Source organism: Bacillus sp. CR71 (genome assembly GCF_003429245.1).
Lineage (GTDB): Bacteria > Bacillota > Bacilli > Bacillales > Bacillaceae_G > Bacillus_A > Bacillus_A thuringiensis_S.
In genome coordinates this window covers 4,843,377-4,901,047 of sequence record NZ_CP031748.1, presented here as the reverse complement: position 1 = coordinate 4,901,047, position 57,671 = coordinate 4,843,377, and the positions used below count along the sequence as shown (strand labels likewise).

The following is a 57,671-nucleotide window of genomic DNA, read 5'->3' as shown; positions in this document are numbered from 1 at the left end:
GAAAGATGGACCGGTAACGAATTTATTACCGAATGGGTTTCGTGCAGTCATTCCGGCGAATACAACGATGACTTTAGATTTGAAAAAGGACGGGACGGCAGTTATTGATTTCTCTAAAGAAATGAAAAACTATGCGAAAGAAGAAGAGCGTCAAATCATTGAATCTATAGCGTGGACGTTGACGCAATTTACAGAGATAAAACAAGTGCAGTTCCAAATAAATGGTGAGAAATTGGCGAAGATGCCGGTTGCTGGTACACCGCTTGGTGAAGGAGTGAGCCGTGCAAATGGTATTAACTTCGATGATGAACAAGTAGCAGATGTAACAAATACAAAACCAGTCACACTGTATTTTATGGCGCAAAATAATAATAAACAGCAATACTACGTACCAGTCACACGCCGCGTTGCGGAAGGTAAAGAAAATGACTATGCAGCAATTATAGATGAACTTGTAAAAGGTCCGATCCATCAATCGCTCCTGAATGATTTTAATCCAGGCGTTAAGCTTATTACGAATCCGAAATTACAAGACGGAAATCTTACATTAAACTTTAATGAAAATATATTTGTAAACCCAGATAAAAATATGATCTCAAATTACGTATTGAAGTCGTTAGTTTTATCTTTAACAGAAAAGAAAGGTGTGAAAAATATTTCTATTGAAGTGAATGGAAAAGCAAATCTTATAGATGAAAAGGGCGGAAAGTTAATAAAACCTGTAGATCGTCCAGAAAACGTGAATACAGGTAGTTTTTAATCTTGAATAATTTGATATACTTAAGTAAGAAAGGAGAATTGCTTTTTGGGTTCTCCTTCTTTTATTGTATACATATCATACATTTAAATTTGGCTATACTAACGAGTAGTAATTAAGAGGAGGTTATTTTTATGCGAGTAGATGGTAGAGAGAAAACAGAATTACGCCATATACATATTCATACGAATTATTTAAAACATCCAGAGGGATCTGTATTAATTGAAGTTGGGGATACAAAGGTGATTTGCTCAGCGACAATTGAAGAGCGTGTCCCGCCATTTATGCGTGGAGAAGGAAAGGGCTGGGTAACAGCTGAATATGCGATGATTCCACGTGCGACAGAACAACGTACAATTAGGGAGTCAAGTAAAGGGAAAGTAACAGGACGTACAATGGAAATTCAACGTCTAATTGGACGAGCATTACGTGCGGTAGTTGATTTAGAAGCGCTTGGCGAGAGAACAGTTTGGATTGACTGTGATGTTATCCAAGCAGATGGTGGAACGAGAACAGCGTCTATTACAGGTGCATATGTAGCGATGGTATTAGCTTTCGAGAAATTATTACAAGCAGAAAAAGTATCTAAAATTCCAGTAAAAGATTATTTAGCAGCAACGTCAGTAGGAATTGTTGAAGAGCAAGGTGTTGTTTTAGATTTAAACTATGCAGAAGATTCTAAAGCAGACGTTGATATGAACGTAATTATGACTGGAAAAGGCCAATTTGTTGAAGTGCAAGGAACTGGAGAAGAAGCGACGTTTAGTAGAGCGCAGTTAAATGAACTACTTGATGCTGCGGAAAAAGGCATTTTCCAACTGATTGATATACAAAAAGAAGCTTTAGGTGACATCGTATCTCATATAGAGTAGAGGTGGAAAGTATGAAACAAGTTGTTGTAGCGACAAAAAATATGGGAAAAGTACGTGAGTTTGCTGAGTTATTTGAGCGATTTGATTTAGAAGTGAAATCATTACACGATTTTCCTCATATTGAAGAAGTCGAAGAAACTGGTGAAACATTTGAAGAAAATGCGATCTTAAAAGCGGATAGTTTGAGTAGACAGTTGAATTCTATCGTAATTGCGGATGATTCGGGTCTTATTGTAGATGCTTTAAATGGAAAACCAGGAGTGTATTCAGCGCGTTTTGCTGGTGAACCGAAAAATGACCAAGCAAATATCGATAAAGTGTTACAAGAATTAAATGGCGTTGACTTTGAAAAGCGTAAAGCTCGTTTCTATTGTGCATTAGCAGTTGCTTTCCCTGAAGGTGATAAAAAGCCTGTCATTGTAAATGGGACATGTGAAGGATTTATCTTAGAACAACGCCGCGGAGAAAATGGCTTTGGATACGATCCGATTTTTTATGTGGAAGAATACAAAAAAGCAATGGCGGAATTAAGTTCAGATGAAAAAAATGCTATTAGCCATCGTGGCCGTGCTCTTCGTAAGTTAGAAGAAAAAATCCCGGAATGGTTTTTAGGAGAATAAGGGAGAGAGAATGATGAAAGCTTTAATCGTAAGCGATAGTCATAGCTCTGTGAAGGAATTACAGCAGTTGAAAGAGAAATATGAAGGGAAAGTAGATATCATGATTCATTGCGGTGATTCAGAGCTAACGCCTGCTCATGAAGAACTGCAAGGTTTCCATGTTGTAAAAGGAAACTGTGATTATGCTAACTTTCAAGATGAAATTGTAACTGATGTAGATGGAATTCGCTTCTTAGTAGTGCATGGACATCGCCATAATGTGAAAATGACATTACAAACGCTAGCGTACCATGCTGAAGAAGTGGGAGCGCAAGTTGCATGCTTCGGACATTCTCACGTATTAGGTGCGGAATTAATCGAGGGCGTTTTATTTATTAATCCAGGCAGTATTTTATTACCACGTCAACGTGTAGAAAAGACATTTGCTTTATTAGAAATGGATGAAAATCAAATGGAAGTTCGTTTTGAAACGTTAGACGGACAACTAGTTGAACAAGCAGTTTTTAAAAGAGGATAATAAAATTTATCCTCTTTTAAAAAAGGTGTTGACTTTATGTATGGTTATACATATAATAAATATTGTCGATAGGGCAACGGCGCTAACGAAGAAAAGAAAATAACATATGCGGGTGTAGTTTAGTGGTAAAACAAGAGCCTTCCAAGCTCTGGTCGAGAGTTCGATTCTCTTCACCCGCTCCATGTCCCAGTAGCTCAGCCGGATAGAGCATACGCCTTCTAAGCGTACGGTCGGGAGTTCGAATCTCTCCTGGGACGCTAACAAAAACCTTGTTATCTTTTGATAACAAGGTTTTTGTTTGTCTAAAAATTGATGTTTGGGTTATAAGTGTAGTTCATTCTTAATATCTGCGACCTTTCCTTCGATATTAAGCAGTTGCATATGTACTTCTTTTTCTTAAATAAAAAGAGCGCCGTTTATCCCGCTATTTGCCGGGCAGTAAGACCCCCACCTCAAAATTCAGCGGAAGCAAAGAAGTTAGGTGGGGTCGGGCTGTCCGTAAAAGTCCGATTGGTGAGGGTTGATTAAAGTTACACTTTATGCGCCCTGTTCCTCATATTTAATTTAAAGAATCAATAGGCTTATGGTAGAACTCAAATCCATATCCAGATTCTCCTAATTGTTCACTTGCAATGTTATAAAAGTTTTTACCATTCTAGTGTGATTGAGTAGCCGTTATCGGAACTTATCCCTGATAGTGTGTTACAATTAATAGAAGCGGAAAACGAGAATCTCCAATTGACTGGACGTGTGATTAGTTGGACAGTTTAAGAAGGTTGTATAAAAAGGGAGATGGCGCAAAGATGGCGAGAACAAAAGAGAATGATTTAACGGAGAAATTGGCAGAAGGTCAACGGAAATATGGTGACGGCAACTTTACAGTACAGAACATCGGTGATGAAACTAATCCGAATTGGACTGTCGTAAAAAATGTGAGGAAGGGATCGGCAGGCATTCGCGAAGGAGAAGATATATTAAGACTGCGATCAAAATATATAAAATAGTATGGAATGGGCGGAGCGGGAGTTCGAATCTCTCCTGGGACGCTAAAAAAACCTTGTTATCTTTTGATAACAAGGTTTTTTGTTTTAAATTAGTTATTAATAAACTTCTCAAATACAAAACCATAATCTTTCACATTGTATTGTTTCTTCGTATCAACAAGCCAGTTAAAGGCAATCTCGTTCATCTCTTTAAATTGCTCTGCTAAGTTTACTTGTGCGTTTGAAATACGGCTGAAAGCATTAGATGCCATATCTAAACTTTTATGTGCATATTGTAATGTAATGTCGTTGTCGTATGAAATTTCTTCAATTTTAAGTAAAGCCTTATATAAATCTTTTAATTCTTCAATATGTTTTTTATGAACATCAATTGAGTAATGCTCATCTCCCATTTGAAACTTAATTTCTATATCTAAATCAATCGTTCCTGCAGTTTCAAGTGCTACGTTTTTAATTTGATATTTACTATAGCTATAGCGGCGCAGTGTGCGTTTTTTACTTGTTGCGCTTGTACCATCTAGGTGGAGTAATCCTTTGTTTGTGAAGCAATATTCATCTGATTTGGATTTAATTAGAAAATAAATTTTCTCTCCATCTTCGTGCATCACGTAATCATCAGCATCAACTTTATCGTAATCTTTCGGTGTAATGACAGAACCTACATCGCTTAACCCTAAAACATCAGCAGCTACTTTTTTGAACATATATAATCCCCCTTGTAAATTAAATTCTTAATTGTACAAAAATATATTAACATGATTTTCATTTTTTGTTTTCTTGTAATACGAAAATATCTGAAGGTAAGTTAAGAAAAGTAACGCATAATTATTTTGATCCTAAATTATTTAGTAAATCTATTAGTCTAAGAGTCGATTCGCCGAAAAGTAACCAAGAGAAAAAAGCTAATTTTGCAAGTGATTATAGAGAAATTTCGTGAAAGCACCTCAAGCGATATGAGGTGTTTTTCAATCCCTTTTTGAAATCTTACAATTCTGTAAGGTAACTGTAAGGTAGTTCGATGGTAAGAAATTGCTAATCTTTTATAATGAAGATAACAACGATAAAACGAGGAGGAAGAAATGATGAAAGGGTTAGTTGTAACGGGCTTAACGGTTGCTTTTGGATTTGTAGCGTATGAGAAATTAACGTATGTAGTCGATGTTGTGAAACATTTGATTGCTTAGAGAAAACAGCTATGAGAGGGAAAGGGAATGAGTGAATGAATGGAATGGTTATTTGGAATTATAGGTACTTGTAGTGTAGTGTTATTGTTCTTTGTCCCAAGTGGTATACTTAGTTCGACAACAAGTTTGTTCTTCTTAAGTTTGTTTGCTTGTACGATGCTTATTATTATGTTTTTAATGAAGCGAAGTAAACCAATCTTCTATTTTAGCATGATTGTTATGGCAATTATTGTTCTCCAAATTATTACCCTTGTAATATACCCCACAATTATAAAAGCTTTCCATTAATGATGAATCCTCTGCGCTTGTTGCTGGGGATTTTTATTTGTACAATTTTAATTTTTAGTGGAGATTTACTCGTATCGGAATATAAAAATTAAATATTTTTATATTTCAAACAAATGATTTAGGGATGTTGTGTTCTCATTACGCATTTGATATATTTACTTTGAGCATAATTAAAATCAAGAAAAAGAGGCGGACGTATGGATAAAAAAGAAAATACGGTCGTATTGTTTCCACAACTATCAGAGCGCTATATTGATGAAGGTTTTTTAGCGCTGAAAGAGCGGAAATTCGAAGATGCATTGCGTTGCTTTGAAATATTACGTCAGTATAATGCGGAAACGGAACAAACGGAATTAGCTTCAGTTATTTGTTTACTCGAATTAAAACGTATGGAAGAAGCGAAAGATAAATGTGAACAGTTGCTTAAAACAGGAGTTGTCTTATTTGGTGATATTCTTGAAACGTACGTAACAATTTTAGTTCAAACAAATGATTATGAAGGTGTTATTGAAACTGTTGAAAAGGTTTTACAAACGAAAGATATAATGCCTGATCAAAAGGAAAAATTAGCGCAGCTTGCTTTATTTGCAGAAGGTATGCTAAATGAGGGAGACGCATCGCTAGTGGATTCAAACTTTGAATTGGATGAGTTTACTAATGAAATTTTTGGAGAAAACTTTGGACAGAAGCTAAGAGCGATTCAGCGACTTTCGTTAAAAGATTTAGATCTTGCATTACCTGTTTTAAAGAAATTTTTAATAGACGAAGAGCAGCACCCCTATTTGAAAACTTCTATTTTGTATAAAATGATAGAAAGTCAGGTAGAAGAAGAAATAGAGGTAGAAAAGTTTGGAAATACGATTAAGGTGATTCCAGCATTTACAGGTCATAATGAGGAGCAATCCAATAACATTATACATAAATTATCAAGCCGATTAGAGCAAAATTATCCCGATATATTTGAAGCGATGGTTACATATTGGAAAGAGTTGCAAATTAGCGTTTTCCCATTCGCTCTATTAATGGATAAAGAAGAGATTTGGTCAGCTGTTTTAGAGAGAATTGGAAGAAAGCGTTTCGGATTGGCTATTGATGAAGAAGAGCTTATGGCAGCATATAATATCGAATTGGAAGAGTTTCATATTGCCTATCAATGGTTATTACGTGTTGAAAGAGAAGGATATTTGCCCGTATAATTATGAAAAAGAATCGTTCAGTTCTTGAAACGAGCATATTCTATGTTATAATGTAAGGGTTGCAAAAGGCAGAAATCTGCCTGTTTGTAAGAGAAGAGAAGTGCAATTCTCTTACTTAATATGTTTCATATTATTCTCGAACAAAATATACCGTAGTTGTCTTCTGGGCAATTAGTAGATTGGAACATTATATCTGAAAGCTTTTGCTAGAGGGTTATTTGTGTATTTGTTATTTCAAAAAAGAGATAATGAAGATTTTAATCTATAGAGGTATGTGCATACATTATTATAGTTGGAGGGAAAGAATAAATGTCTACAAAATGGGAAAAATTAGAAGGTAACGTTGGCGTTTTAACAATCGAAGTTGATGCTAAAGAAGTAAACAACTCTATCGACGCTGCGTTCAAAAAAGTAGTAAAAACAATTAACGTACCAGGTTTCCGTAAAGGAAAAATGCCTCGTCCATTATTCGAACAACGCTTTGGTATTGAATCTTTATACCAAGATGCTTTAGATATCATTTTACCAAAAGCATACGGTGAAGCGATTGAAGAAGCTGGTATCTTCCCAGTTGATCATCCTGAAATCGACATCGAGAAGTTCGAAAAAAATGCTAACCTTATCTTCACTGCAAAAGTTACAGTGAAACCTGAAGTTAAATTAGGTGAGTACAAAGGTTTAGCAGTAGAAAAAGTTGAAACAACTGTAACTGACGAAGATGTAGAGAACGAATTAAAATCTTTACAAGAGCGTCAAGCTGAACTAGTTGTTAAAGAAGAAGGAACTGTTGAAAACGGTGATACAGCTGTAATCGACTTCGAAGGTTTCGTTGATGGCGAAGCATTTGAAGGCGGAAAAGGCGAAAACTACTCTCTAGCAATCGGTTCTGGTACATTCATCCCAGGTTTCGAAGAGCAAGTAATCGGTCTTAAATCTGGTGAGTCTAAAGACGTTGAAGTATCATTCCCAGAAGAGTACCATGCTGCTGAATTAGCTGGCAAACCAGCAACATTCAAAGTAACAATTCACGAAATCAAAACAAAAGAACTTCCTGAGTTAAACGACGAGTTCGCTAAAGAAGCAGACGAAGCGGTTGCAACTCTTGATGAATTAAAAGCAAAACTTCGCACAAACTTAGAAGAAGGCAAAAAGCACGAAGCTGAGCACAAAGTACGTGACGAAGTAGTAGAATTAGCTGCTGCTAACGCTGAAATCGAACTTCCAGAAGCTATGATCAACACTGAGTTAGATCGTATGGTTCGTGAATTCGAGCAACGTTTAAGCCAACAAGGTATGAACCTTGAGCTTTACTACCAATTCACAGGTACTGACGCTGACAAATTAAAAGAGCAAATGAAAGAAGATGCACAAAAACGTGTAAGAATCAATCTTGTTCTTGAAGCTATCATTGAAGCTGAAAACATCGAAGTTACTGAAGAAGAAGTAACTGCAGAAGTTGAAAAAATGGCTGAAATGTACGGTATGCCAGTAGACGCTATCAAGCAAGCTCTTGGAAGTGTAGACGCTTTAGCTGAAGATCTTAAAGTGCGTAAAGCTGTAGACTTCTTAGTAGAAAACGCTGCATAATAAAATAACAAGGCACGATTTTAATCGTGCCTTGTTTTATAAATATAGAAATATATTTATAAAACTTTTCGATGGAGAAGGAAATGTTCCTTTACAAGTCGAATATACATATTTCAAAAGTTTTAAAATTTTTTTATTTGTACATAACTAGTCATATTATTTGTATTTCTCGCCACGTAGTGACATAATATGTATTTACATACGATACATTTATCGTGTACATACGAAGGCAAGAGGTTAGCACTTTGTAAGGGGTGTGAAAATATGTTTAAATTTAATGATGAAAAAGGGCAATTAAAATGTTCTTTCTGTGGTAAAACACAAACGCAAGTTCGAAAGTTAGTGGCAGGTCCAGGTGTTTACATTTGTGACGAGTGTATCGAACTTTGTACTGAAATTGTACAAGAGGAGCTTGCGAAGGACGAAGAAGTAGAATTCAAAGATGTACCGAAACCGGTAGAAATTCGTGAAATCTTAGATGAGTATGTCATCGGGCAAGATAGCGCGAAAAAAGCACTAGCGGTAGCGGTATATAATCATTACAAACGCATTAATTCTAACAGCAAAATTGATGATGTAGAATTAGCGAAGAGTAATATCGCACTTATCGGGCCAACAGGTAGTGGTAAAACATTACTGGCACAAACGTTAGCGCGTATTTTAAATGTTCCATTTGCAATCGCGGACGCAACATCTTTAACAGAAGCTGGATATGTTGGGGAAGATGTAGAAAATATCTTACTAAAATTAATTCAAGCAGCTGATTATGATGTAGAGAAAGCGGAAAAAGGAATCATTTATATTGATGAGATTGATAAAGTGGCACGTAAGTCCGAAAATCCATCAATTACACGTGATGTATCTGGTGAAGGTGTGCAGCAGGCACTTCTGAAAATTTTAGAAGGTACTGTAGCAAGCGTTCCACCTCAAGGTGGTCGTAAGCATCCGCACCAAGAGTTCATTCAAATTGATACAACGAACATCTTATTCATTTGTGGTGGAGCGTTTGATGGCATTGAGCCGATTATTAAACGTCGCCTTGGTGAGAAAGTAATTGGATTTGGTTCTGAGAAGAAAAATGCTGATGTAAATGAGAAGCATGTTTTATCTCACGTATTACCAGAGGATCTTTTAAGATTTGGTTTAATTCCAGAGTTTATCGGTCGTCTTCCAGTTATTGCGAACCTAGAGCCACTTGATGAAGATGCTCTTGTTGATATTTTAACGAAACCGAAAAATGCACTTGTTAAGCAATTCCAAAAACTATTGGAGCTTGACGATGTTGAGTTAGAGTTTGAAGAAGGTGCACTAATCGAAATTGCGAAAAAAGCAATTGAACGTAAAACGGGTGCTCGTGGACTTCGTTCTATTATTGAAGGCTTAATGCTTGATGTAATGTTCGAACTTCCATCTCGTAAAGATATCGAGAAGTGTATTCTTACAAAAGAAACAGTAGCTGATAATGAACCGCCAAAATTGGTGTTACAAGACGGTACTGTACTTGATACAAAAACATCTGCATAATGCGAAAGGGAAACAGCAATTTTTATAATTGCTGTTTTTCTTTATGTTTAGCTACGTTCCTCCGCGGAAATACTAAGAGATAAAATATTGCGGGAGGAAATAAATAATGAGCTGGACAAATATATTTTTAGTTGTTCAACTTGTTTTTGGTGTAATTGTCGGATTATATTTCTGGCATTTACTTCGAAATCAACGAACACAAAAAGTTTCAATTGATCGAGAATCGAAAAAAGAATTAGAACAGCTTCGTAAAATGCGTGAGATTTCTTTAACAGAGCCGCTAGCAGAAAAGGTGCGTCCTACAACCTTTTTAGATATTGTAGGGCAAGAGGACGGGATTAAGTCGTTAAAAGCGGCTCTTTGTGGTCCGAATCCGCAACATGTAATCATATATGGCCCGCCAGGTGTTGGGAAAACAGCGGCAGCACGTCTTGTATTAGAAGAAGCGAAACGAAATCCTAAATCTCCATTTCGTACGAATGCAACATTTATTGAACTTGATGCGACGACAGCTCGGTTTGATGAACGTGGTATCGCAGACCCTTTAATTGGTTCGGTGCATGATCCGATTTATCAAGGTGCTGGGGCGATGGGACAAGCAGGTATTCCGCAACCGAAAAAAGGTGCTGTAACAGATGCGCATGGTGGTATTTTGTTTATTGATGAGATTGGCGAACTCCATCCGATTCAAATGAACAAAATGTTAAAGGTGTTAGAAGATCGAAAAGTATTTTTAGAAAGTGCGTACTATAGTGAAGAAAATACGATGATCCCAACATATATACATGATATTTTCCAAAAAGGCTTACCGGCAGATTTTCGCTTAGTTGGAGCAACGACACGTTCGCCAGAGGAAATTCCTCCTGCTATTCGGTCACGTTGCTTAGAAGTATTTTTCCGTGAATTAGATACGGAAGAAATTCAAAAAGTAGCGAAAAATGCCGCGGAAAAAGTAGAAATGCAAATAGGCGAAAATGGTATTGAAATGATTGGGATGTATGCAAGAAATGGACGAGAAGCGATTAATCTCGTGCAAATCTCTGCTGGTATGGCGATAAATGAAGAACGTTCTTTCATTAAAGATGAAGATATAGAGTGGGTTGTTCACTCAAGTCAGCTTACACCGAAATACGAAAAGCACATTTATCCGATTCCAAGGATTGGTCTTGTAAATGGTCTTGCTGTATACGGACCAAATACAGGTGCGTTATTAGAAATTGAAGTAACAGCAATTCCGGCGAAAGATAAAGGGTCGGTAAATGTTACCGGAATTGTAGAAGAAGAAAGTATTGGTAGTCAAACGAAATCGATTCGCCGTAAAAGTATGGCAAAAGGCTCTGTTGATAATGTATTAACAGTACTTCGTTCTTTAGATGTGTTGCCAGAAGGATACGATATACATATTAATTTTCCAGGTGGTATCCCAATTGATGGACCTTCTGCAGGAATCGCTATGGCAACAGGTGTATATTCTGCGGTGCATCGCACATATGTAAATAATGAAGTAGCGATGACAGGTGAAATAAGTATACACGGAGAAGTAAAGCCTATTGGTGGCGTGTACGCAAAAATAAAAGCTGCGAAAAAAGCGGGAGCTAAGAAAGTCATTATTCCTGCTGAAAATATGCAACCATTTTTGTATACTATAAAGGGAATCGAAATTATTCCTGTCCGTAAGTTAAAAGAAGTATTTGAGTTAACATTTATGCAAGAAAATGCGCATAGAGAGCTAGATGTACATACTAACGTAGACGAAACAGATGCACAATCTATGTAAAAATAAACAATAATAAAATTTGCCAGACTTCGTTTAAGTTTGTATGCTTAATCGGAGTCTTTTTTCTTTTCGTGAGGTAGAAAAATAAGCTATTTATAATTGCGAGGAATCTCAGCAATTGCATCTAGGTGTATTGTAATATAAAATAGTTGAACAGGAGTTTAATTTATTATGGAGGTGCTATGTCTAGTATGAATACGAACGAAAGAATCGTGCCCCTCCTACCATTAAGAGGCGTTCTCGTATATCCAACGATGGTTTTGCATCTTGATGTAGGACGTGATAAATCGATACAAGCACTAGAGCAGGCGGCAATGGATGAAAATATCATCTTTTTAGCAATGCAAAAAGAAATGAATATCGATGATCCGAAAGAAGATGACATATATAGTGTAGGTACAGTGGCGAAAGTCAAGCAAATGTTAAAATTGCCGAACGGTACGCTTCGTGTCCTTGTGGAAGGTTTACATAGAGCAGAAGTAATAGAGTTTATCGAAGAAGAAAATATAGTACAAGTGTCTATTAAAACGGTAACTGAAGAAGTAGAAGATGATTTAGAAGAGAAAGCTCTTATGCGTACGTTACTGGAGCATTTCGAACAATATATTAAAGTTTCGAAAAAAGTTTCAAATGAAACATTTGCAACGGTAGCTGATGTAGAAGAACCAGGGAGATTAGCTGATCTAATTGCTTCTCACTTGCCGATTAAAACGAAGCAGAAACAAGAGATTCTAGAGATTGTATCTGTAAAAGAACGATTACATACACTTATTTCAATTATTCAAGATGAACAAGAGTTACTTAGCCTAGAAAAGAAGATTGGACAAAAAGTGAAACGTTCAATGGAGCGCACGCAAAAAGAATATTTCTTACGTGAGCAAATGAAGGCGATTCAAACTGAACTTGGCGACAAAGAAGGTAAGGGCGGAGAAGTAGAAGAACTTCGTGAAAAAATTGAACAGTCAGGAATGCCTGAAGAAACAATGAAGGCTGCGCTGAAAGAATTAGATCGTTATGAAAAGTTACTAGCAAGTTCTGCGGAGAGTGGTGTTATTCGCAATTATATTGATTGGTTATTAGCGCTTCCGTGGACAGAGGCAACAGAAGATATAATTGATCTTGCTCATTCAGAAGAGATTTTAAATAACGATCATTACGGTCTTGAAAAAGTGAAAGAGCGTGTACTTGAATATTTAGCTGTACAGAAGTTAACGAATTCATTAAAAGGACCTATCCTTTGTTTAGTAGGCCCTCCTGGGGTCGGCAAAACTTCGTTAGCGCGTTCAATTGCAACATCATTGAATCGTAAATTTGTCCGTGCATCTCTTGGTGGTGTGCGTGATGAATCTGAAATTCGTGGTCACCGCCGTACATATGTTGGAGCAATGCCAGGACGCATTATTCAAGGTATGAAAAAGGCGAAAACAGTTAATCCAGTCTTCTTATTAGATGAGATTGATAAAATGTCTAACGATTTCCGTGGAGATCCATCAGCGGCATTACTTGAAGTATTAGATCCAGAACAAAACCATAACTTCAGTGATCATTACATTGAAGAACCATATGATCTATCGAAAGTTATGTTTGTAGCAACCGCTAATACACTTTCAAGTATTCCAGGTCCATTACTTGACCGTATGGAAATCATTTCGATTGCTGGCTATACAGAACTTGAAAAAGTACACATTGCTCGTGAGCATTTATTGCCGAAACAATTAAAAGAGCATGGCTTACGAAAAGGTAATTTACAAGTGCGTGATGAGGCGCTTCTTGAAATTATTCGTTATTATACACGTGAGGCTGGTGTTCGTACGCTAGAACGCCAAATTGCAAAAGTTTGCCGTAAAGTAGCGAAAATTATCGTTACAGCAGAACGTAAACGTATCGTTGTGACAGAGAAAAAGATTGTTGATTTACTTGGTAAACACATATTCCGTTATGGGCAAGCTGAAAAAACAGACCAAGTTGGTATGGCAACAGGTCTAGCTTACACAGCAGCAGGCGGCGATACACTTGCAATTGAAGTTTCTGTAGCGCCAGGAAAAGGGAAACTAATTTTAACGGGGAAACTTGGGGATGTTATGAAAGAATCAGCACAAGCTGCGTTTAGTTATATACGCTCTCGTGCAGAAGAGCTTCAGATTGACCCGAATTTCCATGAGAAAAATGATATTCATATTCATGTTCCAGAAGGAGCAGTTCCAAAAGATGGACCGTCAGCAGGTATTACAATGGCAACGGCACTTATTTCTGCACTAACAGGTATTCCTGTAAGTAAAGAAGTAGGTATGACAGGTGAAATTACACTTCGTGGTCGTGTATTACCAATTGGTGGCTTAAAAGAAAAAACATTAAGTGCTCACCGCGCAGGCTTAACAAAAATTATTTTGCCAGCAGAAAACGAGAAAGATTTAGATGATATTCCAGAGAGCGTAAAAGAAAACCTTACGTTTGTGCTTGCATCTCATTTAGATGAAGTATTGGAGCACGCATTAGTAGGAGTGAAACAATGAAAGTAACAAAAGCAGATATTGTAATTAGTGCTGTTAAACCAGAACAATATCCAGACAGTGATTTACCAGAAATTGCATTAGCAGGTCGTTCAAATGTCGGGAAGTCTTCCTTTATTAATAAAATTTTAAATCGTAAAAAGTTAGTGCGTATTTCTTCTAAACCAGGAAAAACGCAAACACTGAACTTTTTCTTAATCAATGAGATGATGCATTTTGTTGACGTTCCAGGTTATGGATATGCGAAAGTGTCTAAATCGGAGCGCGCGGCATGGGGGAAAATGATTGAAACGTACTTTACAACGCGTAAGCAATTAGACGCAGCTGTATTAGTAGTTGATTTACGTCACCAACCAACAAGTGATGACGTGATGATGTATGATTTCTTAAAGCATTATGAAATCCCAACAATTATTATTGCGACGAAAGCCGATAAAATCCCGAAAGGGAAATGGCAAAAGCATTTAAAAGTTGTAAAAGAAACGCTTGCTGTTGAAATTGGCGATGAAATCGTTCTATTCTCTTCTGAAACAGGACTTGGAAAAGAAGAAGCGTGGAAGGCAATTCATAAAATGACAAAAACAAAAAACGCGTGACGAATGTCGCGCGTTTTTTTATTTACTACATTTTTTATTTTACGTTTAATGTAACCTCGATATTTCCTCTCGTTGCTTTCGAATATGGACATACACCGTGAGCCGCTTCTACAAGTTCTTTTGCTTCGCTATGTGAAACGCCAGCGACATGTACATCAAGCACGGCAGATAGGCCAAAACCACCATCTGTATCTTTTCCGATAGAAACGTGAGCGGTTACTTCTGTACTTTCTACTTTCATACGTTTTGTACGAATGACAAGTTGTAATGCACTATCAAAACAAGCTGCATAACCAGCTGCAAATAGTTGTTCTGGATTTGTTGCTTCTCCGCCTGCACCACCTAGTGCTTTCGGCATTTTTACATCAAGATTTAATATGCCATCATCTGAAACTACTTTCCCATTTCTTCCACCTGTTGCTGTTACTGAAGCAGTATATAATTTATCCATATTTATTCCCCTTTTCCATCATTAATTGTTTTCATTGTTTCAATTAGTTTATTTAGCTCAATTAATAAAGAGCGATATTCTTGCTCTGTAATTCCTAAATTTGTAGCCATCGTTGTCGGTAATGAACAAGCCTTTTCCTTTAAATCTTTGCCTTGTTCTGTTAATTCAATACAAACTTTTCGCTCGTCTTCTTTGGAACGAACACGTTTTACAAGTTTTAATGATTCCATTCGTTTTAACATAGGTGTTAACGTACCGGAATCTAAAAATAGACGTTCTCCAATTTCTTTTACTGTTAGTCCATCTTGCTCCCATAGTACGAGTAAAGTAATGTACTGGGGATACGTAATACCCATCTCTTCTAAATAAGGTCGATAAAAACGAGTAACCTCTCTAGAACAGGCATAAATAGAAAAACAAAGTTGGTTATCTAGATGCAAAGAGTCCTCTGTCATACATAACTCCCTTCTAATTAAGTTGTGCACAATTTAATTTTGTAAAATCAATATAACGAAAAAGAAATAAAATGTCAAATACATTGTATTGAGAAAGTGTTTGCTACATTTTGGAACAATCATACATATTTTCCTTCATGATGAAAGAAGATAGGAAAGATGATGTTATAATTTATATGGAATAGTTTCCATCACTTGATTATGAGGACTTTTTTTGGTAACGTACAAATAGAGTTATTAATTTATAATCATTATAAAGTAGAAGATTTTTTTATTAGTTTACTGAATCTCCTTTATTACATACGGAGAATAATTAAAAAATAATCGGTTGTTCACACGATTGTCAGATTCATAAGAGGAAAGTTGTATTATGATAGTAGATAAAGTGATAAAACGGGTGAAGGGGGACATGCTGCGTGCATATTCTTGTTGTTAGTGTAAATTATCGAACAGCCCCTGTAGAATTTCGTGAGAAACTCACATTTCAGGCAGCAGAGCTAGAGCGAGCGATGACTACATTACAAAATCAAAAGAGCGTGTTAGAGAATGTCATTGTATCAACTTGTAATCGCACTGAGATTTATGCTGTTGTCGATCAATTACACACGGGACGGTATTATATTAAGAAGTTTTTAGCTGATTGGTTTCAGCTTGAAATAGAAGAAGTCGCGCCATATTTAACTATTTTTGAACAAGATGGTGCAATAGATCATTTATTCCGCGTAACGTGCGGTTTAGATTCGATGGTAGTCGGAGAAACACAGATTTTAGGTCAAATAAAAGATAGCTTTTTAGAAGCGCAACAAGTTAAAGCAACAGGCACAATTTTTAATGAATTGTTTAAGCAAGTCATTACATTAGCAAAACGTGCCCACTCAGAAACAACAATCGGGGAAAGTGCAATGTCTGTTAGTTATGCTGCTGTTGAGCTTGGAAAGAAAATATTTGGCGAGTTAACAGATTGTCATGTGCTTATTCTTGGTGCTGGTAAAATGGGCGAACTTGCACTGCAAAACTTATATGGAAGTGGTGCTCGTAAAGTAACAGTTATGAATAGGACACTTTCGAAAGCAGAAGTAATGGCTGAGAAATATATGGGACATGCAAAATCGTTAAGCGAATTGCAATGTGCATTATTAGAAGCAGATATTTTAATTAGTTCAACTGGTGCATCTGAGTATGTCATTACGAAAGAGATGATGACAAAGGTGGAGAAAATGCGCTCTGGTCGCCCTTTATTTATGGTTGATATTGCAGTACCACGTGATATTGATCCAGCGATTGATGAGTTAGAAGGTTCTTTTTTATATGACATTGATGATCTGCAAGGAGTAGTGGAAGCAAATCGTGCTGAGCGTTTGAAAGAAGCGGAGAAAATTCAATTTATGATTGAAGAGGAAATTGTTCTATTTAAAACGTGGTTAAGTACACTTGGTGTTGTTCCATTAATATCAGCTCTTCGTGATAAGGCACTTGCAATCCAAAGTGAAACGATGGTAAGCCTAGAGCGAAAAATACCAAACCTTAGTGATCGTGAGAAAAAAGTCATTAGTAAGCATACGAAAAGTATTATTAATCAATTATTAAAAGACCCAATTTTAGTAGCGAAAGAAATAGCTGCTGAAGAGGGAGCGAGCGAAAAATTAGCGTTATTTGCGAAGATTTTCGATTTAGAAACGGAAGAAGTAGAGAGTCGTGCGGAAGAAGTAGAACATAAAAGAGTGTGGACACCATCCGTTCCATCTTTATAATTTGGAAGGATGATCGGATGAGTTTTTTAAATAACAGTATTATTTATCATATTGCAATTATTTTATATGCTTGTAGCATTAGTTTATATTTTATAGATTATTTCCAAAGTAACCGAAAGGCGAACCGATTTGCTTTTTGGTTACTTTCGATTGTATGGGTATTGCAGTCTATTTTTATGTTGCTTAGGGCGACAGATTCAGAAACGAACCCCATTTTAACTTTATTATCAGGGATTTATTTTTATGTTTGGTTATTGATTACGATGTCGTTAGTCATAAATCGATTTATGCGCGTTGACTTTTTAGTCTTCTTTACAAATGTTGTTGCATTTGGCGTAAGCGCTTTTTCTATTTTTACACCGCTCGGAAAGATGTCGCCAGTACTTGCAGAGCAATTAGTTTCAGAACTTGTATACGTGCATGTTGGAATGGCGATTATTTCTTATGCAACGTTTACGGTATCATTTATTTTTTCTATTATGTATTTACTGCAATATCGCCTATTAAAAAAGAAAAAGTGGAATGCGAGATTAAGAAGGTTAGGGAATTTACCGAAGCTTGAATCTACGTCTTACGGATTAAATTTATTTTCTGTTCCATTTTTCTTACTAGCAATTTTATTAGGATGTATATGGGGATATACAAAATTAGATAATTTTCATTGGTATGATACGAAAGTAATTGGTTCGTTTGTCGTTCTATTTGTATACTGTGCGGGCTTGTATTTAAGAGCGGCAGATGTATTGCAAGGGAAGAAAATTGTACTGTGGAATGTAGGGGCCTTTCTCGTAATGCTAGTTAACATTTTTTTATTAAGTAGTTTATCTAATTTCCACTTTTGGTATTTATAATGAGGAGAGAGAATTATGCGCAAAATTATTGTAGGGTCACGAAAGAGTAAGCTAGCATTAACACAAACAAACTGGTTTATTGATCAGTTAAAAGCACTTGGTTTACCATATGAATTTGAAGTGAAAGAAATTGTCACCAAAGGTGATGTGATTTTAGATGTTACTCTTTCAAAAGTAGGCGGAAAAGGTTTGTTCGTTAAAGAAATTGAGCATGCGTTACTTACGAAAGAAATCGATATGGCTGTACATAGTATGAAAGATATGCCAGCCGTACTTCCAGAAGGGTTAATGATTGGCTGTACACCAAAGCGTGTTGACCCTCGTGATGCTTTTATCTCAAAAAATGGAGCATCGTTTAAAGAGTTAGCGGAAGGTGCTATTTTAGGTACGAGTAGTTTAAGACGTAGTGCACAGCTACTCGCTGCGAGACCAGATTTACAAGTGAAGTGGATTCGCGGAAATATCGATACACGTTTACGTAAATTAAAAGAAGAGGATTACGATGCGATTATTTTAGCGACAGCTGGATTACAAAGAATGGGCTGGGATGATGAAGTTATTACAGAACATTTAGATGAAACGTTATGTGTACCTGCTGTAGGACAAGGTGCATTAGCGATTGAATGTCGTGAGGATGATAAGGATTTATTGCAGTTGTTAGCGCATATGAATGATGCGATAACAGAAAGAACAGTGGCAGCGGAGCGAGTATTTCTTCATAAACTTGAAGGTGGATGTCAAGTTCCAATCGCTGGATATGCAACCCTTAAAGAAAACGATACAATCGAATTAACAGCTCTTGTTGGCTCTATGGATGGCTCTGTTTTATTAAAAGAGACAGTAGTAGGTACTAATCCTGAGGAAGTAGGATTAGAAGCCGCGGGCCGTTTAATTAAACAAGGCGCCAAAGAACTCATTCTTGCTGCAAATAAGGAGCAACAATAAATATGAACGCTCTCGCTGGAAAAACGGTATTGATTACACGTGCCCAGCATCAAGCGAAACAAATGAGTGTAGCAGTGAAAGAAAAGAGCGGAATTCCATTGGAAATTCCGCTTTTGCATATGGAAGGTATGTCTCATAGGCAAATTCAACATATTGAAGGGCAGCTACATTCGTATGACTGGGTTATTTTTACGAGCAGAAATGGTGTAGCTTTTTTTCTAGATAGTTTGAACAAGAAACTACCGCTAACCATTAAAATTGCTGCGGTAGGTGTGAAAACAAAATTAGAGTTAGAAAAAAGGGGCTATCAAGTTCATTTTGTTCCAACTTCATTTGTTGCAGAAGCATTTGCAGAAGAGTTTCTAAAAGAATTAAGTGGAAACGAACGTATTTTATTTCCGAAAGGGAATATAGCAAGAGAGGTAATTCCGGTTGCACTTCGGGAAATTGGTGTTTCTCTAGATGAGCTAATCGTATACGGTACGAAAGTGAATATAGAAAAAAAGCAAGAGCTTATAGCGGCATTGAAGTTAGGGAAAGTAGACATTATTACATTTACGAGCCCTTCAACTGTTACTAGTTTTGTTCGTTTACTTGAGGGTGCAAACTGGAGAGAATGGACAAAAAAATGTACAATTGCTTGTATAGGACCTATTACGGAAAAAGAGGCAAGCCGTTATTTTCCGTCTGTTATTGTGCCGAAAGAGTACACTGTAGAAGCATTACTACAATGTGTTTGTGAATCTATAAAATGAAAGAATGGGGATAGAAATCTATGAACTCTTTACAATTTAATCGTCATCGTCGTTTAAGACAAAGCGGTAGTATGCGTGCACTTGTGCGTGAAACGTTTTTACATACGGAAGATTTTATTTACCCTATTTTTGTATTAGAAGGTGAAAATGTTCGTAATGAAGTTCCTTCTATGCCAGGCGTATATCAAATGTCTTTAGATTTATTGCAAGCTGAAATGCAAGAAGTTGTTGATTTAGGTATTCGTTCTGTTATTGTATTTGGTTTACCTGCTGAAAAAGATGAAGTTGGATCATCAGCATATTGTGATCATGGAATTGTACAACGTGCTATTCAACAAATTAAAGGCGATTTCCCTGAGCTAGTAGTAGTTGCAGATACATGTTTATGTCAATTTACAAGTCATGGTCATTGCGGTGTAATTGAAGATGGTATTATTTTAAATGACGAGTCTCTTGCAGTTCTTGCGAAAACAGCTGTAAGTCAAGCGAAGGCAGGAGCGGACATTATTGCGCCATCAAACATGATGGACGGCTTCGTAACAGCAATTCGCCATGCATTAGATGAAAATGGTTTTGGACACGTGCCAGTTATGTCGTACGCTGTGAAATATTCATCAGCGTTTTATGGGCCATTCCGTGATGCTGCGCACGGTGCGCCGCAATTTGGTGACCGTAAAACATATCAAATGGACCCAGCGAACCGTATGGAAGCATTCCGTGAAGCAGAATCAGATGTAATGGAAGGGGCTGATTTCTTAATTGTAAAGCCAGCTCTTTCTTACTTAGATATCATTCGTGATGTGAAAAATAACTTTAATTTACCAATCGTTGCTTACAACGTAAGTGGTGAATATTCAATGATTAAAGCGGCAGCGCAAAATGGTTGGATTAATGAAAAAGAAGTTGTGCTTGAAAAATTAATTAGCATGAAACGTGCAGGAGCAGACTTAATTATTACGTATCATGCGAAAGATGCAGCAAAATGGTTGCAAGAAGGAGGCGTTAAATAATGAAAAAGTTTGATAAGTCAATTGCAGCGTTTGAAGAGGCGCAAGATTTAATGCCTGGTGGCGTAAATAGCCCAGTTCGTGCCTTTAAGTCTGTTGGGATGAATCCGTTGTTTATGGAGCGTGGTAAAGGCTCTAAAGTATATGATATTGATGGAAATGAATACATCGACTACGTATTATCATGGGGGCCTTTAATTCATGGGCATGCAAATGATCGTGTTGTTGAAGCGTTAAAATCTGTTGCTGAAAGAGGTACAAGCTTCGGTGCACCGACAGAAATCGAAAATAAATTAGCGAAACTTGTTATTGAGCGTGTACCATCGATTGAAATTGTCCGCATGGTTAACTCTGGAACAGAAGCGACAATGAGTGCACTACGTTTAGCTCGTGGTTATACAGGCCGTAATAAAATCTTGAAATTCATCGGTTGTTACCACGGTCATGGTGATTCGTTATTAATTAAAGCTGGTTCTGGTGTGGCGACTCTAGGTTTACCAGATAGCCCTGGCGTACCAGAAGGTGTAGCGAAAAATACGATTACAGTAGCTTATAATGATTTAGAAAGTGTGAAATACGCTTTTGAACAATTCGGTGATGATATTGCTTGTGTAATTGTAGAACCAGTGGCAGGGAATATGGGTGTTGTTCCTCCGCAACCAGGATTTTTAGAGGGACTTCGTGAAGTAACAGAACAAAACGGTGCACTGCTTATTTTTGATGAAGTAATGACAGGATTCCGTGTTGCTTATAACTGTGGACAAGGTTACTACGGTGTAACACCTGATTTAACTTGTTTAGGTAAAGTAATCGGTGGTGGCTTACCAGTAGGAGCGTACGGTGGTAAAGCAGAAATTATGCGCCAAATTGCGCCAAGCGGACCGATTTATCAAGCTGGTACTTTATCAGGTAACCCACTTGCAATGGCAGCAGGTTATGAAACGTTAGTACAGTTAACGCCAGAATCGTATGTAGAATTTGAGCGTAAAGCTGAAATGTTAGAAGCTGGATTACGTAAAGCAGCTGAAAAACATGGCATTCCACATCATATTAATCGTGCAGGTTCTATGATTGGTATTTTCTTTACAGATGAGCCCGTTATTAATTACGATGCAGCAAAATCTTCAAACTTAGAGTTCTTTGCGGCTTACTATCGTGAAATGGTAGAACAAGGTGTATTCTTGCCACCATCTCAATTCGAAGGTTTATTCTTATCGACAGCACATAGTGACGCAGATATTGAGGCGACAATTGCAGCGGCTGAAATTGCAATGTCAAAATTAAAATAATGTATTAGGGAAAAATCGCTCTCCATAAGGGGAGCGATTTTTTTTATTCATAAAGTAAGCTTTCCCTACATAAATCTGTAATGACATATAGTTTGGGAGGGGGAAAAGAAGTGGCTGCAGATCATTCGTTACGATTTTCATTAAAAGAATCTGTTTGGTTCCAAAAGGGACAGGAAGTCGATGAACTTTTGTCAATTTCGTTAGATCCAGACGTTGAGATAGAAGAGCTTGATCATGAAGTAATCGTGAGAGGGCAATTAGATTTAACGGGAGAGTATGTTGCAAGGCAAGATGATTCGGCGTATTCACTAAGAGAACTATCGCCAGCAAAGTCAATTGATTATGTAGAAACAAGGGAAGATGGGGTTAATGAACTTGTTCATTCCTTTCCGCTTGAAATATCAATTCCGAGAAATCGCGTGAAAGTAATTGAAGAACTATATGTATCAATTGAGGAATTTGATTATGAATTAAAGGAAAATGGTTGCTTACAATTATTAGCGGATATATCTATTACTGGTTTATGTGATGAAGAGAGAAGCGAGGATGAAGAAGAAACGGTGTATGCTGATTTAGAAGAAGATTCAGCGCAAGAGGATGAGAATAGACCGGCGCCCCATGTAGAAGAACCAACATACAAGGAATCAGATGAGTGGGAAGATTACGCATTTGAACCGTTCCAATTAGAGGAAAGAAAAGAGCAGGAATTAGAAGAAGAGAAAATAGAAGAACATGAATTTGTGGAACGTGAAGAGGAGCAAGAAACAACGCCGCAATTTGAATTGTTCGGACGAAAAGATTTCAAGAAAGAAAAAGCGAAAAAGCAGGAAGAACAAGAAGAAGAGTACTCACAGCGAGATGAAAATGCGCTTTATTTAACAAAACTATTTACGAAAGAACCGGAAGAGGAATTTACAAAGTTAAGAATGTATTTCGTACAAGAAGGGGATACAATTGAATCTATTGCAGACCGTTATGAAACATCGGTACAAAATTTGTACCGTGTCAATCAAACAGAAGATATATTTTTAAATACGGGGCAAATTATTTATATTCCCGTTTCAAGAGTAAAGGCGAAATAAAGAAGTGAGTGTTTTCACTCACTTCTTTTCTTAGAAGTTATGTTTTGAATAGAAAGGGTTATTCGTATGGATATTGAATTGCGAAATCACTATGAACCTATCGTGAGGCAATATAGATTGGATACGCAGCATATGGAAGAGCACGGAAATGTAATGAAAATTTATACGAATCAAGGTCCATATGCACTTAAGAAAATAGAAGGCAGAAAGTTAGAGCGGAATAACTTTCTGCATCATATTCAATATTTGAAGGAGAAAGGTTTTTCAAATTATGTACCTATATACCATGCGACGGATGGAAATTATATTTTAAGTGACGGGACGTATAATTATTATTTAATGCCTTGGTTAGAACGTGCAGAAGGAAATGGTGAGGACAATGATCAATACCATAAAATGTTTCAGACACTCGGAACGTTGCATCAAAAAACTGTGAAGGAAGAAACGTATACGGAAGAAGATTTAGAAAAACATTATACAACTATATCCAATCGCTGGGAAAATGATGGTGAGATGTTAGAAGAGTTTCTCGTAGAATCTGAATCAAAATGGTATATGTCCCCGCTTGAATTGCAATATTGTACGTACTATCATCATGTAATGAGAGCGCGTGAATTTGCAACGAAGCAATTAAATGAGTGGAACGATGCGATGAAAGAAAAAGATAAAACGCGTATTACTTTTGTACATGGTAACGTGTCACTTAATCATTTTTTATTTGACTATGAGCGGAATGGCTATTTTATTAGTTTGGAAAAATCGAAGTTTGCAACGCCTGTGCAAGATATAGTAGGTTTTTATTCACGGTCTTTAAACACATATCCGATCGCAAGAAGTGATCGGTTTGAATGGTTTCAAATGTATCAAAAAAATTTTCCGTTTACGAAAGAAGAGCAACTTCTCATGTTTGCTTATATGACGTACCCATCACAATTTATTCGACAAATCGGTTCGTATAGAAAAAGAAAAGATAATCGCAACGAGGAAAATGAATTGCTGGAAGTAAAGAGTTTGCAACAATCGCATTGGCTCGTTAGCAATATAGAATATTTCCTATCACAATTACAAGCTGCCCAGCAAGGGAACGGGTAAAGTAAAACTTTAATCAGCGGGGCTCCCGCCTAACTTCTTTGCTTCAGCTGAATTTTGATGTAGGGATCTTACTGCCCGCAAATAGCGAGATAAAGAAGATAAGTAGAGAATGCTACTTATCTTTTTTGTGCGCCTGAAAATTCATAGACTTAAATTTATCTTGACGAATAAGGTTTCGTTTTTTACACTATTGTATATAATAATTAACAATCATATAAATGCCTTGAAGGGGAAGAGTATAACATGAAACGTCTTCAGAGAGGAGAATCATTAGCTGGGAGATTCTCTAGATAGTTATGTTAGAAGGTAGCCCTGGAGCATCTTTTCTGAACGGAATAGTTCTTATTAGGAAAAGACGGATTTGTCCGTTATCAAATTAAGAGTATAAGCAAATTATGAATTTGTTTGTAAATAAAGGTGGTACCGCGATGTCCCTCGTCCTTTTTGGATGAGGGACATTTTTTATTTTAAGGAGGGAAAATAATGTCAAACACGGAAAAGAATTTACCAACTAAATATGATCATATGTCCGTTGAAGAAGGCCTTTATCAATGGTGGCTTGAAGGCAAATATTTTGAAGCAACAGGAGACGAGAAGAAACAACCGTATACAATTGTAATTCCACCTCCGAACGTAACTGGTAAGTTACACTTAGGTCATGCTTGGGATACAACTCTTCAAGATATTTTAACTCGTACGAAGCGTATGCAAGGATACGATGTACTATGGCTTCCAGGAATGGACCATGCTGGTATCGCAACACAAGCGAAAGTAGAAGGAAAACTTCGTGAAGAAGGTATTTCACGTTACGATCTTGGCCGTGAAAAATTCCTTGAAAAAGCTTGGGAGTGGAAAGAAGAGTACGCTTCTCACATTCGTCAACAATGGGGGAAAGTTGGTTTAGGACTAGACTATTCTCGTGAACGCTTCACATTAGACAAAGGTTTATCAGATGCGGTTAATAAAGTATTCGTTCAATTATACGAAAAAGGCTTAATTTACCGTGGTGAATATATCATCAACTGGGATCCAGCAACACGCACAGCTCTTTCTGATATTGAAGTAATTCATAAAGAAGTTCAAGGTGCATTCTACCATATGAACTATCCGTTAACAGATGGTTCTGGCCACATTCGTCTTGCGACAACTCGTCCAGAAACGATGCTTGGTGATACAGCAGTAGCAGTTCATCCAGAAGACGATCGTTACAAACATTTAATCGGAAAAACAGTTACACTTCCAATTGTAGGCCGTGAGATTCCGATTATTGCTGATGAGTACGTAGAAAAAGACTTCGGAACAGGTGTTGTAAAAATTACACCAGCTCATGACCCGAATGATTTTGAAGTAGGTAACCGTCATGACTTACCACGCATCTTAGTAATGAATGAAGATGGATCGATGAACGAAAAAGCTGGTAAGTATAACGGTATGGATCGTTTCGAATGCCGTAAAGCATTAGTGAAAGACTTACAAGAGGCTGGCGTATTAGTAGAAATCGAGCCTCATATGCATTCAGTAGGTCATAGTGAGCGTAGCGGTGCAGTAGTTGAGCCTTACTTATCAACACAATGGTTCGTAAAAATGGCTCCACTTGCAGAAAAAGCAGTAGCACTTCAACAAAAAGAAGAAGAAAAAGTAACGTTCGTACCAGAGCGTTTTGAAAACACATACTTACGCTGGATGGAAAACATTCATGACTGGTGTATTTCTCGTCAATTATGGTGGGGACACCGTATTCCAGCTTGGTATCATAAAGAAACTGGTGAGGTATACGTAGGTACAGAAGCACCAGCAGATATTGAAAACTGGAATCAAGATAATGACGTACTGGATACATGGTTCAGTTCAGCGCTATGGCCGTTCTCAACACTTGGTTGGCCGGATGAAGATTCAGCAGACTTTAAGCGCTACTATTCAACAGATGCATTAGTAACTGGTTATGACATCATCTTCTTCTGGGTATCTCGTATGATTTTCCAAGGTTTAGAGTTTACAGGCGAGCGTCCATTTAAAGATGTATTAATTCACGGTTTAGTTCGTGATGAGCAAGGTCGTAAGATGAGTAAATCTCTTGGTAACGGTATTGACCCAATGGATGTTATCGAGAAGTACGGTGCAGATGCAATGCGCTATTTCTTATCAACAGGAAGTGCACCAGGTCAAGATTTACGCTTCAGCATGGAGAAAGTAGAATCTACTTGGAACTTCATTAATAAAATTTGGAATGCATCACGCTTCGTATTAATGAACATGGATGATATGAAGTATGAAGAAATCGATTTAACTGGTGAAAAATCAGTTGCAGATAAGTGGATCTTAACTCGCTTAAACGAAACAATCGAAAGTGTAACACGTAACATGGATAAATATGAGTTCGGTGAAGCTGGACGTTCATTATACAACTTCATTTGGGACGATTTCTGTGACTGGTACATTGAAATGGCGAAGCTTCCACTATACGGTGAAGATGAAGCAGCTAAGAAAACAACTCGTTCTATTTTAGCTTACGTATTAGACCAAACAATGCGTCTATTACATCCATTCATGCCATTCGTAACAGAAAAAATTTGGCAACATTTACCACATGAAGGCGAATCTATTACAGTAGCTGCGTGGCCAACAGTTCGCGAGGATTTACAAGATACGGAAGCTGCGGCAGAAATGCACCTTCTAGTTGATATCATTCGCTCTGTTCGTAACATCCGTGCAGAAGTAAATACGCCAATGAGCAAAAAAGTTCAAATGCAAATTAAAGCAAAAGATGAGGCTGTACTTGCTCAACTTACGAAAAACAGCTCTTACATTGAGCGTTTCTGTAATCCAAGCGAATTAACAATTCAAACGGATTTACAAGCGCCAGAAAAAGCAATGACTGCAATCGTATCAGGTGCAGAGTTATTCTTACCATTAGCTGATCTTATCAATCTTGATGAAGAGAGAGCTCGTCTTGAGAAAGAACTTGAGAAGTTCGATAAAGAAGTAGAACGTGTACAGAAGAAACTTTCTAACCAAGGTTTCGTAGCGAAAGCTCCTGCGGCAGTTATTGAAGGAGAGCGTGCGAAAGAGCAAGATTACCTAGAAAAACGCGAAGCAGTTCGTCAACGTCTAGTAGATCTTGAAAAGTAAAAATGTTTTTAGAGACTCACTATATTGGTGAGTCTCTTTTCTTTGCGTATAATAGAACTATGAAAGTTGTCTTTTGAAAGGGGAAAAGCATACGTGATACATACATACGAAGAAGCGATAGGGTGGATTCATAGCCGATTGAAATTTGGAATTAAGCCAGGATTAGAAAGAATGAGATGGATGCTAGAAGAACTCGGAAATCCAGAGCGTCATATAAAATGTGTTCATCTTGCTGGTACAAATGGAAAAGGTTCAACGTTAACATATATGCGCTACATGTTAGAAGGCGCGAAATATAAGGTAGGAACGTTCACCTCTCCTTATATCGAAACATTTAATGAACGCATTAGTGTGAATGGGACACCAATTGCAGATGAAGAGATTACTGAACTTGTAAAGATGGTAAAACAAGTCGTGGAAAAACTAGATGAGACGGATTTAGGGGAAGCGACGGAGTTTGAAATTATTACTGTTATGGCAATTTGTTATTTCGGTAAAGTCAATTTCTGTGATGTTGTTTTATTTGAAACAGGGCTTGGTGGACGTTTTGATTCTACTAATGTTATACACCCTGTTCTCACGATTATTACGAATATCGGTCACGATCATATGCATATTTTAGGGAATACACTAGGAGAAATTGCATATGAAAAGGCGGGGATTATTAAATCTGGTGTGCCGGTAATTACTGGTGTGCAGGACGAAGAAGCTTTGGAAGTCATTCAAAATGTTGCAAAGGAAAACCATGCAAACCTATACGAACTTGACAAGCATTTTACAGCGTTACATAAGCAGTCTAAAGAAGATGGGGAACAGTTTGATTTTACTTGTCCTTTTGCCGCATTTGAAGATTTGCAAATCTCAATGAAAGGCATTCATCAAGTAGGAAATGCAGCGCTAGCACTTATGGCAGTCATGTATGTAAAAACATATCTATCATTTTTAATTGAGGAAGAGGAAATAAGAACGGGATTACGGGAAGCGTATTGGATTGGGCGCTTTGAAAAGCTGCAAAGTAACCCGGATATTATTATAGATGGTGCCCATAATCCAGAAGGTATTGAAAGCCTTGTGAAAACAGTAGAAGCGCATTACAAAGATAAAAATGTAATAGTTTTATTTACTGCCCTTGGTGATAAACAATTGCATAACATGGTAGGCCAATTAGAAACCATTGCAGATGAAATTATTTTTACAACATTCGCCTTTGATCGTGCTATCTCTGCTGATAAACTTGCATCATATTCACAAAAAGAATCAAAATTAGTTTTTGAAAATTGGAAAGAGGCAATTGATACAAAAGTTGAAATGATAGGAGAAAATGATGTTTTCATCATAACAGGTTCTCTTTATTTCATTTCTGAAGTTCGAAAATATATTCGCGAGAAAAACTAGATAGTCTTTGCTATCTAGTTTTTTGTTCTACAAATGAAGTCAAAAGCATACATATAAGATAAATATATAGGGTTATTTGGCGAATTTCTCTGACAAATATCTCGTTTTTTTGTGAAAGGAATATGATATGATGCGGACAACGATAAGAGGTGAGGTGTGAGTGTATGGACAAGCAATCACGAACGATCTCAGTGAAAGTGAATGGAACAGAAGCGAAGTATGAGGAAAAGAAGAAAGATGAATTTGAATGGATGGTAGTAGAAGGTGAACGACCGAGAAATGTTGTTCCGTTTCAAAAAGCGAAATCGATGTCTGTGGAAAAATACCGAAAGAAGTGGAGTAATACATTAATTGCAATCGTTGCAACCGCAATTATTATCGGTACGGCGTTTGGAATGGGGATGCTTCATTTACTCACCGGACAAGGAACGACAGGAGGAAGTGAAGTAACAGCTTCCAAGCCGACTGGGAATGGAGAATCAAAGGTGGGTGGAACGGCAGGACAAACATCAGAACCAAAAGAAGAAAAACAAAAAGCACAGGCAGGAGTGTCATTGGATCCGATGAAATTATTTTTTGTTCAAGGGGGGCTTTATTCTTCTGAAGAAAAGGGACGAGCAGCTCTTGAAGAATGGAAAGGCAATGGGGGCATTGGAGCTTTGAGACCGAGCGGGGATAAGTATGCAATAGTTGTTGGTATTGCTAGCGATGAACAGGCTATAAATCAATTAATGACTCAGTATAAAAATGATGGTGTCTCCGTTTTAAAAAAGAACTGGGATATAACAGATAAAGCGTTGCTGAAAGATGATAAAGAAGTAGGAACATTTTTAACAAAAGTGCAGCCATTATACACTCATTTAGCAAAATATGCTTCTAGTGTACAAGTTGGTGGAAAAAGCAGCGCAAAAGATATAGAAGCGATTGAAAAAGAATGGAAAGCGATTGAAAAAGAGGGGAAAAGTATGAAGCAAGAAGAAGCAAAGAAACTGTATATGTATACGTCGGTAGCTGTACAAACAGTAAAAGATGGGAAAATGGATAAGGAATCTTTGGTGAAATTAAATCAAGTTATTATTGATGGCCTACTTTCGTATGAAAAAATTGTTTCGTAGAAAGTGAAATGATAGGATAATAAAATGAGTAAGAAAGAAGTACATGTACTTCTTTCTTTTCTTTTGAATTTAGAGCAAAGTGCTTTCTCTATGACAGGAATATAATCGTATGCAATAAAGAATTGTTATTTTAGTTAGAGAAATTAATATTTCTTTCATTTGTGGACAAACTATTCCTTTGATACGATTGATATAAATTGTTCTGCTTCATGTGAGAAAGGAAGGAGAAAATATGAAAAAAATAATTTTAGCTTCAGGATCACCTCGGAGGAAGGAATTGCTTGAGTTAGCTAGCATACCATTTGAAATCGTTGTAAGTGAAGTAGAAGAAACAATTGGTGCATATTCATCGCCTTCTGATATTGTAATGTCGCTTGCCTTGCAAAAAGCATCAGCGGTGGCAGAAAATAATAGTGATCACATTGTGTTAGGTGCAGATACAATTGTTACATATGAGTCGCGTATTCTTGGTAAGCCTTCTAATGAGGATGAGGCGAAAGAGATGTTACAATTACTATCAGGGAAAACACATGAAGTGTATACAGGTGTTGCGATTATATCAAAAGAAAAAACGGTTACTTTTTATGAGCGTACAGAAGTTACGTTTTGGGAGCTAACAGAAGAGGAAATTGATACATACGTCACGTCGAAAGAACCTCTTGATAAAGCCGGTAGTTATGGGATTCAAGGTAAAGGATCTATTTTCGTTCAAAATATTCAAGGGGACTACTATAGTGTAGTTGGCTTACCAATTGCACGTCTCGTTAGGGAATTAAAACAATTTGATATTGATGTAACCCATGCGTAAAATTGCATGGGGTTTTCTTTGAGAGAACAAATAAAGGAGTGGAGAGATGAACGGTATTCGTGATGTTGTAAGAGAAGAACAGCCACGGGAGCGTTTATTGTTAGAAGGTGCCGGAAGTTTATCAAATCGAGAGCTTCTCGCAGTATTACTCAGAACAGGTTCTAAAGAAGAAACAGTGTTAAAGTTATCAGATAAAATTTTACACCAATTTGATGGCTTACGTATGTTGAAAGATGCAACATTAGAAGAGCTAATTAGTATACATGGTATTGGGATTTCAAAGGCATCGCAACTTATGGCAGCCTTTGAACTAGGCAGAAGAATGGTGCGTTTAGAATATCAAAATAGATATAGTATTCGAAGTCCAGAAGATTGTGCGAAATACATGATGGAAGAAATGCGTTTTTTACAACAAGAGCATTTTGTTTGTTTATATTTAAATACAAAAAATCAAGTTCTACATAGGCAAACGATTTTTATTGGAAGTTTAAACACGTCAATTGTACACCCCAGGGAAGTTTTTAAAGAAGCCTTCCGTCGTGCAGCAGCCTCTATTATATGTCTTCATAACCATCCCTCAGGAGATCCCACGCCGAGCCGTGAAGATATTGAAGTAACAAAACGTTTAGTAGAATGCGGCCAGATTATCGGAATTGAAGTGCTAGATCATATTATAATAGGTGACCATAAATTCGTGAGTTTAAAGGAAAAAGGTCATATTTAAGACTATGCTTTTTACTTATTTTGTTTTATAATGTGATTTATGAGTTTTTTGTAGAAATTTATCTACAAAAAGGATAAAGATATAAAAAACGTACTGTTTTTATAATATAAAGTAAGAAAAAATGAGTCCGTGAAAACAAGAAAGGAAGATAAATAATATGTTTGGATTTGGTGGATTTACTCGCGATCTTGGAATAGACTTAGGAACTGCGAACACGCTTGTATATGTAAAAGGAAAAGGTGTAGTTTTACGTGAACCTTCAGTAGTTGCGTTACAAACTGATACGAAACAAATCGTTGCTGTAGGTAGCGACGCAAAACAAATGATTGGTCGTACACCAGGGAACGTTGTGGCACTTCGCCCGATGAAAGACGGTGTAATTGCTGATTATGAAACAACTGCAACAATGATGAAATATTACATTCAACAAGCTCAAAAATCAAACGGTTTCTTCTCACGTAAGCCGTATGTAATGGTATGTGTACCATCTGGTATTACAGCTGTAGAAAGACGTGCAGTAATCGATGCGACTCGTCAAGCGGGTGCTCGTGATGCTTATCCTATCGAAGAGCCATTTGCAGCAGCAATTGGTGCAAACTTACCTGTTTGGGAACCAACTGGTAGTATGGTAGTTGATATCGGTGGTGGTACAACAGAAGTTGCAATTATTTCTTTAGGAGGTATTGTAACAAGTCAGTCAGTTCGTGTTGCTGGTGATGATATGGACGATTCAATCATTCAGTACATTAAGAAAAGCTATAACTTAATGATCGGTGAAAGAACAGCTGAAGCATTAAAATTAGAAATCGGTTCTGCAGGCGAGCCAGAAGGTATCGAGCCTATGGAAATTCGCGGTCGTGATTTAGTAAGTGGTTTACCAAAAACAGTACTAATTCAGCCAGAAGAAATTGCAGATGCATTAAAAGATACAGTAGATGCGATTGTAGAATCAGTTAAAAATACACTAGAAAAAACTCCACCTGAATTAGCAGCTGATATTATGGACCGCGGTATTGTATTAACAGGTGGCGGGGCATTACTACGTAATTTAGATAAAGTAATTAGTGAAGAAACAAAAATGCCAGTTCTTGTTGCAGAAGACCCATTAGATTGCGTAGCAATTGGAACAGGTAAAGCATTAGACAATATCGATCTTTTCAAAACTGCTGCTCGATAATATTGCAAAATAAAAATCAGTGAAATTAAGAGGGTGTGAACGTGCCACAGTTTTTCTTAAACAAAAGATTAATTGTTTTGTTAGTTAGTATTATTCTTCTCGTGGCATTGATTGGAATCTCATTGAAAGAACGGAACAGTTTAACATGGCCAGAGCAGTTTGTTAAAGACACTGTCGGTGTTGTAGAACGTGTATTCCAAAAGCCAGCGAAATACGTAGCTGGATTCTTCGAAAATGTAGAGGATGTAAAGCGCACGTATGAAGAGAATAAAGAATTAAAAGCAAAATTAGATAATTATGCAGGTCTATCAGGGAAAGTAAAACAATTAGAAGATGATAACAAGAAGTTACAAGAGTTAACTGGAAAAAAGGAGTTGCTGAGCGATTATACTGAGATTCCAGCTACTGTTGTTTCTCGTAGTTCAGATAAATGGTACGATTTAATTGGAATTGATAAAGGGGCACAGCAAGGAATTAAAAAAGATATGGCTGTTATGACTTCACAAGGTTTAGTTGGACGTGTGAAAAGTGTATCTCAGTTTACATCATCAGTAGAGTTATTAAGCTCTATGAGCCGAACAAATCGTGTATCTGCTATTGTACAAGGGCAAGAAAATATCTTTGGTTTAATTGAAGGTTACGACAAAGAAAAACACTTACTTCTTTTCACAAAGATTGGTTCTGATGCAAAAGTAGAAAAAGATCAAATGGTTGTAACATCTGGACTAGGTGATATTTTCCCGAAAGGTCTTGTAATTGGGAAAATCGTTGATGTACAACCAGATGCATACGGCTTAACAAAAACAGCTTATGTAAAACCTGCCGCTGATTTAAATGACGTAGAGCATATTATGGTTGCTAAACGTAAAAAGCCTTCAGCGCCATTAGAATAGGAGGGAGAGAAGAGATGATGAAGATTTTAAAAAGAGCAGCTCTTCCTCTTTTGCTCCTTTTTGTGTTTCTATTTGAAAATATGTTTGCTACCATTGTTCCAACAAATGTGTTTTGGAAAGAGAGTATAGCAGCACCGCATTTCTTTATAATCGTCTTATGTTTTATTACAGTGTATTATAGTCCGGTCCAAGGGATTTATTACGGACTATTATTTGGTTTCTTATTTGATACCGTATACACAGAACTTGTCGGTATATATATTTTTGCTTATCCGATTTTAGCTTATTTAGTTTATAGTGTGATGAAAGTACTGCAATTGAATTTATTTATTGTTGTTTCCATCATATTAGCTAGCGTTGTAGCACTAGAGTATTATGTGTATGGATTTTTAACTTTGTTGGGACGTACTCATATGCCAGCGTATGTCTTTTTCACAGATCGTCTCCTTGCTACTTTATTGTTAAATGCTATTTTCTTGTTGATAGTTTGTTTCCCACTGAGACGATATATATTGCGTCTTTCAAAAGCGATGGAAGAAAAAGAAAAAAGGATTTTCTAATTTTATGTCGAATTGAATCGGTGGGGTGAACTTTAGTGGAAGAAAAAAAGCAACAAAATGTAACGATAAAAGGGACAAAAGATGGGATAACGCTTCATTTAGATGATTGTTGTTCATTCTCTGAATTGTTGATAGAATTAGACGAAAAACTTTCTACACATTACTACGATGGTGATGGACGCTCTTTAATTGAAGTGCATGTGAAAGTAGGAAATCGTTATTTAACAGAAGTCCAACAAGAAGAGATTCGTACGTTAATTCGTAATAAAAAGAATCTTGTTGTGGATTCAATTAAAAGTGATGTTATCACTAAAGCAGAAGCAATAGCTTGGAAAGAAGAAACAGAAATTGTCCCTATTTCCAAAATTGTTCGCTCTGGACAAGTTTTACATGTAAAAGGAAATTTGTTGTTAATTGGAGATGTTAATCCAGGCGGAACGGTTATCGCTGGGGGGAATATTTTTGTTGTAGGATCATTAAGAGGAATTGCACATGCTGGGTATTATGGGGATTCGGATGCTGTAATCGCTGCATCTGTTATGAACCCGATGCAACTTCGAATTAGTGATGTGGCAATGCGGGCTCCGGAAGAGAAAGAAGACGGAGCGGAGGCGGCAGAATGTGCGTATATTAATGAGAACAATCACATTGTTGTCGATCGCCTGCAACTTCTCACTCATCTTAGACCTAATTTAACAAAGTTAGAAAGGGGAATTGTATAGCTGTGGGAGAGGCAATAGTAATTACATCTGGAAAAGGCGGAGTAGGTAAAACTACAACGTCTGCGAACATTGGTACGGCCCTAGCGTTATCTGGAAAGAAAGTGTGCTTAATTGACACAGATATCGGTCTTCGAAATTTAGACGTAGTAATGGGGCTGGAAAATCGTATTGTATTTGATCTTGTTGATGTCGTTGAAGGGCGTTGCCGTTTACCTCAGGCTCTTATTAAAGATAAACGTTTTGATGATCTTTATTTATTACCTGCAGCACAAACGAGTGATAAATCAGCGGTAACACCTGAACAAATGGATGAATTAATACAAGTATTACGTCAAGATTATGATTACATATTAATTGATTGTCCTGCGGGGATTGAGCAGGGATTTAAAAATGCGGTAGCTGGTGCGGATAAAGCAATCGTTGTTACGACGCCAGAAGTATCCTCAATGCGCGATGCGGATCGTATTATTGGGCTTTTAGAAAAAGAGGATATTGAACCACCAAAACTTGTTATTAACCGTGTACGTAGTCATATGCTTCATGAACAGGATATGTTAGATGTTGATGAAATTGTACGTACATTGTCAATCGAGCTTCTTGGTGTTGTCGAAGATGACGATGAAGTTATTCGAGCTACAAATACAGGTGAACCTGTGGCGTTGCAACCAAGCGGAAAAGCAGCGTTGGCTTATCGTAATATCGCAAGACGCTTGTTGGGTGAGAATGTACCATTACAAGCATTTGAACAAGAAAAGGTATCGGTATTTGCAAAGGTAAAAAACTTCTTTGGAATCCGTTAAAAGCACTTCGCACATATGCGAAGTGCTTTCTTTTTTCTTCACACGAATATCTTTCTTTCTTAGCTCATACACATGTACAAACTGTATACAACTGTTTCTATTGAAATTAGCTTACGGAAAGAAAGGAGACAGTATGAAGAATAGACGCGTAGAAGAAATTAAAAAGCGGATTGCGAAAAGGAAGGCCGAGCAAGAAAGGATGGAGGAAGAGCAGTATTTTACCGGAGGGAATTTTGGTAGCGAAACAGTATTTATTGAAGAAGGAGAAAAGGAAATTCACCCTTTATTTCGAAAGGAAGTCTTTTTCTTCAAAGTTTTATTATCAGCAATATTAGTTCTTTCGGTTGCTATTTTATATAAGAATGCCCCGTCTTCGTTCGATGGTGCTAAAGCTGTTACAGAAAAAGTGATGAAAGAGGAATTTCAGTTTGCTACTGTAGCGAAATGGTATGAAAAGCAATTTGGAAAACCGCTTGTATTTTATTCACCGAATGAGAAAAAAGAAGGAAGTATTCAGCAAAAAAATTATGCAATTCCTGCTTCTGGAAAAGTAATGCAAGGGTTTCAAAAAAATGGCCAAGGTGTATTTGTCCAAACAGCTACAAATGCAACAGTTGAGTCAGTGAATGAAGGATTAGTTGTTTTTGCGGGTAAGAAAGAGGAACTTGGAAATACAGTTCAAATTCAACATGCAGATGGTACGGAGTCATGGTATGCAAATTTAAACGATATGTCAGTGAAATTATATGATTACGTTTCAAAGAAACAAAAAATTGGAACGGTGAGTAATGATACAAATGATAAAAATGGAAAGTTTTATTTCGCGATAAAAAAGAATGAAAAATTTATTGATCCGATCCAGGTGATATCATTTGATTAAATATAGGGACGTCTTAACGAAAATTTCCGTGCATCCATTATTTTGGGTTATCATTGTCATTGGTATTTTTACTGCACGTTTTAAAGAATTAATACTGTTATTTTGTATTGTTCTTATTCATGAACTTGGGCATGCTCTTGCAGCAGCGCACTATAATTGGCGTATAAAAAAAATTCAGCTTTTGCCGTTTGGTGGCGTGGCTGAGCTTGAGGAACATGGTAATAAGTCGTTGAAAGAGGAACTTGTTGTCGTAATTGCAGGACCGATTCAACATGTTTGGATGATGCTAGTAGGTTATATATTATTTGAAGCCGGTTGGCTGAACGCGGATTTATATTATTTCTTTATGTGGAATAATATAATTATTTTAGCGTTTAATTTACTCCCTATTTGGCCGTTAGATGGCGGGAAAGTATTGTTTAATATACTATCATATCGTTTTCCTTATTTACAAGCACATGAAAAGATGATGAAATTGTCATGTGTTTTTTTTGGTGTAATATTAGGATGGCAGTTACTCTGGAATAGCAATAATATTATGATGTGGGTACTACTCATGTTTTTGGCAGTGTCGTTATATCAAGAGTGGAAACAAAGACGGTATGCCTTTATGCGTTTTTTATTAGAACGTTATTATGGGAACAAAAGAGGAATTGAAAAGATTGCACCTATTGAAGTGCAATCAGAAGATCATTTATATAAGATATTCACAAAATTTCGTAGAGGATATAAGCACTCTATTATCGTCCATGGAAAATATAAAGAACATTACACATTAGATGAAAATGAACTGCTCTATGCATATTTTACTGAAAAACGAACAACTTCATCAGTTGAAGAATTAATCGGTTAGTGTTGACGATAGCACTAACCTTTTATTATTGTAAAAGCAAAGAAGATTATAAAGTGAGGAAATAATTTTGAAAACGTTATATGTGAATTACGCTGGATCGGAAAAGCGCGTTGCAATTGAAGAGAAGAAAAAAATTGTTGAGTTTTTATGGAAACGTAATGAAGAGCAAGAGATTGTTGGGCATATTTATGCCGGACGTATCGTAAGAACAATCGCTGGAATGAACGCAGCATTTGTAAACATCGGTTTAGAAAAACATGCGTATCTTTCATACGATGATGTACCATCTTGTTATCGTATACATGAAGGGCAAGCGATTCTCGTACAAGTTGTAAAAGAGGCAATTGATACGAAAGGGCCTAAATTGACAGCGAATATAGAATTTACCGGGAAATATGTCGTTTATATGCCGTTTGATGAGATGCGCGCTGTTTCTCGGAAAATAAAAAATAATAAAAAAAGACAACAGTTACTCCAAATTGAGGTAGAAGGAACAGGGGGTTACATTTTCCGCTCTGCTTCTGAAAAAGGAGCGATTGAAGAAATACAAGCTGAAATGCAAATGTTACAGCAGTTATATGAAGAGCTAAAAAGAAAAGAGGGCCAAGGAAAGGCGCCGTTATTACTTCATCGACCGGCCACCTTTTTAGATCGTGTATTCCAAGAGAATCCGATTGAAACAATTGAAAAAGTAGTTGTAGATACAAGAAGTATAGTAAAAGAATTAGAGGGAAAGATTGGAAAAGAAAAAGTATCTTTTTATAATGAAAAATCTTCAATGTTTAACCATTTTGGAATAGAGCGTGAAATCGAGAAAGCACTTCAAAAAATTGTATGGCTCCCGAATGGTGCTTATTTAATTGTGGAACAAATGGAGACGATGACTGTAATTGATGTGAATACGGGCAAGTTTACTGGAAAACAGAATTTACAAGATACAGTCCTTCGTACAAATGAAGTGGCAGCTGAAGAGATTGCACGTCAATTAAGACTGCGTGATATCGGTGGTATGATATTAATTGATTTTATTAATATGAAAAGAAGAGAAGATAAAGAAATGGTAAGAGAATGTCTCATGGTTGCTATGCAAAATGATCGCACATATACAAGAGTGCTTGGGTTTACAGAGTTAGGGATTTTAGAGATGACACGTAAACGTAAGAAACATTCTTTACGCGACGTATTACTAGAAGAATGTGTACCGTGCAAAGCGACGGGGTATATGATGTCATATGAGACAATTGCGTATGAGTTAGAGAGAGAGCTAATTACATATGGCAATATAGAGGATGAGGCAGTATTAATCGCTGCACCTAAAGACTTGCAAAAACAATTTTTGCAAAAAGAATTACAAAAAAATATTCCATTTGAAATTTATTTCAAAGATGATATGATCGAAAAGTATGCAATTGTCCGTTTTGGAAGTAAAACAGAAATTGTAGAGCGGAAAAAATAGTTAGCAGAACATTTATTGACAACCGTCTATGATTCATGATAACATCTTTATGTTATAGTTTATAGCACCTAAACGGCTATATGCTACAACCGCACAAGACAGGTTCCCTAAAGGCATATATGTCTACCTCGTTTTTGGCGAGTCTTAGTAATTAAGAGGAGGTGCAAGTATGTACGCAATTATCGAAACAGGTGGAAAACAAATTAAAGTTGAAGCTGGTCAAGCAATCTACATTGAAAAATTAGATGTTGAAGCTGGTGAAACTGTTACTTTTGACAAAGTTCTTTTCGTTGGTGGCGAAAACGTTAAAGTTGGTAGCCCAGTTGTAGAAGGTGCAACAGTTACTGCGAAAGTTGAAAAACAAGGTCGCGCTAAGAAAATTATCGTTTTCAAATACAAAGCGAAAAAGAACAATCGTAAGAAACAAGGTCATCGTCAACCTTACACTAAGCTAGTTGTTGAAGCTATCAACGCTTAATCCAGGTTAACATGATTAAAATTACGATAAGTCGCACGAAATTAGGAAGTATCCAATCATTTAAAATGACTGGACATGCCGATTATGCGCCACATGGACAAGACCTTGTCTGTGCTGGAACTACAGCGGTTGTGTTTGGTTCTATAAATGCAGTGGAAGAACTTTGTAATGTGCAGGCAACTATTGAACTCGGAAGTGATGGCGGATTCTTAACGTATGAATTGCCTAATGATTTAGACGTTCATACAGTAGAAAAAGCACAGATACTTTTGGAAGGATTGGTTGTTTCGCTTAAGACGATCGAACTTGATTACGGAAAGTATATCCGTTTAATAGAAAAAGTGCAGGAGGTGTAACGTATGTTAAGATTAGATCTTCAGTTTTTCGCATCTAAGAAAGGTGTAGGTAGTACAAAGAACGGTCGTGACTCTCAGTCAAAACGTCTTGGTGCTAAACGCGCAGATGGTCAAACGGTTTCAGGTGGTTCAATTCTTTACCGTCAACGCGGTACAAAAATTTATCCAGGTGTTAACGTTGGTCGTGGTGGCGATGACACTTTATACGCGAAAGTTGACGGCGTAGTACGCTTTGAGCGTCTTGGCCGTGACCGCAAACAAGTGAGCGTATATCCTGTTGCTCAAGAAGCATAAGAACTCACGGAAAACTCTAACCTGAGTGCAGGTTAGAGTTTTTCTATATTAAGGGGTATCTAAATGAATGAAAAATGGACAATTATAGATGCATTGCGCCATTCAAGACATGATTGGCTCAATCGTATGCAGATGGTGAAAGGAAACCTTTCCCTTGGAAAAGTGGAAGAAATTCATAGTCTCATCGATCGTTTTGTCCAAGAAGCGAGACAAGAATCCAATCTGATGGGGCTATCAATGCCTTTATTTTCAGAGTGGATTTTAACATATAATTGGAAACAGCAGCCGTGCTTATTGGAGTACGAAGTATTAGGGAAATTACATAACTTATCTCACTTAGATGAGACTGTATGTACATGGACGAATCAATTTTTCTCGATGCTTCAGCATAGTTTAGACGTATATGTTGAAAATTATGTTTGTATCACAATTGAATGTGACGCGGATAATGCTCGTTTCTTTTTTGATTTTCGTGGTAAGCTAACGAGTGTAGAAGAACTACAGAATTGGCTTGCGACCCAAAACAATAAATGGTATTCCATTTCTTATACAGTGCGAGACGAAGAAGTCTCAGTTATATTACAACCAATTGAAAAAGTGTGGTGAAATAATGTTTGTAGATCAGGTCAAGATATATGTAAAAGGCGGCGACGGTGGTAACGGTATGGTTGCGTATCGTCGTGAGAAGTATGTTCCTAAAGGTGGCCCAGCAGGTGGCGACGGCGGTAAAGGTGCAGATGTTGTTTTCGTAGTTGAGGAAGGCTTACGTACATTAATGGACTTCCGCTACCAACGTCATTTCAAAGCTGATCGCGGTCAGCACGGAATGAGTAAAGGTCAGCACGGACGTAAATCTGAAGATTTAATCGTAAAGGTTCCACCAGGAACAATAGTAAAAGATGAAAAAACTGGTCAAATTCTTGCCGATTTAGTAACGCATGAACAAACTGCTGTAATCGCAAGAGGTGGCCGTGGTGGCCGTGGTAACTCACGTTTCGCAACAGCTACGAACCCAGCACCAGAAATCGCTGAAAACGGAGAACCAGGTCAAGAACGTGATGTCATTCTAGAACTTAAAGTACTAGCAGATGTTGGACTTGTTGGATTCCCAAGTGTAGGTAAATCTACATTATTATCTGTTGTATCATCAGCACGTCCGAAAATTGCAGAGTATCACTTTACAACAATCGTTCCGAATCTTGGTGTTGTTGAAACTGGTGATAACCGCAGCTTCGTGATGGCTGACCTTCCTGGACTAATTGAAGGCGCACATGCTGGCGTTGGACTTGGACACCAATTCTTACGTCATATCGAGCGTACACGTGTAATTGTACATGTTATTGATATGTCTGGTTTAGAAGGCCGTGAGCCATATGAAGATTATGTTACAATTAATAATGAATTAAAAGAATACAATATGCGTTTAACAGAGCGTCCGCAAGTTGTTGTAGCAAACAAAATGGATATGCCAGATGCAGAAGAGAACTTACAAGCATTTAAAGAGAAAGTGGGAGACGAAGTAAAAATCTTCCCAATTTCAGCTGTAACGAAACAAGGTGTTCGTGATTTACTATTTGAAGTAGCGAACTTATTAGAAACAACACCAGAATTCCCAATGTACGATGTTGTCGAAGAGTCTGAAGCAAGTGTAATGTATAAATTTGATGCTGAAAGTCTTAAATTTGAAATTACACGTGAAAGTGACGGCACATTTGTTATTTCTGGTTACGATATCGAGAAGACATTCAAAATGACAGACTTCTCACGTGATGAATCTATACGTCGTTTCGCTCGCCAAATGCGCGGAATGGGTATTGATGAAGCGCTTCGTGCACGTGGTGCAAAAGACGGAGATATTGTAAAAATTCTTGAATATGAATTTGAATTTATCGATTAAGACTGCCGAAATATGGCAGTCTTTTTTTTATCCCACTATTTGCCCGTAGAACCTCCACTGATTAAAGTATCACTTTATATTGCAATAGTTAGATTATTATAGGGAAAAATCCCCACTAATTAAATTTTCAATTTATAATGGAAAAAGGAGTAAATGTAGAAGAATTCTTTTATGGGGAGAAAAAGAACATGTATAAAATATTAATTGTAGAAGATGATGAGAAAATTGCGGGAATATTAGAGGAGCATTTAGAAAGGTATGGCTATCAATCATTTAGAGCAAGTGATTTACGTCATATAAAAGATGAGTTTGTAAAAATAAATCCTCATCTTGTGTTACTTGATATTAACTTACCGTACTTTGACGGTTTTTATTGGTGTCGTCAAATTCGTACTGTATCGAATGCGCCGATTATTTTTGTTTCTGCAAGAACAGGGGAAATGGATCAAGTGATGGCGATTGAAAATGGCGGCGATGATTATATTACGAAGCCATTCCATTTAGATATCGTAATGGCAAAGGTGAAGAGTGCGCTTCGCCGTGGCTATGGAGAGTATGCCTCTGCTGCTGAGAGTGATTGTTTAGGTGTAAATGGACTGTTGTTATTCCCGTCCCAGCATATCGTTGAGTGGCAGGGACAACAAACTGAACTGACAAAAAATGAGTTTTACTTATTAGAGTGTTTAATGAAACAGGTGAATCAATATGTAACGCGTGAAGAACTGTTAGAAGCTCTATGGGATGAAGTAGCATTTGTGGATGATAATACATTAACCGTAAATGTAAAACGTGTAAGGAAGAAACTAGAAGAGCTAGGCATTAAAAATGCAATTGTAACGAAACGTGGATATGGTTATGCGCTTCTTACGGAGTGGGGCGAAGGGCATGAAGGTTAAAAATTACCTCGTGGATCGCTTTCCTTTAATTCTTTCTTATATTGTTAGCCTTTGTTTATTTGGGCTCGTTTTGCAGTTGCAAAGTCTTTTAGAAAAGAAATCCATTGATTGGAGTACGTGGTTATATGGACTTTTATTAGGAACAGTTGTGTTTACTGTATACCTCATTTACGATTATCGAAAACGGAGTGTGTTTTTAAAGAGGATCGAAAAGTACGTTACTGGCGGAAATACATTACATGACTCTTTACTTATTGATGAATCTTATACATCAGAGCAAGAAATGGTCGTTGAATCTTTTACGTTATTAAGACAGCAATATATGAATGAAATTCATAAACAGCATGCGAAAGAGCAACAGCAAATGATATTTATGAACCAATGGATTCACCAAATGAAAACACCAGTATCTGTTATTGAATTATTGTTGCAGAAGTTTGGCAAAGAGCATCGTGAGGCAAGAGTAACAGTTGAAAGTATCCGTGAAGAAAATAACCGTATACTAAATGGGTTAGATTTAGCGTTACATATGGCAAGACTAGAGCAGTTTGCGAAAGATTATAAGGTAGAAGTAGTAAATGTTATAGATATCGTGCGAGGTATTATTAATGAAAACCGAAAATCCTTCATTCAATCGTCTGTATTCCCGAAAGTGATGTTTGAAGAAGATACTTGTATGGTTGCATCTGATAGAAAATGGCTGAGCATTGCTATAGGTCAAATTGTTGTAAACGCAATCAAGTATACCAAAATTTCAGCGGTAGAGAAAAAAGAAATTCAATTTCAAATTGAAGAGAAAAATCAAAAGGTGTTATTACATATTAAGGACAATGGAATTGGTATTCCAGAGCAAGACGTAAAGCGCATATTTGACCCATTCTTTACGGGAATAAATGGACGTAAAACGAGAGAAGCGACTGGGATGGGCTTATATATTACGAAGGAAATTTGCGATAATTTACATCATGGAATGTATGTTCAATCGGCTGAAGGAGAAGGGACAACATTCACGTTCCAATTTGCAAAAGATGAAGAATATCATACATTGATGAGAAAAATGACAAAACTGTAAGATAACAAAACGTTTTGTAAGGGAAATCACTCGTTTCTTTTTCTTATTTTTCTTATAGTAAATGTAAGAAGAAAACACATAGGGGGATTAGAAATGAGTGTTCTTGAAGTAAAAGGATTAACGAAGGTGTACCAATCAAAAGGTTCAGTAGCGACGACTGCTTTAAACGATATAAATTTTAAAATAGAAGAAGGCGAATTTGTAGGGATTATGGGTCCTTCGGGAAGCGGGAAAACAACGCTTTTAAATTTATTGGCGACAATTGATAAGCAAACTTCAGGTCATGTGCTTGTAAATGGGGAAGAAATTAATCAAATGCGTGCTGCAAAATTAGCGGAGTTTCGCCGTACACATTTAGGGTTCATCTTCCAAGATTTTAACTTACTTGATACGTTATCTATTAAAGAAAACATTATTTTACCACTTGTAATGGCGAAGAAATCTGTAAATGAAATCGATGCGAAAGTACTGGAAATTGCGAAGTTTTTAAACATCGAAGAAATTTTAAATAAAAAAGTATACGAAGTATCAGGCGGACAACAGCAACGTGCAGCAGCTGCGAGAGCGATTATTCATGAGCCTACGTTAATTTTAGCAGATGAGCCGACTGGAAACTTAGATTCGAAGTCAGCAAAATCATTAATGAGCGCGTTGCAAGACTTACATGAACAAAAGAAAGTGACAATTGCAATGGTAACGCATGATCCAGTAGCAGCGAGTTATTGCGAACGTATTCTATTCATTCGCGACGGAGAAATTTTCTCAGAAATACATAAAGGAAGAACGAAACAAGCCTTTTTCCAAGAAATTCTGGACGTACTTGCGATGCTAGGAGGAGAATATCATGAACTTTCGCCAGCTCGCGCTTAATAACGTAAAAGGGAATTGGCGTAACTATAAAGCGTTTCTTATAAGTAGTTGTTTATCGATTGTCGTATTTTTCATGTATGCTTCTTTTATTTATCATCCAGATGTCGTAAGCGGTAATATTAGTATGAGAAAGATGATTACAAAAGGATTAGAATCGATGAATTATATTGTGGTCATCTTCTCGGCACTCTTTATTTTATATGCAAATTCAACGTTTTTACGAGCAAGAAAAAAAGAGTTTGGTCTACTAACATTAATAGGCGGAACGAAATCGCAGCTCGGCCGAATGATTATATTAGAACAACTGATGTTAGGTGGTATTGCAATTGTAGTTGGTATTGGGGTTGGAATGCTTTGTTCAAAATTATTTTTCCAAGCGTTAAGCGTATTATTGAAAATAGATAAGACACTTCCACTCGTTTGGAATAGTAAAGCAGTTCTTATTACAGCTGGTGTATACTTTATTCTATTTTTAATCCTATCATTATTTAGTGTTTGGACAGTAGGACGCTTGCAAATTATTGATTTATTAAGAGAAGCAAGAAAGCAAAAAGTAGAGCCGTTTGCATTTACATGGTTAAGTGTAGTTGGTATAGGATGTATTATTGCTGCATATGTACTTAGCTTCCAAGTAACGTTTCTGAATTTCATCATCCTCTTTTTACCGGTTGTAGGACTGACAATTGGTGGAACGTATTTACTATTTACACAAGGTAGTACAGTTGTATTAAAAGCATTACAAAAAAGAAAGCAATCTTTCTATACGTATCCAAATATGTTTGTTCTTAGCAACCTTATTTATAAAATGAAAGATAATGCTCGTTTTCTATTTGTAATTTCTATTATTACGGCGATTGTATCCTCGGCAGTTGGCACGCTTTACGTATATTTTGAAAATTTGAGTGCGAAAACGGTAGAACTTACACCACATGCTATCTCATATGAGGAAAAGGGGTTAAATACATATAGCCTTATTAATGAAGAAAAGGTACAGGAGCTTGTGAAGAGACACGGGTTTGAAGATGCGCGAAAATTAACATACATAAAACTACCAGCAACACAGAAAATAACGTTGTTTAATAGTGAACATGAAGTACCGATGACGATTATTTCAGAAAAAGAATATAATGCGGAAGTGCGTAAACAAAAGAGAGAGCAACCTTCAGAAATTCATAATGCAATGGGTAGTGCAACGATGGTTATGGTTGATATGTCAAATGAACTGATGAAGATAGATCGTACGAAACCGTATGAATTTACAATTAACGGACAAAAGCAGTCTGTTCAATTAAATGCCCCAACGCAGTATTCTGTTTTTAATGATAGTGAATATCTCGTTGTAAATGATCAAGATTTTGAGAAATATGCAAAACTCGTACCAGATGAAGAAAAGAGGAAATATTACGGTTATTATATTGAGGATTGGAAAAGTACAGAAGATCTTGTATTAGATTTGAAAAATGAAATTGCACCAGAAAAGCAAGGAGAATTGAGAAATTCAGTGTTTGCGTATAAGGATATAAGAGAAGGTGGAGCAATTACAATGTTCATCGGTTTCTTCGTAGCAGTACTGTTCTTCTTCTTCGCTTGTAGTATGACATACTTTAAATGGTTTAACGATAAAGAACAAGATCGTATTCAATTTAAATCGTTAAAGAGAATCGGTATGACAGATAAAGAAATTCGCAAAATTGCGATTCGACAAATGGGAGTTATCTTCTTTATCCCAATTTTAATCGGTTCCATTCATAGTGGAGTTGCTCTTCATACGTTAGGGAAAATGCTTTATATTGATTTGTGGAAATCAGGTGCGCTTGTAATTGGAGCATACATTTTAGCTTCTGCCATTTACTTTATGATCGCGCAAAGAGGATATTTAAAACACGTAAAAAGCTAGGGGAATCTCTAGCTTTTTGCCTATGTAGTAAGTTACAGGAGGACGATAGATGAACATTCGGCAACTAGCGCTGCAAAATATAAAAGGAAATTGGCGTAATTATAAAGTGTTTTTCTTAAGTAGTTGTTTTGCAATATTTGCTTCTTACGCATATATGTCTGTCATTGTGCATCCATATATGCAAGAGACGATGTGGTATCAAAACGTACGCTGGGGACTTATCATATGTAATGTTATAATCATTTCTTTTTTCGTCATATTTATTTTGTACTCTACTTCTATTTTCATAGAAGCACGTAAGAAAGAATTAGGGTTATATATGTTAATGGGAGCAACGAAGTCTAACGTAATAGGAGTGATTATGACCGAGCAAATTTTAATTGGGGTCTTCGCGAATATTTTCGGTATTGGGCTTGGTATGATATTTTTAAAACTCTTTTTTATGGTATTTAGTATGTTACTGGGGCTTCCGAAAGAACTGCCTGTCATATTTGACGTAAGGGCGATTGGTGTAACATTTATTACATATATAGTCGTTTTTATTCTATTATCTTTTATAAGTGCTTTACGTATATGGAATATAAAAATCATTCGGTTATTGAAAGAATTTCGAACAGATAAAAAAGAGAAGAAAACATCAAAGTGGCTCTGTTTATTCGGTTTTGCTTGTTTAGTGGGCGGGTATGCGTTGGCGCTACAAGTGACGATGGCTACGATAGCGATATACTTTTTCCCTGTGTCTATACTTGTCTTTTTTGGAACGTACTTTTCTTTCGCGCATGGTGCTACCCAAGTGTTAGAAATGATAAAGCGAAATAAAAAGATTATGTATACATATCCGTATTTATTTATAGTGAATCAATTGTCACATCGAATGAAGGAAAATGGTCGCTTTTTCTTTCTGATGTCTATGGCAACGACGTTTGTAGTTACAGCAACAGGTACGGTGTTCTTATATTTTTCTAGCATGCAAGATATGTGGCGAACTGGAGGGATACACTCGTTTTCGTACATAGAAAAAGGTATTTCTACTCATGAAGTCTTTGAAGAAGGTGCGGTTGAAAAATTACTGCATCAATATGAGTATGATGATTTTCAATATATGAGTTTTATTGGAGTGTATGCATCCTTTCAGTCTAATAAGGGAGAAACAACAATAGCACCGCTTATAAAAGAAAGTGAATATAACCAAGAAGCGAGGAAACAAAAACAGAAAACGTATCGTCCTAAAAAAGGTACAGTGACACTCGTTTATTATAATAAATACAATAATTCGAATGTATATAATCAAAAAGAGATTCAATTGCGAGTAATGAATCAACCATATCAATTCGTATTTAACGGTCAGAAAGAAGGTGTTCAATTTAACCATCATCCCTCGTACATTAATGGTCTGTTCTTCGTTATGAATGATGAAGATTTTGACAGTATAGCAAATCAGGTTCCTGATTCTGAAAAAATGATATATAGAGGCTACACATTACCAAATATCGAAAAGACGAAGAAATTAAATGAAGATTTACGGAAACATATGAAACAAGATAATAATGCATTTCGAAGCAATATGGAGTTATATGTAAATATGAAAGAAGGCGGCGATATTACTCTATTTGTAGGCTCATTTATTAGTATATTATTTTTTCTTACTTCATGTAGTATCGTGTATTTTAAATGGTTCCATAATATTGCATCGGACCGAAAGCAGTATGGTGCACTCTCTAAACTTGGAATGACGAAGGAAGAAGTATGGAAAATTTCTCGTTGGCAATTATGTATGCTATTTTTTGCGCCAATTATAGTAGGGAGTATGCATAGTGCAGTTGCGTTATATACGTTTCATAATACGCTTTTTATGGATGGATCATTAAGAAAAGTAGGTTTGTTCATTCTGTTTTATATCGCAGCATGTATCATTTATTTCTTCTTCGCTCAAAGAGAATATAAGAAACATTTAGACTAGCGAAAGCTAGTCTTTTTTTAATATTCGAAATTTGCATAGAAGAATATAAAAAAGTATGGTATAACAGTAAGAAAACGAAAAAGAGGGGAAAAGACGATGATTCGAGTAGGATATTTAGGACCAGAAGCAACATTTACAAATATGGCGGTGAGTCGTTTTTTTCCGGAAGCAGAGCATGTACCGTATCGAACGATTCCAGATTGTATAGATGCAGCTGCAAATGAAAATGTAGACTTCGCAGTTGTACCGTTAGAAAATGCAATAGAAGGTTCAGTGAATATAACGGTTGATTACCTTGTACATGAGCAGCCGCTTTTCATTGTAGGAGAAATTACAGTACCAATTCAGCAGCATTTACTTGTACATCCGCAGTATGCAGAAGTGTGGGATGAAGTATATGCGGTGCATTCTCATCCGCATGCCATTGCACAGTGCCATAAATTTTTAAATGAAGAATTAAAAGGAGTAACTGTTCGAGATATGACATCCACAAGTGCCGCTGCGCAATATGTGAAAGAACATCCTGAAGAGAAAATTGCCGCTATTGCAAATGAAGCAGCTGCAGAAAAATATGGATTAACAATTGTGAGGCGTAGCATTCATACGCATAAAAATAATCACACACGTTTCCTAGTACTCCATAAGAAAAAGAAAGCAGTACTCCCGAATAACGGAGAGAACCGCGGAGAGAAAACGACGCTTATGATAACGTTACCTGCAGATTATGCAGGTGCCCTATATCAAGTGTTATCAGCTTTCGCATGGAGAAAATTAAACTTATCAAAAATCGAATCGCGTCCGATGAAAACAGGTCTTGGAAATTACTTTTTCTTAATCGATGTCGATAAAGCGTATGATGACGTATTATTGCCAGGCGTAACGATGGAACTTGAAGCACTCGGTTTTTCTGTTACTGTGCTGGGGAGTTATTCTTCTTATTGGTTGTAAAGGGAGCTGTTGTTAAACTTGTTTGAAATGAAAAGTTGTTTATCGGTTTGAGGCAGAGTAAGCTATCGATTCTATTGGAGTAAGTGATGTAATTAAGCTAGCAAAATAAAGAAGCCGTCCTAAAAGATATTTTAGGACGGCTTTCTGTTAGGAATAGGTCACTCTTTTGTCGTGTTTTTAGTACGCATCATTACAACTATTATAATAATAGGATTCATCATTGTTCGAATTACTGCAGCAAATACAATTCGTTTGTTGTATTAATAGATTAAGTGTAGATGGAGCTACAGTATCTGAGAAAGTAATACTCAAAACATCTTCTACTAAAAATGTTTTAATATCTCCTGGTGTTAAGGTAAATGTAAGTGGAGAGCGATGGTTTAATCTTGCAATTGTTAATCTAATCGTTGTTGCAAATGCAGGACTGAAACTAAATTTAATAAGTGTCTTATTATGATTTTTAGTGAAGTTTTCAAATACAGTTCGAGGAATTCCAGTTGTTATATCAAGATCTTGAGGGGTATCTTCCGTACCGAAAATAGTATAGTTCTGTATAAAACAGTTAGTTGAATCTGAATTTGAAGAATTACATGGATGATCATTTTTCTTATAATATTTTTTTCCATTTTTTAAGAAGTAATCTGCCATAACTAATCACTCCCTTCATATATAAGGGTTAAAGGTTGTCCATATATAATATGAAATATATTTTTATATGTTTGGACGTGAAGGAAGAGAAAATAAAAATACTCCCATTAGATAAACAGATTTTTATTTTTTATCTGTCTACCTAATGGGGAGCATATCAGAACTCAATACTGTTTACCTGGTGGGATTCTTTATTTTAACTTCACAAGACGCTCTTCTAACTGACCACGCCAAATATCAGCTAGTTCTGGAACAGCAAGAATTTTTTCTATGCCATCTTTATCTTTTCTATTATGAAAATAGATTTCGTTAGAGAACAACACAGAAATATTGCTCGGTTGACGTTCTAGTAATGTAATTTTAGAATCTTTACGTACAGTACCTTCTTGAAGAACACGGCATAGGTAGCCAGTAAATCCAGTTGCTACAATGCGCGGCAAAATGCCAGGAATACCGAGGCGTTTTGAAATAGTACTACAAGGTACTCTTGCTTGTGTCACTTGAATGATTGCTTCACCTAGTTGATATGTATCTCCGATGCAAACATCACGCTCTAACATATTTGTTACGGTAATGTTTTCGCCAAATGTGGAAGCTGGAAGCGTAGTTTGAAATTCCTCTTCCCATAGTGCGTAATGCTCGTGTGGGTATACACAAACAGCTCGATCAGGACCGCCATGATGTTTTAAATCTGCTACGTCATCGCCCAGGAATCCATCTTTTGAGAGGAAAGCTTCTTCTGTAAGTTCCTTACATATACCAGTAATCATTTCTTTATCTTCGCTATATTTCATTTGTTTCGGTTTGCCAATGCTAAAGTGAACGAGTTTAATTCCCATAAGTGATCTCCTTTACGATTGATTACAATATTATAGCATTAAAAAAGCACAGAGAATTATAAAAACTCTGTGCTTTACATTAATAAACGAGAAATCCTGCTTTATCCAGTGCCTTGCAAGCAGCATCTAACTTTTCTTTAGAATCGGCCTCAATTGTATGTAAGTGAATACCATCTGTTAGTTGCGAAAGGTAAGAAGCATTTGTGTTTTCTATTTTTTGTAAATATTGTTCTACATCAAAGCGATTACTTACCATAATAGATGCTGTTAAATCGCCGTATACAGGATGCTCAACTTTTACGTCTTTAATCGTAACACCGTGATCAACAAGCATTGTAAGTTCTTGACGTACTTCTGCTGGTTTGTGCTGGCATACGATTACGCGTTCAAAAGCTTGTTGTTTCTCTTGTGGCTTTAAATATAAATAGCCTTGAGCAGTCGCAATAATTGGTTCGTTTCGTGCTTTAAGTAAGGAAATATCTTGCACGATAACTTGCCTACTTACGTTTGTCTTCTTCGATAGTTCATTTCCAGATAACGGCTCATTTGCAGCGAGAAGCCACTGGAGGATAAGCTGTCGTCTTTCTTCACCTAAAATCTTTTTTTGTTCATTTTGTTTCATTATGATTTAACACCTCTATAAAATTGATTTCCAATTGTGTGTAGTGCATGAATAGTAGTATCAATTTGATCTTTCGTTGTTTGTTGTCCGAAAGAGAAGCGGACATATTGTTTGGCCTCTTCATACGTTTTTCCAATTGCAAGCATGGTTTTCGAAGGTTCTTGTTTACCGACTTGGCAAGCACTTCCGGTGGAAATGGCAATACCATGACGATTACATTCTAGCATAGTATATTGACCTTCTATTCCTTTTATTGTAACCCCAACAATATGTGGTAAACAAGAAGTAGAATGACCTTCTACTTCAATTTCTAGCGGAAGTGTTTGTATTTGCTCTAAAAAGTAGGATCGTAACTCTTTAAAACGTAAACTTTCTTCCCATTGAGTTTTTAATATATTTTCAGCAGCTGTTAAAAAAGATGCGATGCCGGGAACGTTAACTGTACCTGGGCGAAATCCTTTTTCGTGAGAAGTTCCTGGAAATACTTGTTCCCAGCGAGATTGCGGATTTATGTAGCAAGCGCCGACACCTTTTGGTCCGTATATTTTATGTGCTGAAACAGAAAGACTATCAATCCCCATCTCAAAAACATGGATAGGCAGTTTACCAAACGTTTGCACACAATCCGTATGAAATAAAACATTATATTTTTTCAAAATTGCCCCGATTTCTGTAATGTTTTGAACGGTTCCGATTTCAGAGTTTCCATGCTGTATACTTGCTAGCACAGTATCTTCTGTAATAGATGCCTCTAAATCTACTAAACAAATGAGTCCGCTTTTATCAACAGGAATTTCAGTGATCGTATAGCCTTTTGATTTTAGAGATTGAAAATAACTTCGAATGGATGCATGTTCCATAGGTGTCGTAATAATATGCTTCTTATTTCGGGCATTTAGAAGTGATTGGATCGCAAGATAGTTTGATTCTGAGCCACCGCTTGTGAAGAATACTCCTTGTTCTTTTCCACCAATCATTTCCGCGAATGTTTTTCGGCAAACTTGTAATAAAGAAGAAGCCGTTCCTCCAATGTCATGTAAACTTTGTTCATTTCCGAAGTATTGAGAAGCTGCTTTCATATATGTTTGTAACGCTTCCTCGCTCATAGGTGTAGTAGCTGCATAGTCAAGATATATCATCATGTAAGTTCCTCTCTCTAGTAAGAGTTACATTTCTTTTACTTTTTAAATGGTAGTGAAAATAAGAATTATAAAAAAACTCTTGTCATTATTTTAAAACTATGTAAATATAGGTGTCAAGACAGTTGAAAAGTGTAAAGTAGGAGGCAACAATTATGCCAAGTGCAGATGTCTTAATTATTGGAAGTGGCGTTGCGGCACTTCGTGTTGCAAAAGAGATTTGTCACGAAAAGAATGTGATTATTATCACAAAGGAGACGAAACGTAATAATAATACACATTTAGCTCAAGGTGGAATTGCCGCAGCGGTAGCTACATATGACAATCCTAATGATCATTTTGAAGATACGTTAGTAGCAGGGTGTCATTATAATAATGAAGAAGTGGTCCGTTATTTAGTCGAGGAAGGGCCGAAAGAAATTAATAACCTTATTGAAAGAGGAATGAAATTTGATGGAGATGAAACAGGTCCTCATCTTGGAAAAGAAGGAGCGCATCGAAAACGTCGTATTTTACATGCAGGTGGCGATGCAACAGGAAAGAATTTATTAGAGCATCTTATTCAAGAAGTAGCTCCATACGTTACGGTAGTGGAACAGGAAATGGTGCTCGATTTTATTATAGAAAAAGATAAATGTGTTGGGGCTTTAACTCGTAACAATAAAGGAGAACTGAAACGTTACAATGCAGATTATACGGTGTTAGCTTCAGGCGGTATTGGCGGTTTATACGCCTTTACTTCTAATGATGAGACAATTACAGGCGATGGACTTGCAATGGTGTACCGTGCAGGCGGAGAGCTTGTAGATTTAGAGTTTATACAATTTCATCCGACGATGTTATACGCGGGTGGGCGTTGTTCCGGCCTCGTGTCCGAAGCTGTTCGCGGAGAAGGAGCTGTTCTTATAAATGGAAAAGGGCAGCGTTTTATGATGGATATACATTCCGAACAGGATCTAGCGCCTCGTGATGTAGTCGCAAGGGCTATTCATGAACAGCTACTTGCGGGTGAAAAAGTGTACTTAAACATCGAAATGATTCAAAACTTTGAACAACGCTTTCCGACCGTGTCATCGATATGTAAAACAAATGGAGTCGATATAAATAAAAAACTTATTCCAGTCGTGCCCGGTACTCATTTTCACATGGGCGGCGTGAAAACGAACTGTGATGGAGAGACGTCTATTCCGAACCTATACGCAGTCGGTGAAGTAGCTTGTAATGGGGTTCATGGTGCAAATAGATTAGCGAGTAATTCATTATTAGAAGGTCTTGTGTTTGGAAAAAGAATCGGACGACACATTTTATCTAGAGAGACAAAAGAAAAGGTGAGCATGCTAGCCGAAAAGGAAGCGAAGTTTATCGTTCTGAATCATTTACCGACGAAAGAAGAAATACAAAAATGCATGATGAAATATGTTGGGATTGTGCGAACAGAGCAAAGTTTATCTTATGCGAAGAGATGGCTTAGTAAGTACGGTGTTCGAAATATGATATTACAACATGATGTTCTTACGAATGAAGAGATAACACTTATTAATATGTTAACGGTTTGTGAGCTTATAGTTGTGTCAGCTCTGCAAAGAGAAGAAAGTATTGGTGGGCATTACCGGAGTGATTATCCAGATAGAAATGTAGGAAAGAAAGAGATTGTTCGAGTAAAGAGAAAACTACAACTTGTGTGATGAGGGGAAGAGGGGCTTTATGAACACGATAAAAGTGAAAGAAGCATTAAATCGATTTTTTTTAGAAGATATAGGAGAAAGAGATGTAACATCTCAGCTTATTTTTCCAGATAACTTGCTTTCAAAAGGAACGTTTCTTTCGAAGGATACAGGGGTCTTTGCAGGACGTTTAGTAATTGAATCGGGATTTAAATTAATTGATGAGAGAATTGAAGTAGAGCTTCATAAAAAAGATGGGGATCTTGTAGAAAAAGGCGAAATCATTGCAACTGTGCAAGGTCCAATTGCATCGTTATTAACAGCAGAGCGCGTTATATTAAATGTTATCCAGCGTATGAGCGGAATAGCGACGATGACGCGTAAAGCGGTTCTTGCTTTAGATAGCAGCCATACACGTATTTGTGATACGCGAAAAACAATGCCGGGGCTACGTATGTTTGATAAGTATGCAGTCGTGTGCGGAGGAGGATTTAATCACCGTTTCGGTTTATATGATGGTGTCATGATCAAAGACAATCATATTGCCTTTGCTGGTTCTATTACGAAAGCTGTTACATCGCTGAAAGAAAAATTAGGACATATGGTGAAAGTAGAAGTGGAAACAGAAACGGAGGAGCAAGTGAGAGAGGCTGTAGCGGCTGGTGCGGATATTATTATGTTTGATAACCGTACGCCAGATGAGATTAGAGAGTTTTCAAAGATTGTACCAAGTGCCATCGTTACGGAAGCATCAGGAGGCATTACAATTGAAGATTTATCGAAATACGGAAAAACAGGGGTAGATTATATTTCACTTGGAGCGTTAACACATTCAGTGAAAGCACTTGATATTAGTTTCAATATTGAAGGGTAAGGAAAGTCGCTTAGAGGGGGAGAAAGGAATATGAGTATTTTAGAAAAAGTGCAACCAATTGAAACGATGTTACCGGAGCGTTATCACAAGATGTCAAAAGAAGATATGGAAAAGCGTGTTCATGAAATTAAAGAAAAAATGGGAAAAATGTTATTCATTCCAGGACATCATTACCAAAAAGATGAAGTGGTACAATTTTCAGATGCAGCAGGGGATTCACTTCAGCTTGCGCAAGTTGCAGCGAGCAATAAAGACGCAAAGTATATTGTGTTTTGCGGGGTGCACTTTATGGCGGAAACAGCAGATATGTTAACGACAGATGATCAAATCGTTATTTTGCCAGATATGCGTGCAGGATGTTCGATGGCAGATATGGCAGATATTGAACAAACAGAAAGAGCGTGGAAAGAGCTCACGAAATTATTTGGAGATACGATGATTCCGTTAACGTATGTGAACTCTACAGCTGCAATTAAAGCGTTTTGTGGTCGTAACGGAGGAGCAACAGTAACTTCTTCTAATGCAAAGCAAATGGTATCTTGGGCGTTTACTCAAAAAGAACGTCTCGTCTTTTTACCGGATCAACATTTAGGAAGAAATACAGCGTACGACTTAGGTATCCCGTTAGATAAAATGGCAGTATGGGATCCGCATACTGATTCTTTAGAGTACGATGGAGATATAGAAGAAATTCAAGTGATTTTATGGAAAGGTCATTGTTCAGTTCATCAAAACTTTACAGTGAAAAACATAGAGAATGTACGAAAAAATCATCCGGATATGAATATTATTGTACATCCAGAATGTTGCTATGAAGTTGTAGCTGCTTCAGATTATGCAGGGTCAACGAAATATATTATTGATATGATTGAATCAGCGCCATCTGGTAGCAAATGGGCGATTGGTACAGAAATGAATTTAGTGAATCGAATTATTCAGCAACATCCAGATAAAGAAATTGTTTCGCTTAATCCATTTATGTGTCCATGTTTAACGATGAACCGAATTGATCTGCCTCACTTATTATGGGCACTTGAAACGATAGAAAGAGGAGAAGAAATTAACGTTATTAGTGTAGATAAACAAGTAACCGCAGAAGCGGTTCTTGCATTAAATCGTATGTTAGAGCGTGTGTAAAGCAACGGTATTCCCGTTGCTTTTTTTCATGCACATAATCATAACGAGAACGAAATGGGCATACATTGTTGTGAAGAAATCATTGCGATTTTTTTATGCTTATTCCACTTCAAATGATATTGAAAATCGAAGAAGTGATGAAAGTGAAAAGAAGTTAACGTTATTTAGAAAGAGTTACTTCATGAGATTTGTTACTTATAGATAAGTTATACAGGAGGGGGAAAATTTGAAAATTCATATCGTGCAAAAAGGGGATACCCTTTGGAAAATTGCGAAAAAGTACGGAGTGGATTTTGATACGCTGAAACAAACAAATACACAACTTAGTAATCCTGATCTAATCATGCCAGGTATGAAAATTAAAGTGCCATCAAAGAGTGTTCATATGAAACAACAGGCTGGAGCAGGCTCAGCGCCTCCAAAGCAATACGTAAAAGAAGTGCAGCAAAAAGAATTTGCAGCAACACCAACTCCGCTTGGAATAGAAGATGAAGAAGAAGTTACGTATCAATCAGCACCAATTACACAGCAGCCAGCTATGCAACAAACACAAAAAGAAGTGCAAGTAAAACCGCAGAAGGAGATGCAAGTAAAGCCGCAAAAAGAAGTACAGGTGAAACCACAGAAGGAGATGCAGGTAAAGCCGCAAAAAGAGGTGCAAAAAGAACAGCCAATTCAAAAAGAAAAACCAGTTGAAAAACCGTCTGTTATTCAAAAACCACCTGTGATAGAAAAACAAAAACCGGCGGAAAAAGAAAACACGAAGTTTTCGGTAAATGTATTACCGCAGCCGCCACAACCACCAATAAAACCAAAAAAAGAATATAAAATTTCAGATGTAATAAAAAAAGGAAGCGAGTTAATTGCTCCTCAAATTAGTAAAATGAAACCTAACAATATCATTTCTCCGCAAACGAAAAAAAACAATATAGTATCGCCGCAAGTGAAGAAGGAGAATGTAGGGAATATAATATCGCCGCAAGTGAAGAAAGAGAATGTAGGGAATATAATATCGCCGCAAGTGAAAAAAGAAAATGTAGGGAATATAATATCACCGCAAGTGAAGAAAGAAAATGTAGGGAATATAGTGTCACCGCAAGTGAAAAAAGAAAATGTAGGGAATATAGTGTCACCACAAGTGAAGAAAGAGAATGTAGGGAATATAGTGTCACCACAAGTGAAGAAAGAAAACGTAGGGAATATAGTATCACCAAATATATCGAAAGAAAATGTAGTTATTCCACAAGTCATACCGCCAAATATTCAAATGCCAAATATAATGCCAATTATGGATAACAACCAACCACCAAATATGATGCCAATTATGGATAACAACCAACCACCGAATATGATGCCAATTATGGATAATAATCAAATGCCGAATATGATGCCAATTATGGATAATAATCAAATGCCGAATATGATGCCAATTATGGATAATAATCAAATGCCGAATAT

Annotated in this window: 54 protein-coding genes, 2 tRNA genes, 1 pseudogene and 2 other annotated features (1 of these 59 only partly in view); of the genes and pseudogenes, 50 read left to right on the top strand and 7 right to left on the bottom strand. The window is 36.8% G+C overall.

Features of this window, described 5'->3' with window-relative positions; genetic code table 11:
• The 7 genes from gerM to DOS87_RS24620 all read left to right on the top strand — a co-directional run.
• A protein-coding gene (gene gerM / locus DOS87_RS24650; RefSeq protein WP_001126743.1) for a spore germination protein GerM crosses the window boundary here: on the top strand, positions 1-760 show its 3' portion. The gene continues 290 nt to the left of window position 1, outside the view; the window shows 760 of its 1,050 coding nt (coding positions 291-1,050); its start codon lies beyond the left edge, outside the window; the stop codon is at positions 758-760.
• A 131-nt stretch (positions 761-891) separates the two neighbouring features.
• Positions 892-1,629 (top strand): ribonuclease PH, encoded by a 738-nt coding sequence (gene rph, locus DOS87_RS24645; RefSeq protein ID WP_001261762.1) that lies wholly within the window; start codon positions 892-894, stop codon positions 1,627-1,629.
• Between the two features lie 11 nt (positions 1,630-1,640).
• A complete protein-coding gene (locus DOS87_RS24640) occupies positions 1,641-2,249 on the top strand; it encodes an XTP/dITP diphosphatase (RefSeq protein ID WP_000815949.1) in 609 nt (202 codons plus the stop codon).
• 13 nt (positions 2,250-2,262) lie between these two features.
• Positions 2,263-2,766: a metallophosphoesterase gene (locus tag DOS87_RS24635; RefSeq protein ID WP_000645488.1), complete on the top strand. Its 504-nt coding sequence runs from the start codon at positions 2,263-2,265 to the stop codon at positions 2,764-2,766.
• 108 nt (positions 2,767-2,874) lie between these two features.
• Positions 2,875-2,948 (top strand) — tRNA-Gly (locus DOS87_RS24630).
• Between the two features lies 1 nt (position 2,949).
• Positions 2,950-3,023: transfer RNA gene (locus DOS87_RS24625), tRNA-Arg, on the top strand.
• A 546-nt stretch (positions 3,024-3,569) separates the two neighbouring features.
• Positions 3,570-3,770 carry a hypothetical protein gene (locus tag DOS87_RS24620; protein ID WP_000124591.1) on the top strand — a complete coding sequence of 67 codons (201 nt, stop codon included), beginning with the start codon at positions 3,570-3,572 and terminating at the stop codon, positions 3,768-3,770.
• A gap of 89 nt (positions 3,771-3,859) precedes the next feature.
• On the opposite strand, the gene DOS87_RS24615 is transcribed toward DOS87_RS24620, so the two are convergent.
• A complete protein-coding gene (locus DOS87_RS24615) occupies positions 3,860-4,474 on the bottom strand; it encodes a PH domain-containing protein (protein ID WP_000475213.1) in 615 nt (204 codons plus the stop codon).
• Positions 4,475-4,993: 519 nt separating this feature from the next.
• On the opposite strand from DOS87_RS24615, the gene DOS87_RS24610 reads away from it, so the two are divergent.
• The 7 genes from DOS87_RS24610 (at position 4,994) to ysxC (ending at position 14,432) form a co-directional block, all read left to right on the top strand.
• A complete protein-coding gene (locus tag DOS87_RS24610) occupies positions 4,994-5,242 on the top strand; it encodes a hypothetical protein (RefSeq protein WP_001983650.1) in 249 nt (82 codons plus the stop codon).
• 197 nt (positions 5,243-5,439) lie between these two features.
• Positions 5,440-6,438 carry a hypothetical protein gene (locus DOS87_RS24605; RefSeq protein ID WP_000358275.1) on the top strand — a complete coding sequence of 333 codons (999 nt, stop codon included), beginning with the start codon at positions 5,440-5,442 and terminating at the stop codon, positions 6,436-6,438.
• Positions 6,439-6,747: 309 nt separating this feature from the next.
• Positions 6,748-8,025: a trigger factor gene (gene tig / locus DOS87_RS24600; RefSeq protein ID WP_098578087.1), complete on the top strand. Its 1,278-nt coding sequence runs from the start codon at positions 6,748-6,750 to the stop codon at positions 8,023-8,025.
• Between the two features lie 264 nt (positions 8,026-8,289).
• Positions 8,290-9,549 carry an ATP-dependent protease ATP-binding subunit ClpX gene (clpX, locus tag DOS87_RS24595; RefSeq protein WP_000472289.1) on the top strand — a complete coding sequence of 420 codons (1,260 nt, stop codon included), beginning with the start codon at positions 8,290-8,292 and terminating at the stop codon, positions 9,547-9,549.
• Positions 9,550-9,655: 106 nt separating this feature from the next.
• On the top strand, positions 9,656-11,326 hold the full coding sequence (gene lonB, locus DOS87_RS24590; RefSeq protein WP_000119171.1) for an ATP-dependent protease LonB: 1,671 nt from the start codon (positions 9,656-9,658) through the stop codon (positions 11,324-11,326).
• Between the two features lie 182 nt (positions 11,327-11,508).
• Positions 11,509-13,839, top strand: coding sequence for an endopeptidase La (gene lon, locus DOS87_RS24585; protein ID WP_208730131.1), 2,331 nt, complete (start codon positions 11,509-11,511; stop codon positions 13,837-13,839).
• Positions 13,836-14,432, top strand: coding sequence for a ribosome biogenesis GTP-binding protein YsxC (gene ysxC, locus DOS87_RS24580; RefSeq protein ID WP_000869118.1), 597 nt, complete (start codon positions 13,836-13,838; stop codon positions 14,430-14,432). The genes lon and ysxC overlap by 4 nt, the downstream gene beginning before the upstream one ends.
• Before the next feature lie 34 nt (positions 14,433-14,466).
• Here the strand turns inward: ysxC and DOS87_RS24575 are convergent, their stop codons facing one another.
• Both DOS87_RS24575 and DOS87_RS24570 read right to left on the bottom strand, forming a co-directional pair.
• Positions 14,467-14,883, bottom strand: a complete 417-nt coding sequence (locus DOS87_RS24575; protein WP_097825881.1) for an organic hydroperoxide resistance protein — start codon at positions 14,881-14,883, stop codon at positions 14,467-14,469.
• 2 nt (positions 14,884-14,885) lie between these two features.
• A complete protein-coding gene (locus DOS87_RS24570) occupies positions 14,886-15,338 on the bottom strand; it encodes a MarR family winged helix-turn-helix transcriptional regulator (RefSeq protein ID WP_000133913.1) in 453 nt (150 codons plus the stop codon).
• 416 nt (positions 15,339-15,754) lie between these two features.
• Between DOS87_RS24570 and hemA the strand changes: the two genes are divergently transcribed.
• The 32 genes from hemA (at position 15,755) to pheA (ending at position 49,290) form a co-directional block, all read left to right on the top strand.
• Positions 15,755-17,089, top strand: a complete 1,335-nt coding sequence (gene hemA / locus DOS87_RS24565) for a glutamyl-tRNA reductase (protein ID WP_000547868.1) — start codon at positions 15,755-15,757, stop codon at positions 17,087-17,089.
• 17 nt (positions 17,090-17,106) lie between these two features.
• Positions 17,107-17,940, top strand: a complete 834-nt coding sequence (locus tag DOS87_RS24560; RefSeq protein ID WP_000009002.1) for a cytochrome c biogenesis protein — start codon at positions 17,107-17,109, stop codon at positions 17,938-17,940.
• A gap of 15 nt (positions 17,941-17,955) precedes the next feature.
• A complete protein-coding gene (gene hemC, locus DOS87_RS24555) occupies positions 17,956-18,885 on the top strand; it encodes a hydroxymethylbilane synthase (RefSeq protein WP_001226403.1) in 930 nt (309 codons plus the stop codon).
• A 2-nt stretch (positions 18,886-18,887) separates the two neighbouring features.
• A complete protein-coding gene (gene hemD / locus DOS87_RS24550) occupies positions 18,888-19,640 on the top strand; it encodes a uroporphyrinogen-III synthase (RefSeq protein WP_000992324.1) in 753 nt (250 codons plus the stop codon).
• A gap of 20 nt (positions 19,641-19,660) precedes the next feature.
• A complete protein-coding gene (gene hemB / locus DOS87_RS24545) occupies positions 19,661-20,650 on the top strand; it encodes a porphobilinogen synthase (RefSeq protein WP_001087080.1) in 990 nt (329 codons plus the stop codon).
• A complete protein-coding gene (hemL, locus tag DOS87_RS24540) occupies positions 20,650-21,936 on the top strand; it encodes a glutamate-1-semialdehyde 2,1-aminomutase (protein ID WP_000712938.1) in 1,287 nt (428 codons plus the stop codon). The genes hemB and hemL overlap by 1 nt, the downstream gene beginning before the upstream one ends.
• Before the next feature lie 110 nt (positions 21,937-22,046).
• Complete coding sequence (gene spoVID, locus DOS87_RS24535) at positions 22,047-23,018, top strand: stage VI sporulation protein D (RefSeq protein ID WP_000718528.1); 972 nt, start codon at positions 22,047-22,049, stop codon at positions 23,016-23,018.
• 66 nt (positions 23,019-23,084) lie between these two features.
• Entirely contained in the window at positions 23,085-24,110 is a 1,026-nt protein-coding gene (gene ysxE / locus DOS87_RS24530) for a spore coat protein YsxE (protein WP_000350652.1), read from the top strand.
• 214 nt (positions 24,111-24,324) lie between these two features.
• Positions 24,325-24,556, top strand: a binding site (T-box leader).
• Between the two features lie 37 nt (positions 24,557-24,593).
• Positions 24,594-27,239: a valine--tRNA ligase gene (locus DOS87_RS24525; RefSeq protein ID WP_000072243.1), complete on the top strand. Its 2,646-nt coding sequence runs from the start codon at positions 24,594-24,596 to the stop codon at positions 27,237-27,239.
• Positions 27,240-27,332: 93 nt separating this feature from the next.
• A complete protein-coding gene (gene folC / locus DOS87_RS24520; RefSeq protein WP_017763622.1) occupies positions 27,333-28,634 on the top strand; it encodes a bifunctional folylpolyglutamate synthase/dihydrofolate synthase in 1,302 nt (433 codons plus the stop codon).
• Positions 28,635-28,798: 164 nt separating this feature from the next.
• Positions 28,799-29,749 carry a hypothetical protein gene (locus tag DOS87_RS24515; protein ID WP_000360997.1) on the top strand — a complete coding sequence of 317 codons (951 nt, stop codon included), beginning with the start codon at positions 28,799-28,801 and terminating at the stop codon, positions 29,747-29,749.
• Positions 29,750-29,981: 232 nt separating this feature from the next.
• Complete coding sequence (locus DOS87_RS24510) at positions 29,982-30,557, top strand: Maf family protein (protein WP_000720491.1); 576 nt, start codon at positions 29,982-29,984, stop codon at positions 30,555-30,557.
• A gap of 46 nt (positions 30,558-30,603) precedes the next feature.
• The gene (gene radC, locus DOS87_RS24505) at positions 30,604-31,281 is read left to right on the top strand and encodes a RadC family protein (RefSeq protein WP_001013396.1); all 678 of its coding nucleotides are present in this window, start codon (positions 30,604-30,606) and stop codon (positions 31,279-31,281) included.
• 157 nt (positions 31,282-31,438) lie between these two features.
• Positions 31,439-32,458 (top strand): cell shape-determining protein MreB, encoded by a 1,020-nt coding sequence (gene mreB, locus DOS87_RS24500; RefSeq protein WP_000466736.1) that lies wholly within the window; start codon positions 31,439-31,441, stop codon positions 32,456-32,458.
• Between the two features lie 41 nt (positions 32,459-32,499).
• Positions 32,500-33,351, top strand: coding sequence for a rod shape-determining protein MreC (gene mreC, locus DOS87_RS24495; RefSeq protein ID WP_001135484.1), 852 nt, complete (start codon positions 32,500-32,502; stop codon positions 33,349-33,351).
• A 14-nt stretch (positions 33,352-33,365) separates the two neighbouring features.
• Positions 33,366-33,911, top strand: a complete 546-nt coding sequence (gene mreD, locus DOS87_RS24490; protein ID WP_000975762.1) for a rod shape-determining protein MreD — start codon at positions 33,366-33,368, stop codon at positions 33,909-33,911.
• 35 nt (positions 33,912-33,946) lie between these two features.
• A complete protein-coding gene (gene minC / locus DOS87_RS24485; protein ID WP_000391514.1) occupies positions 33,947-34,633 on the top strand; it encodes a septum site-determining protein MinC in 687 nt (228 codons plus the stop codon).
• Between the two features lie 2 nt (positions 34,634-34,635).
• Positions 34,636-35,433: a septum site-determining protein MinD gene (minD, locus tag DOS87_RS24480; protein WP_000503309.1), complete on the top strand. Its 798-nt coding sequence runs from the start codon at positions 34,636-34,638 to the stop codon at positions 35,431-35,433.
• Between the two features lie 133 nt (positions 35,434-35,566).
• Entirely contained in the window at positions 35,567-36,313 is a 747-nt protein-coding gene (spoIVFA, locus tag DOS87_RS24475) for a stage IV sporulation protein SpoIVFA (protein ID WP_000797477.1), read from the top strand.
• Positions 36,306-37,166, top strand: a complete 861-nt coding sequence (gene spoIVFB / locus DOS87_RS24470; RefSeq protein ID WP_000599046.1) for a stage IV sporulation intramembrane metalloprotease SpoIVFB — start codon at positions 36,306-36,308, stop codon at positions 37,164-37,166. The genes spoIVFA and spoIVFB overlap by 8 nt, the downstream gene beginning before the upstream one ends.
• Before the next feature lie 67 nt (positions 37,167-37,233).
• Positions 37,234-38,622, top strand: a complete 1,389-nt coding sequence (locus DOS87_RS24465; RefSeq protein ID WP_098578085.1) for an Rne/Rng family ribonuclease — start codon at positions 37,234-37,236, stop codon at positions 38,620-38,622.
• A gap of 77 nt (positions 38,623-38,699) precedes the next feature.
• Positions 38,700-38,777: a sequence feature (ribosomal protein L21 leader region), on the top strand.
• A gap of 14 nt (positions 38,778-38,791) precedes the next feature.
• Positions 38,792-39,100: a 50S ribosomal protein L21 gene (rplU, locus tag DOS87_RS24460; protein WP_000270907.1), complete on the top strand. Its 309-nt coding sequence runs from the start codon at positions 38,792-38,794 to the stop codon at positions 39,098-39,100.
• 11 nt (positions 39,101-39,111) lie between these two features.
• Positions 39,112-39,456 carry a ribosomal-processing cysteine protease Prp gene (locus DOS87_RS24455; protein ID WP_002082112.1) on the top strand — a complete coding sequence of 115 codons (345 nt, stop codon included), beginning with the start codon at positions 39,112-39,114 and terminating at the stop codon, positions 39,454-39,456.
• Positions 39,457-39,459: 3 nt separating this feature from the next.
• The gene (gene rpmA / locus DOS87_RS24450) at positions 39,460-39,750 is read left to right on the top strand and encodes a 50S ribosomal protein L27 (protein ID WP_000944957.1); all 291 of its coding nucleotides are present in this window, start codon (positions 39,460-39,462) and stop codon (positions 39,748-39,750) included.
• Positions 39,751-39,813: 63 nt separating this feature from the next.
• Positions 39,814-40,356, top strand: coding sequence for a sporulation initiation phosphotransferase B (locus DOS87_RS24445; protein WP_001003585.1), 543 nt, complete (start codon positions 39,814-39,816; stop codon positions 40,354-40,356).
• A 4-nt stretch (positions 40,357-40,360) separates the two neighbouring features.
• A complete protein-coding gene (gene obgE, locus DOS87_RS24440) occupies positions 40,361-41,647 on the top strand; it encodes a GTPase ObgE (RefSeq protein ID WP_000497121.1) in 1,287 nt (428 codons plus the stop codon).
• A gap of 188 nt (positions 41,648-41,835) precedes the next feature.
• The gene (locus DOS87_RS24435) at positions 41,836-42,543 is read left to right on the top strand and encodes a response regulator transcription factor (RefSeq protein ID WP_002082113.1); all 708 of its coding nucleotides are present in this window, start codon (positions 41,836-41,838) and stop codon (positions 42,541-42,543) included.
• Positions 42,533-43,615: a HAMP domain-containing histidine kinase gene (locus DOS87_RS24430; RefSeq protein ID WP_000865417.1), complete on the top strand. Its 1,083-nt coding sequence runs from the start codon at positions 42,533-42,535 to the stop codon at positions 43,613-43,615. Before DOS87_RS24435 ends, DOS87_RS24430 begins: the two co-directional genes overlap by 11 nt.
• 93 nt (positions 43,616-43,708) lie before the next feature.
• Positions 43,709-44,485: an ABC transporter ATP-binding protein gene (locus tag DOS87_RS24425; RefSeq protein ID WP_000114530.1), complete on the top strand. Its 777-nt coding sequence runs from the start codon at positions 43,709-43,711 to the stop codon at positions 44,483-44,485.
• Complete coding sequence (locus DOS87_RS24420) at positions 44,460-46,382, top strand: ABC transporter permease (protein WP_098578084.1); 1,923 nt, start codon at positions 44,460-44,462, stop codon at positions 46,380-46,382. The genes DOS87_RS24425 and DOS87_RS24420 overlap by 26 nt, the downstream gene beginning before the upstream one ends.
• 49 nt (positions 46,383-46,431) lie before the next feature.
• On the top strand, positions 46,432-48,342 hold the full coding sequence (locus tag DOS87_RS24415; RefSeq protein ID WP_001026364.1) for an ABC transporter permease: 1,911 nt from the start codon (positions 46,432-46,434) through the stop codon (positions 48,340-48,342).
• Positions 48,343-48,438: 96 nt separating this feature from the next.
• Positions 48,439-49,290 (top strand): prephenate dehydratase, encoded by an 852-nt coding sequence (gene pheA, locus DOS87_RS24410; RefSeq protein WP_098578083.1) that lies wholly within the window; start codon positions 48,439-48,441, stop codon positions 49,288-49,290.
• 177 nt (positions 49,291-49,467) lie between these two features.
• Here pheA and DOS87_RS24405 read toward each other — a convergent pair whose 3' ends face one another.
• The 4 genes from DOS87_RS24405 to DOS87_RS24390 all read right to left on the bottom strand — a co-directional run bounded on the left by DOS87_RS24405 (position 49,468) and on the right by DOS87_RS24390 (position 52,541).
• Positions 49,468-49,938: a hypothetical protein gene (locus DOS87_RS24405; RefSeq protein ID WP_000796367.1), complete on the bottom strand. Its 471-nt coding sequence runs from the start codon at positions 49,936-49,938 to the stop codon at positions 49,468-49,470.
• Positions 49,939-50,129: 191 nt separating this feature from the next.
• A complete protein-coding gene (locus DOS87_RS24400) occupies positions 50,130-50,777 on the bottom strand; it encodes an MOSC domain-containing protein (protein WP_000511662.1) in 648 nt (215 codons plus the stop codon).
• A gap of 79 nt (positions 50,778-50,856) precedes the next feature.
• The gene (locus tag DOS87_RS24395) at positions 50,857-51,399 is read right to left on the bottom strand and encodes a transcription repressor NadR (protein WP_000812273.1); all 543 of its coding nucleotides are present in this window, start codon (positions 51,397-51,399) and stop codon (positions 50,857-50,859) included.
• The gene (locus tag DOS87_RS24390; protein WP_000973781.1) at positions 51,399-52,541 is read right to left on the bottom strand and encodes an IscS subfamily cysteine desulfurase; all 1,143 of its coding nucleotides are present in this window, start codon (positions 52,539-52,541) and stop codon (positions 51,399-51,401) included. The genes DOS87_RS24395 and DOS87_RS24390 overlap by 1 nt, the downstream gene beginning before the upstream one ends.
• A gap of 152 nt (positions 52,542-52,693) precedes the next feature.
• On the opposite strand from DOS87_RS24390, the gene nadB reads away from it, so the two are divergent.
• The 4 genes and pseudogenes from nadB to exsA all read left to right on the top strand — a co-directional run.
• Positions 52,694-54,223 (top strand): L-aspartate oxidase, encoded by a 1,530-nt coding sequence (gene nadB, locus DOS87_RS24385; RefSeq protein WP_001138541.1) that lies wholly within the window; start codon positions 52,694-52,696, stop codon positions 54,221-54,223.
• A 19-nt stretch (positions 54,224-54,242) separates the two neighbouring features.
• Entirely contained in the window at positions 54,243-55,076 is an 834-nt protein-coding gene (gene nadC, locus DOS87_RS24380; RefSeq protein ID WP_001092241.1) for a carboxylating nicotinate-nucleotide diphosphorylase, read from the top strand.
• Positions 55,077-55,106: 30 nt separating this feature from the next.
• Complete coding sequence (gene nadA, locus DOS87_RS24375; RefSeq protein WP_000025283.1) at positions 55,107-56,213, top strand: quinolinate synthase NadA; 1,107 nt, start codon at positions 55,107-55,109, stop codon at positions 56,211-56,213.
• 226 nt (positions 56,214-56,439) lie between these two features.
• A pseudogene (exsA, locus tag DOS87_RS24370) lies at positions 56,440-57,671 on the top strand (spore coat assembly protein ExsA); the annotation flags it as partial.

Excerpts from the sequence above, each read along its gene's own strand:
- ysxC (WP_000869118.1), top strand. The coding sequence starts at position 13,836 with ATGAAAGTAACAAAAGCAGATATTGTAATTAGTGCTGTTAAACCAGAA.
- obgE (WP_000497121.1), top strand. The coding sequence starts at position 40,361 with ATGTTTGTAGATCAGGTCAAGATATATGTAAAAGGCGGCGACGGTGGT.
- clpX (WP_000472289.1), top strand. The coding sequence starts at position 8,290 with ATGTTTAAATTTAATGATGAAAAAGGGCAATTAAAATGTTCTTTCTGT.
- DOS87_RS24620 (WP_000124591.1), top strand. The coding sequence starts at position 3,570 with ATGGCGAGAACAAAAGAGAATGATTTAACGGAGAAATTGGCAGAAGGT.
- DOS87_RS24445 (WP_001003585.1), top strand. The coding sequence starts at position 39,814 with ATGAATGAAAAATGGACAATTATAGATGCATTGCGCCATTCAAGACAT.
- pheA (WP_098578083.1), top strand. The coding sequence starts at position 48,439 with ATGATTCGAGTAGGATATTTAGGACCAGAAGCAACATTTACAAATATG.
- DOS87_RS24570 (WP_000133913.1), bottom strand. The coding sequence starts at position 15,338 with ATGACAGAGGACTCTTTGCATCTAGATAACCAACTTTGTTTTTCTATT.
- spoIVFA (WP_000797477.1), top strand. The coding sequence starts at position 35,567 with ATGAAGAATAGACGCGTAGAAGAAATTAAAAAGCGGATTGCGAAAAGG.
- ysxE (WP_000350652.1), top strand. The coding sequence starts at position 23,085 with ATGGATATTGAATTGCGAAATCACTATGAACCTATCGTGAGGCAATAT.
- tig (WP_098578087.1), top strand. The coding sequence starts at position 6,748 with ATGTCTACAAAATGGGAAAAATTAGAAGGTAACGTTGGCGTTTTAACA.
- hemC (WP_001226403.1), top strand. The coding sequence starts at position 17,956 with ATGCGCAAAATTATTGTAGGGTCACGAAAGAGTAAGCTAGCATTAACA.
- DOS87_RS24420 (WP_098578084.1), top strand. The coding sequence starts at position 44,460 with ATGAACTTTCGCCAGCTCGCGCTTAATAACGTAAAAGGGAATTGGCGT.
- DOS87_RS24615 (WP_000475213.1), bottom strand. The coding sequence starts at position 4,474 with ATGTTCAAAAAAGTAGCTGCTGATGTTTTAGGGTTAAGCGATGTAGGT.
- DOS87_RS24525 (WP_000072243.1), top strand. The coding sequence starts at position 24,594 with ATGTCAAACACGGAAAAGAATTTACCAACTAAATATGATCATATGTCC.
- hemD (WP_000992324.1), top strand. The coding sequence starts at position 18,888 with ATGAACGCTCTCGCTGGAAAAACGGTATTGATTACACGTGCCCAGCAT.
- nadC (WP_001092241.1), top strand. The coding sequence starts at position 54,243 with ATGAACACGATAAAAGTGAAAGAAGCATTAAATCGATTTTTTTTAGAA.
- mreB (WP_000466736.1), top strand. The coding sequence starts at position 31,439 with ATGTTTGGATTTGGTGGATTTACTCGCGATCTTGGAATAGACTTAGGA.
- DOS87_RS24390 (WP_000973781.1), bottom strand. The coding sequence starts at position 52,541 with ATGATGATATATCTTGACTATGCAGCTACTACACCTATGAGCGAGGAA.
- DOS87_RS24435 (WP_002082113.1), top strand. The coding sequence starts at position 41,836 with ATGTATAAAATATTAATTGTAGAAGATGATGAGAAAATTGCGGGAATA.
- lon (WP_208730131.1), top strand. The coding sequence starts at position 11,509 with ATGTCTAGTATGAATACGAACGAAAGAATCGTGCCCCTCCTACCATTA.
- DOS87_RS24415 (WP_001026364.1), top strand. The coding sequence starts at position 46,432 with ATGAACATTCGGCAACTAGCGCTGCAAAATATAAAAGGAAATTGGCGT.
- DOS87_RS24395 (WP_000812273.1), bottom strand. The coding sequence starts at position 51,399 with ATGAAACAAAATGAACAAAAAAAGATTTTAGGTGAAGAAAGACGACAG.
- DOS87_RS24400 (WP_000511662.1), bottom strand. The coding sequence starts at position 50,777 with ATGGGAATTAAACTCGTTCACTTTAGCATTGGCAAACCGAAACAAATG.
- DOS87_RS24510 (WP_000720491.1), top strand. The coding sequence starts at position 29,982 with ATGAAAAAAATAATTTTAGCTTCAGGATCACCTCGGAGGAAGGAATTG.
- DOS87_RS24640 (WP_000815949.1), top strand. The coding sequence starts at position 1,641 with ATGAAACAAGTTGTTGTAGCGACAAAAAATATGGGAAAAGTACGTGAG.
- rph (WP_001261762.1), top strand. The coding sequence starts at position 892 with ATGCGAGTAGATGGTAGAGAGAAAACAGAATTACGCCATATACATATT.
- nadB (WP_001138541.1), top strand. The coding sequence starts at position 52,694 with ATGCCAAGTGCAGATGTCTTAATTATTGGAAGTGGCGTTGCGGCACTT.
- DOS87_RS24605 (WP_000358275.1), top strand. The coding sequence starts at position 5,440 with ATGGATAAAAAAGAAAATACGGTCGTATTGTTTCCACAACTATCAGAG.
- rpmA (WP_000944957.1), top strand. The coding sequence starts at position 39,460 with ATGTTAAGATTAGATCTTCAGTTTTTCGCATCTAAGAAAGGTGTAGGT.
- mreD (WP_000975762.1), top strand. The coding sequence starts at position 33,366 with ATGATGAAGATTTTAAAAAGAGCAGCTCTTCCTCTTTTGCTCCTTTTT.
- nadA (WP_000025283.1), top strand. The coding sequence starts at position 55,107 with ATGAGTATTTTAGAAAAAGTGCAACCAATTGAAACGATGTTACCGGAG.
- DOS87_RS24515 (WP_000360997.1), top strand. The coding sequence starts at position 28,799 with ATGGACAAGCAATCACGAACGATCTCAGTGAAAGTGAATGGAACAGAA.
- DOS87_RS24405 (WP_000796367.1), bottom strand. The coding sequence starts at position 49,938 with ATGGCAGATTACTTCTTAAAAAATGGAAAAAAATATTATAAGAAAAAT.
- lonB (WP_000119171.1), top strand. The coding sequence starts at position 9,656 with ATGAGCTGGACAAATATATTTTTAGTTGTTCAACTTGTTTTTGGTGTA.
- DOS87_RS24635 (WP_000645488.1), top strand. The coding sequence starts at position 2,263 with ATGAAAGCTTTAATCGTAAGCGATAGTCATAGCTCTGTGAAGGAATTA.
- hemL (WP_000712938.1), top strand. The coding sequence starts at position 20,650 with ATGAAAAAGTTTGATAAGTCAATTGCAGCGTTTGAAGAGGCGCAAGAT.
- rplU (WP_000270907.1), top strand. The coding sequence starts at position 38,792 with ATGTACGCAATTATCGAAACAGGTGGAAAACAAATTAAAGTTGAAGCT.
- radC (WP_001013396.1), top strand. The coding sequence starts at position 30,604 with ATGAACGGTATTCGTGATGTTGTAAGAGAAGAACAGCCACGGGAGCGT.
- DOS87_RS24425 (WP_000114530.1), top strand. The coding sequence starts at position 43,709 with ATGAGTGTTCTTGAAGTAAAAGGATTAACGAAGGTGTACCAATCAAAA.
- hemB (WP_001087080.1), top strand. The coding sequence starts at position 19,661 with ATGAACTCTTTACAATTTAATCGTCATCGTCGTTTAAGACAAAGCGGT.
- DOS87_RS24430 (WP_000865417.1), top strand. The coding sequence starts at position 42,533 with ATGAAGGTTAAAAATTACCTCGTGGATCGCTTTCCTTTAATTCTTTCT.
- DOS87_RS24560 (WP_000009002.1), top strand. The coding sequence starts at position 17,107 with ATGAGTTTTTTAAATAACAGTATTATTTATCATATTGCAATTATTTTA.
- DOS87_RS24610 (WP_001983650.1), top strand. The coding sequence starts at position 4,994 with ATGGAATGGTTATTTGGAATTATAGGTACTTGTAGTGTAGTGTTATTG.
- DOS87_RS24455 (WP_002082112.1), top strand. The coding sequence starts at position 39,112 with ATGATTAAAATTACGATAAGTCGCACGAAATTAGGAAGTATCCAATCA.
- DOS87_RS24575 (WP_097825881.1), bottom strand. The coding sequence starts at position 14,883 with ATGGATAAATTATATACTGCTTCAGTAACAGCAACAGGTGGAAGAAAT.